This window comes from Methylomonas methanica, assembly GCF_001644035.1.
Classification (GTDB): Bacteria; Pseudomonadota; Gammaproteobacteria; order Methylococcales; family Methylomonadaceae; genus Methylomonas; species Methylomonas methanica_A.
Genome location: NZ_LUUG01000079.1, coordinates 1 through 56,255 on the forward strand (window position 1 = coordinate 1; position 56,255 = coordinate 56,255).

Annotated in this window: 60 protein-coding genes; 44 read left to right on the forward strand and 16 right to left on the reverse strand. The window is 50.9% G+C overall.

Annotated elements, in window-relative coordinates:
- The 27 genes from A1332_RS26520 to A1332_RS13625 all read left to right on the forward strand — a co-directional run.
- Positions 1-123: transketolase-like TK C-terminal-containing protein (locus tag A1332_RS26520; RefSeq protein ID WP_419865994.1), on the forward strand; the 123-nt coding region annotated here is incomplete at its 5' end.
- 71 nt (positions 124-194) lie between these two features.
- On the forward strand, positions 195-875 hold the full coding sequence (locus tag A1332_RS13505; protein WP_231886635.1) for a hypothetical protein: 681 nt from the start codon (positions 195-197) through the stop codon (positions 873-875).
- A 284-nt stretch (positions 876-1,159) separates the two neighbouring features.
- Positions 1,160-2,146 carry a transaldolase gene (locus A1332_RS13510; protein WP_064009017.1) on the forward strand — a complete coding sequence of 329 codons (987 nt, stop codon included), beginning with the start codon at positions 1,160-1,162 and terminating at the stop codon, positions 2,144-2,146.
- 103 nt (positions 2,147-2,249) lie between these two features.
- Complete coding sequence (gene fbaA, locus A1332_RS13515; RefSeq protein WP_064009018.1) at positions 2,250-3,329, forward strand: class II fructose-bisphosphate aldolase; 1,080 nt, start codon at positions 2,250-2,252, stop codon at positions 3,327-3,329.
- Positions 3,330-3,612: 283 nt separating this feature from the next.
- A complete protein-coding gene (locus A1332_RS13520; RefSeq protein WP_064009019.1) occupies positions 3,613-4,161 on the forward strand; it encodes a flagellar basal body-associated FliL family protein in 549 nt (182 codons plus the stop codon).
- On the forward strand, positions 4,162-5,142 hold the full coding sequence (fliM, locus tag A1332_RS13525) for a flagellar motor switch protein FliM (RefSeq protein WP_064009020.1): 981 nt from the start codon (positions 4,162-4,164) through the stop codon (positions 5,140-5,142).
- Between the two features lie 18 nt (positions 5,143-5,160).
- Positions 5,161-5,613 (forward strand): flagellar motor switch protein FliN, encoded by a 453-nt coding sequence (fliN, locus tag A1332_RS13530; RefSeq protein WP_064009021.1) that lies wholly within the window; start codon positions 5,161-5,163, stop codon positions 5,611-5,613.
- Positions 5,613-6,056, forward strand: coding sequence for a flagellar biosynthetic protein FliO (gene fliO / locus A1332_RS13535; RefSeq protein ID WP_064009022.1), 444 nt, complete (start codon positions 5,613-5,615; stop codon positions 6,054-6,056). Before fliN ends, fliO begins: the two co-directional genes overlap by 1 nt.
- Complete coding sequence (gene fliP, locus A1332_RS13540) at positions 6,049-6,795, forward strand: flagellar type III secretion system pore protein FliP (protein ID WP_064009023.1); 747 nt, start codon at positions 6,049-6,051, stop codon at positions 6,793-6,795. Before fliO ends, fliP begins: the two co-directional genes overlap by 8 nt.
- A gap of 9 nt (positions 6,796-6,804) precedes the next feature.
- A complete protein-coding gene (fliQ, locus tag A1332_RS13545) occupies positions 6,805-7,077 on the forward strand; it encodes a flagellar biosynthesis protein FliQ (RefSeq protein ID WP_371929673.1) in 273 nt (90 codons plus the stop codon).
- Positions 7,074-7,850 (forward strand): flagellar biosynthetic protein FliR, encoded by a 777-nt coding sequence (gene fliR / locus A1332_RS13550; protein ID WP_064009024.1) that lies wholly within the window; start codon positions 7,074-7,076, stop codon positions 7,848-7,850. The genes fliQ and fliR overlap by 4 nt, the downstream gene beginning before the upstream one ends.
- Positions 7,851-8,978, forward strand: a complete 1,128-nt coding sequence (gene flhB / locus A1332_RS13555; RefSeq protein WP_064009025.1) for a flagellar biosynthesis protein FlhB — start codon at positions 7,851-7,853, stop codon at positions 8,976-8,978.
- Positions 8,979-8,997: 19 nt separating this feature from the next.
- Positions 8,998-11,103: a flagellar biosynthesis protein FlhA gene (gene flhA, locus A1332_RS13560; RefSeq protein WP_064009026.1), complete on the forward strand. Its 2,106-nt coding sequence runs from the start codon at positions 8,998-9,000 to the stop codon at positions 11,101-11,103.
- 15 nt (positions 11,104-11,118) lie between these two features.
- Entirely contained in the window at positions 11,119-12,525 is a 1,407-nt protein-coding gene (gene flhF / locus A1332_RS13565; protein WP_064009027.1) for a flagellar biosynthesis protein FlhF, read from the forward strand.
- Positions 12,526-12,556: 31 nt separating this feature from the next.
- Positions 12,557-13,390, forward strand: coding sequence for a MinD/ParA family protein (locus A1332_RS13570; RefSeq protein WP_064009065.1), 834 nt, complete (start codon positions 12,557-12,559; stop codon positions 13,388-13,390).
- Positions 13,387-14,133, forward strand: coding sequence for an RNA polymerase sigma factor FliA (locus A1332_RS13575; protein WP_064009028.1), 747 nt, complete (start codon positions 13,387-13,389; stop codon positions 14,131-14,133). The genes A1332_RS13570 and A1332_RS13575 overlap by 4 nt, the downstream gene beginning before the upstream one ends.
- Positions 14,134-14,220: 87 nt before the next feature.
- A complete protein-coding gene (gene cheY, locus A1332_RS13580; protein ID WP_020483669.1) occupies positions 14,221-14,607 on the forward strand; it encodes a chemotaxis response regulator CheY in 387 nt (128 codons plus the stop codon).
- Positions 14,608-14,624: 17 nt separating this feature from the next.
- Positions 14,625-15,347, forward strand: coding sequence for a protein phosphatase CheZ (locus tag A1332_RS13585; RefSeq protein ID WP_064009029.1), 723 nt, complete (start codon positions 14,625-14,627; stop codon positions 15,345-15,347).
- Positions 15,348-15,357: 10 nt separating this feature from the next.
- Positions 15,358-17,562, forward strand: coding sequence for a chemotaxis protein CheA (locus A1332_RS13590; RefSeq protein WP_064009030.1), 2,205 nt, complete (start codon positions 15,358-15,360; stop codon positions 17,560-17,562).
- Positions 17,563-17,571: 9 nt separating this feature from the next.
- Positions 17,572-18,663, forward strand: coding sequence for a protein-glutamate methylesterase/protein-glutamine glutaminase (locus tag A1332_RS13595; protein WP_064009031.1), 1,092 nt, complete (start codon positions 17,572-17,574; stop codon positions 18,661-18,663).
- Positions 18,663-19,409, forward strand: a complete 747-nt coding sequence (locus A1332_RS13600) for a flagellar motor protein (RefSeq protein WP_064009032.1) — start codon at positions 18,663-18,665, stop codon at positions 19,407-19,409. The genes A1332_RS13595 and A1332_RS13600 overlap by 1 nt, the downstream gene beginning before the upstream one ends.
- A 10-nt stretch (positions 19,410-19,419) precedes the next feature.
- Complete coding sequence (gene motD / locus A1332_RS13605) at positions 19,420-20,301, forward strand: flagellar motor protein MotD (protein WP_064009033.1); 882 nt, start codon at positions 19,420-19,422, stop codon at positions 20,299-20,301.
- A complete protein-coding gene (locus A1332_RS13610; RefSeq protein ID WP_064009034.1) occupies positions 20,298-21,101 on the forward strand; it encodes a ParA family protein in 804 nt (267 codons plus the stop codon). The genes motD and A1332_RS13610 overlap by 4 nt, the downstream gene beginning before the upstream one ends.
- Entirely contained in the window at positions 21,098-21,829 is a 732-nt protein-coding gene (locus tag A1332_RS13615; protein WP_064009035.1) for a chemotaxis protein CheW, read from the forward strand. The genes A1332_RS13610 and A1332_RS13615 overlap by 4 nt, the downstream gene beginning before the upstream one ends.
- A gap of 21 nt (positions 21,830-21,850) precedes the next feature.
- A complete protein-coding gene (locus tag A1332_RS13620; protein WP_020483661.1) occupies positions 21,851-22,324 on the forward strand; it encodes a chemotaxis protein CheW in 474 nt (157 codons plus the stop codon).
- A 28-nt stretch (positions 22,325-22,352) separates the two neighbouring features.
- Positions 22,353-22,517, forward strand: a complete 165-nt coding sequence (locus A1332_RS25330; protein ID WP_157204014.1) for a hypothetical protein — start codon at positions 22,353-22,355, stop codon at positions 22,515-22,517.
- Positions 22,517-22,939 carry a DUF2802 domain-containing protein gene (locus tag A1332_RS13625; RefSeq protein WP_064009036.1) on the forward strand — a complete coding sequence of 141 codons (423 nt, stop codon included), beginning with the start codon at positions 22,517-22,519 and terminating at the stop codon, positions 22,937-22,939. The genes A1332_RS25330 and A1332_RS13625 overlap by 1 nt, the downstream gene beginning before the upstream one ends.
- Here the strand turns inward: A1332_RS13625 and A1332_RS13630 are convergent.
- The 6 genes from A1332_RS13630 to A1332_RS13655 all read right to left on the reverse strand — a co-directional run bounded on the left by A1332_RS13630 (position 22,936) and on the right by A1332_RS13655 (position 29,216).
- Positions 22,936-23,769 carry a glycosyltransferase family 2 protein gene (locus tag A1332_RS13630; RefSeq protein ID WP_064009037.1) on the reverse strand — a complete coding sequence of 278 codons (834 nt, stop codon included), beginning with the start codon at positions 23,767-23,769 and terminating at the stop codon, positions 22,936-22,938. The two genes, A1332_RS13625 and A1332_RS13630, sit on opposite strands and share 4 nt — an antisense overlap.
- A complete protein-coding gene (locus tag A1332_RS13635; RefSeq protein WP_064009038.1) occupies positions 23,766-24,515 on the reverse strand; it encodes a glycosyltransferase family 2 protein in 750 nt (249 codons plus the stop codon). The genes A1332_RS13630 and A1332_RS13635 overlap by 4 nt, the downstream gene beginning before the upstream one ends.
- 120 nt (positions 24,516-24,635) lie before the next feature.
- Positions 24,636-25,460, reverse strand: coding sequence for a glycosyltransferase family 2 protein (locus A1332_RS13640; protein ID WP_064009039.1), 825 nt, complete (start codon positions 25,458-25,460; stop codon positions 24,636-24,638).
- A 153-nt stretch (positions 25,461-25,613) separates the two neighbouring features.
- Positions 25,614-26,924: an O-antigen ligase family protein gene (locus tag A1332_RS13645; RefSeq protein ID WP_082879691.1), complete on the reverse strand. Its 1,311-nt coding sequence runs from the start codon at positions 26,922-26,924 to the stop codon at positions 25,614-25,616.
- Positions 26,925-27,002: 78 nt separating this feature from the next.
- Positions 27,003-28,007, reverse strand: a complete 1,005-nt coding sequence (locus tag A1332_RS13650; protein WP_197491462.1) for a hypothetical protein — start codon at positions 28,005-28,007, stop codon at positions 27,003-27,005.
- Between the two features lie 132 nt (positions 28,008-28,139).
- The gene (locus tag A1332_RS13655) at positions 28,140-29,216 is read right to left on the reverse strand and encodes a glycosyltransferase family 9 protein (RefSeq protein ID WP_064009040.1); all 1,077 of its coding nucleotides are present in this window, start codon (positions 29,214-29,216) and stop codon (positions 28,140-28,142) included.
- A 78-nt stretch (positions 29,217-29,294) separates the two neighbouring features.
- Between A1332_RS13655 and msbA the strand changes: the two genes are divergently transcribed.
- Positions 29,295-31,067, forward strand: coding sequence for a lipid A export permease/ATP-binding protein MsbA (gene msbA / locus A1332_RS13660; protein WP_064009041.1), 1,773 nt, complete (start codon positions 29,295-29,297; stop codon positions 31,065-31,067).
- 45 nt (positions 31,068-31,112) lie between these two features.
- Here the strand turns inward: msbA and pqqE are convergent, their stop codons facing one another.
- From pqqE to A1332_RS13690, 7 genes are all read right to left on the reverse strand, one after another.
- Positions 31,113-32,237: a pyrroloquinoline quinone biosynthesis protein PqqE gene (gene pqqE, locus A1332_RS13665; RefSeq protein ID WP_064009042.1), complete on the reverse strand. Its 1,125-nt coding sequence runs from the start codon at positions 32,235-32,237 to the stop codon at positions 31,113-31,115.
- Positions 32,215-32,487 (reverse strand): pyrroloquinoline quinone biosynthesis peptide chaperone PqqD, encoded by a 273-nt coding sequence (gene pqqD / locus A1332_RS13670; RefSeq protein WP_064009043.1) that lies wholly within the window; start codon positions 32,485-32,487, stop codon positions 32,215-32,217. The genes pqqE and pqqD overlap by 23 nt, the downstream gene beginning before the upstream one ends.
- 33 nt (positions 32,488-32,520) lie before the next feature.
- Positions 32,521-33,084 carry a Uma2 family endonuclease gene (locus A1332_RS13675; RefSeq protein ID WP_064009044.1) on the reverse strand — a complete coding sequence of 188 codons (564 nt, stop codon included), beginning with the start codon at positions 33,082-33,084 and terminating at the stop codon, positions 32,521-32,523.
- Position 33,085: 1 nt separating this feature from the next.
- Positions 33,086-33,814 carry a pyrroloquinoline-quinone synthase PqqC gene (pqqC, locus tag A1332_RS13680; RefSeq protein WP_064009045.1) on the reverse strand — a complete coding sequence of 243 codons (729 nt, stop codon included), beginning with the start codon at positions 33,812-33,814 and terminating at the stop codon, positions 33,086-33,088.
- A 12-nt stretch (positions 33,815-33,826) separates the two neighbouring features.
- Positions 33,827-34,738, reverse strand: coding sequence for a pyrroloquinoline quinone biosynthesis protein PqqB (pqqB, locus tag A1332_RS13685; RefSeq protein ID WP_064009046.1), 912 nt, complete (start codon positions 34,736-34,738; stop codon positions 33,827-33,829).
- 109 nt (positions 34,739-34,847) lie between these two features.
- Positions 34,848-34,922 (reverse strand): pyrroloquinoline quinone precursor peptide PqqA, encoded by a 75-nt coding sequence (gene pqqA / locus A1332_RS24825; RefSeq protein WP_054760176.1) that lies wholly within the window; start codon positions 34,920-34,922, stop codon positions 34,848-34,850.
- A gap of 154 nt (positions 34,923-35,076) precedes the next feature.
- Positions 35,077-35,913 carry a sulfite exporter TauE/SafE family protein gene (locus tag A1332_RS13690; protein ID WP_331709876.1) on the reverse strand — a complete coding sequence of 279 codons (837 nt, stop codon included), beginning with the start codon at positions 35,911-35,913 and terminating at the stop codon, positions 35,077-35,079.
- A 45-nt stretch (positions 35,914-35,958) separates the two neighbouring features.
- Between A1332_RS13690 and A1332_RS13695 the strand changes: the two genes are divergently transcribed.
- From A1332_RS13695 to pmbA, 6 genes are read left to right on the forward strand one after another with little or no spacing between them, the layout of a single operon-like run.
- On the forward strand, positions 35,959-37,206 hold the full coding sequence (locus tag A1332_RS13695; RefSeq protein WP_064009047.1) for a multifunctional CCA addition/repair protein: 1,248 nt from the start codon (positions 35,959-35,961) through the stop codon (positions 37,204-37,206).
- On the forward strand, positions 37,203-37,553 hold the full coding sequence (locus A1332_RS13700; RefSeq protein ID WP_036278996.1) for a DMT family protein: 351 nt from the start codon (positions 37,203-37,205) through the stop codon (positions 37,551-37,553). Before A1332_RS13695 ends, A1332_RS13700 begins: the two co-directional genes overlap by 4 nt.
- A 38-nt stretch (positions 37,554-37,591) precedes the next feature.
- A complete protein-coding gene (locus A1332_RS13705; protein ID WP_064009048.1) occupies positions 37,592-38,458 on the forward strand; it encodes a 23S rRNA (adenine(2030)-N(6))-methyltransferase RlmJ in 867 nt (288 codons plus the stop codon).
- Positions 38,413-38,925 carry a hypothetical protein gene (locus A1332_RS13710; RefSeq protein ID WP_231890295.1) on the forward strand — a complete coding sequence of 171 codons (513 nt, stop codon included), beginning with the start codon at positions 38,413-38,415 and terminating at the stop codon, positions 38,923-38,925. Before A1332_RS13705 ends, A1332_RS13710 begins: the two co-directional genes overlap by 46 nt.
- Positions 38,926-38,968: 43 nt before the next feature.
- Positions 38,969-40,408 (forward strand): metalloprotease TldD, encoded by a 1,440-nt coding sequence (gene tldD, locus A1332_RS13715; RefSeq protein WP_064009050.1) that lies wholly within the window; start codon positions 38,969-38,971, stop codon positions 40,406-40,408.
- Between the two features lie 57 nt (positions 40,409-40,465).
- A complete protein-coding gene (gene pmbA / locus A1332_RS13720) occupies positions 40,466-41,797 on the forward strand; it encodes a metalloprotease PmbA (protein WP_064009051.1) in 1,332 nt (443 codons plus the stop codon).
- 473 nt (positions 41,798-42,270) lie between these two features.
- Here the strand turns inward: pmbA and A1332_RS13730 are convergent, their stop codons facing one another.
- Positions 42,271-42,714, reverse strand: a complete 444-nt coding sequence (locus tag A1332_RS13730) for a winged helix-turn-helix transcriptional regulator (RefSeq protein WP_064009053.1) — start codon at positions 42,712-42,714, stop codon at positions 42,271-42,273.
- A gap of 103 nt (positions 42,715-42,817) precedes the next feature.
- Here A1332_RS13730 and A1332_RS13735 point away from each other — a divergent pair, with 103 nt between their 5' ends.
- From A1332_RS13735 to A1332_RS13760, 6 genes are all read left to right on the forward strand, one after another.
- Positions 42,818-43,633, forward strand: a complete 816-nt coding sequence (locus A1332_RS13735; RefSeq protein WP_064009054.1) for an oxidoreductase — start codon at positions 42,818-42,820, stop codon at positions 43,631-43,633.
- A 96-nt stretch (positions 43,634-43,729) separates the two neighbouring features.
- Entirely contained in the window at positions 43,730-44,188 is a 459-nt protein-coding gene (locus A1332_RS13740) for a PaaI family thioesterase (protein WP_064009055.1), read from the forward strand.
- Between the two features lie 39 nt (positions 44,189-44,227).
- On the forward strand, positions 44,228-44,800 hold the full coding sequence (locus A1332_RS13745) for a TetR/AcrR family transcriptional regulator (protein WP_064009056.1): 573 nt from the start codon (positions 44,228-44,230) through the stop codon (positions 44,798-44,800).
- Positions 44,801-44,844: 44 nt separating this feature from the next.
- The gene (locus A1332_RS13750; RefSeq protein ID WP_231890296.1) at positions 44,845-46,023 is read left to right on the forward strand and encodes an efflux RND transporter periplasmic adaptor subunit; all 1,179 of its coding nucleotides are present in this window, start codon (positions 44,845-44,847) and stop codon (positions 46,021-46,023) included.
- Positions 46,020-49,097 (forward strand): efflux RND transporter permease subunit, encoded by a 3,078-nt coding sequence (locus A1332_RS13755; RefSeq protein WP_064009057.1) that lies wholly within the window; start codon positions 46,020-46,022, stop codon positions 49,095-49,097. Before A1332_RS13750 ends, A1332_RS13755 begins: the two co-directional genes overlap by 4 nt.
- Before the next feature lie 90 nt (positions 49,098-49,187).
- The gene (locus A1332_RS13760) at positions 49,188-50,660 is read left to right on the forward strand and encodes an efflux transporter outer membrane subunit (RefSeq protein WP_064009058.1); all 1,473 of its coding nucleotides are present in this window, start codon (positions 49,188-49,190) and stop codon (positions 50,658-50,660) included.
- A 115-nt stretch (positions 50,661-50,775) separates the two neighbouring features.
- Here A1332_RS13760 and A1332_RS13765 read toward each other — a convergent pair whose 3' ends face one another.
- Complete coding sequence (locus A1332_RS13765) at positions 50,776-51,789, reverse strand: quinone-dependent dihydroorotate dehydrogenase (RefSeq protein WP_064009059.1); 1,014 nt, start codon at positions 51,787-51,789, stop codon at positions 50,776-50,778.
- Positions 51,786-52,889: an NAD(P)/FAD-dependent oxidoreductase gene (locus tag A1332_RS13770; RefSeq protein WP_064009060.1), complete on the reverse strand. Its 1,104-nt coding sequence runs from the start codon at positions 52,887-52,889 to the stop codon at positions 51,786-51,788. Before A1332_RS13770 ends, A1332_RS13765 begins: the two co-directional genes overlap by 4 nt.
- A gap of 314 nt (positions 52,890-53,203) precedes the next feature.
- Here A1332_RS13770 and A1332_RS13775 point away from each other — a divergent pair, with 314 nt between their 5' ends.
- From A1332_RS13775 to A1332_RS13790, 4 genes are all read left to right on the forward strand, one after another.
- Positions 53,204-54,118: a hypothetical protein gene (locus A1332_RS13775; RefSeq protein ID WP_064009061.1), complete on the forward strand. Its 915-nt coding sequence runs from the start codon at positions 53,204-53,206 to the stop codon at positions 54,116-54,118.
- A gap of 70 nt (positions 54,119-54,188) precedes the next feature.
- Positions 54,189-55,133, forward strand: coding sequence for a prolyl aminopeptidase (gene pip / locus A1332_RS13780; protein WP_064009070.1), 945 nt, complete (start codon positions 54,189-54,191; stop codon positions 55,131-55,133).
- Positions 55,134-55,144: 11 nt separating this feature from the next.
- Positions 55,145-55,726, forward strand: a complete 582-nt coding sequence (locus A1332_RS13785; RefSeq protein ID WP_064009062.1) for a UbiX family flavin prenyltransferase — start codon at positions 55,145-55,147, stop codon at positions 55,724-55,726.
- Between the two features lie 221 nt (positions 55,727-55,947).
- Positions 55,948-56,255: orotidine 5'-phosphate decarboxylase / HUMPS family protein (locus tag A1332_RS13790; protein WP_197491463.1), on the forward strand; the 308-nt coding region annotated here is incomplete at its 3' end.

The window sequence follows — 56,255 nt, forward strand, 5'->3', positions numbered from 1 at the left end:
GGCAGCGCGGGTAGAGTCGTAGGATTGGACCGTTTCGGCGAATCGGCCCCGGCAGGTCAACTCTTCAAAGAGTTCGGCTTTACCGTGGACAATGTCGTCGCTAATGTGGAAGCCGTTCTTTAATTTTGTAAACTTAGGTGAGGCTTGGATTAAATGATCGAAGCCTCACGTTTCTAACAGCATAGGTGATAGACGTGAAAAGAAATGAATTAACGAAAGGCGTGATGGCAGCTCTAATGCTGACCAGTTCCTTAGCTATGGCGGGATCGGATTATCCAGCGGCTGATTATCAGCCAAAGGTACTCTATAGCAATCCTGAATACAACGACAGCAAAGCGGCACCAGCTGCTACAGCAGCACCCGCGGCAAAACCAGCTGCGAAAGAAGTTGAAGCAGATCCAGCTTTCCCAGCGACGAATTTCCAACCTAAAGTGTTATACAGCGATGCTGAGTATAAGCATAGCGCGGCAGCACCAAGTGCGGCTAAATCGTCAAGCTCATCTGTCTCCACAACTTCTGTGGAAGCAGCAGTAGATGTTATACAAACAGAAAAAGCTGCGTCTTCCGATTTTTCCTACATCGGCTTGGTTTTGTTGGCAGTAGCCGGATTTTTTATCTACAACAAAAAATCGCCTAAAAGTGTCAAAGCTTCTTCAGCAAGTGATTACCAAGTTGCATCTGGTGCAACAGGTGTGGAAAAGTATCTGGAAAAAATGGGTGCCAATAAAACCGGTGTTGCCAAATACTTGGAAAAACAAGATTCCAATCCTGCTACAGGTGTTGCCAAATACATGGCGAAGCAAATCGTAAGAGACAGGGAAGCGGCCGCTGCGAAAGCGACCGGCGTGGAAAAGTATTTGCGTGATAAAGGTTAATAGCATCTGATTTATGATGCTGATCGCTGGAACTTAAGGGTTAAGCGTTAACTCTCATCCGGTAGATTTAAGTAATCGCCACTTTGTATGTTTTAAAGCGTGCTTTTCGGCTTTGAATATATGCCAAGTGGCGATTCAGTCTTATCAATATATCTAAAAATAGAGTTTCATCACCAGGGACTCTTTTGCAATCAATCTCCTGCAAGAATTGCTGAACATCTTTTACTTGTAAAGCTCGGTTCAAACTAGGGGGAAAAATTAATAACACATCTGAGGATAATCCTATGGCAAAAAATTTACTCGAACAACTCCGCGAAATGACTGTTGTTGTTGCCGATACCGGTGACATTCAAGCGATTGAAACATTTAAACCACGCGATGCGACCACCAATCCATCATTGATTACCGCTGCCGCGCAAATGCCGCAGTATCAAGGTATCGTTGATGATACTTTGAAAGGTGCAAGAGCAACCCTGGGGGCTGGCGCTTCAGCCGCAGATGTTGTTTCTTTGGCCTTTGACCGTTTGGCGGTATCTTTTGGTCTCAAAATATTGGAAATCATCGAAGGCCGTGTATCAACCGAAGTCGATGCGCGCTTGTCTTTCGATACTGAAGGCACCATTGCCAAAGGCCGGGACCTGATTAAACAATACGAAGCCGCCGGCATTTCTAAAGAGCGCGTGCTGATCAAAATTGCTGCAACATGGGAAGGTATCCAAGCTGCTGCTGTATTGGAAAAAGAAGGCATTCACACCAACTTGACGTTGTTGTTTGGTTTGCACCAAGCGATTGCTTGCGCGGAAAACGGTATTACTCTGATTTCTCCGTTCGTTGGTCGTATTCTGGACTGGTACAAAAAAGATACCGGTCGCGACTCTTACGCGCCAACCGAAGACCCAGGCGTATTGTCGGTAACTGAAATCTACAACTACTACAAAAAATTCGGTTATAAAACCGAAGTAATGGGCGCAAGCTTCAGAAACATAGGCGAAATTACCGAACTGGCCGGTAGTGATTTATTGACTATTGCGCCATCTTTGTTGGCTGAACTGCAATCTGTTGAAGGTGACCTGCCGCGTAAACTGGATCCTGCAAATGCTGCAAATGCGACGATTGAAAAAATCACAGTCGATAAAGCTACTTTTGAGCGTATGCACGAAGAAAACCGTATGGCAAAAGAAAAATTGGCGGAAGGTATCGACGGTTTCGCCAAAGCTTTAGAAGCTTTGGAAAAATTGTTGTCAGAGCGTTTGGCTAGTTTGGAAGCTTAAAAAGATAGCTGGCAGCGAGTTGATCTCGTTGCCAGTGTTTCATCACGAATTTCTCGGGTTGCTTAGTTTTTGAGCAATCCGATTCCTAAGCAGGATTTATGGCATGTCTCAGAAAATATTAGATGTTGTTAAGCCCGGTGTCGTAACCGGTGAAGATGTACAAAAAATCTTTGCAATTTGCAAAGAGAACAAATTTGCTTTACCTGCTGTGAACGTGATCAGCACCGATACCATCAACTCGGTATTGGAAGCGGCGGCAAAAGTAAAGTCACCGGTAGTGATTCAGTTCTCCAACGGTGGCGCGGCATTTGTTGCCGGTAAAGGCTTGAAATTGGAAGGACAGGGTTGCTCAATTGTTGGCGCGATTTCCGGTGCTCATCACGTGCATGCTCTGGCTGAACATTACGGCGTACCGGTTATTTTACATACCGACCATGCTGCAAAAAAATTGCTGCCATGGGTTGACGGTATGTTGGATGCGGGCGAAAAACACTTCGCTGCAACCGGTAAGCCATTGTTTAGCTCGCATATGCTGGATCTTTCCGAAGAAAGTCTGCAAGAAAACATCGAAATCTGCGGTAAGTACCTGGAGCGCATGTCCAAAATGGGTATGACTCTGGAAATCGAATTGGGTTGTACCGGTGGCGAGGAAGACGGTGTCGACAACAGCGGTATGGATCATTCTGCGCTGTATACCCAGCCGGAAGATGTTGCTTACGCTTACGAGCAACTGAGCAAAATCAGTCACAGATTCACTATCGCGGCTTCGTTCGGTAACGTTCATGGTGTTTACTCTCCAGGTAACGTTAAATTGACGCCGACAATTTTGGCTAACTCGCAAAAATACGTTTCGGAAAAATTCGGCTTGCCGCAAAACTCATTGAACTTCGTGTTCCATGGCGGTTCAGGCTCTTCTCCAGAAGAGATTAAAGAATCTATCAGCTACGGCGTCGTTAAAATGAACATCGATACCGACACCCAATGGGCTTCCTGGGCTGGTGTGATGGAGTTTTACAAGAAAAACGAAGCTTATTTGCAAGGCCAAATCGGTAACCCGGAAGGTGCCGATAAACCGAACAAAAAATACTATGACCCCCGTGTTTGGCAACGTGCCGGCCAAGTTGGCATGGTGACTCGTTTAGAGCAAGCCTTCCAAGAATTAAACGCCGTCAATTCGCTGTAACATCTTGATAAAGCTGCAAAGGCCGCTAGGTCTTTGCAGTCCTTTCTGTAAAATATTCATAATCTGAGTCAAAAACTTGACTTAAGAGCTACAATTCCTCCAGGTATTTTTTGCATACTTGAACCCCGCTTTTTGCCTAACTGCTTTCCAGTGACGGCTATACTATTATTCTAAAACGACGTTTTTTCTTGTATGATCGAATCCAGCTGTTTTTAGGGCAGTTGTCTGATGGAACTTAAGTATTTTGGCGCATATTGTGCTGTAAAAAATTAAAAGGTGGAACATGGCAGAAGCCCAAGGGAAAGACGAAGGTAAGAAGTCTTCCAAAAAAATGATCGTAATAATTGCTGCGGTTGTGCTGGTTTTGGCGGGTGCGGGAGGTGGGGCGTATTTCTTTCTGAATAAGCCAGCCGACGCTGAGCATAAAGAAGACGGCGATGCCAAGCACGGCAAGGAAGAACATAAGGAGGAAGCTGGGCACGAAGAAGAAGCCGACCACGAAAAAGTCGCTGAGCCAGATGTTTATTATGATTTACCAACACCATTGTTGGTTAATTTTCCGGCTGGTTCTGGCGCAAAAGTGATCAGAATTTCCCTGACAATACTGATGAAAGGCGAGGCTAGTAAGGACGCAATGAAAAAACATGAGCCTATGATACGGAACAACTTATTGATGGCCATCAGTGCGATAGGCGCTGAAAAAGCCAAAACCTTGGAAGGGAAGCAAGAACTAAAAGCCATGATGCAGGCAGAAATTGGCAAGGTCTTAGAAAAAATGGCCGGTAAAAATACCGTTAAAGATGTGTATTTCACTGAATTTGTAATGCAATAAATGTCAACCGCCGATCTCTTATCTCAAGATGAAATCGATGCGCTACTGCATGGCGTGGACGACGGCGACGTCGATACCGGGGTTGATGATGACTACAGTCGAGGCTCGGCTAGAGTCTATGATTTTAATAGTCAGGAACGGATTGTTCGGGGGCGGATGCCCACCTTGGAAATGGTCAACGAGCGCTTTGCTCGCCATTTCCGGATTGCTTTATTTAATTTTTTAAGGCGCGCTGCGGAAATATCTGTTTCCGGGATTCAGGTGCAGAAGTTTTCCGAATTCATTCAAGGCTTATTCGTGCCGACTAATTTGAATGTGATTCGGATGTCGCCTTTACGCGGGCGGGCATTAATTGTGATGGAACCACGTTTGGTTTTTACCGCTGTCGATAACTTTTTCGGCGGCGGGGGGCAGTTTTATAACAAAGTCGAAGGCCGGGAATTTACGCCGACTGAAATGCGCATTATTCGGCTGATTATCGATATGATTTTCAAAGATCTGGCTGAAGCCTGGAAGCCGGTGATGGACATCGACTTTGAATACATCAATTCGGAAGTAAATCCGCAGTTTGCCAACATCGTCAGTCCTTCGGAAATCGTGGTGATTTCCACTATCCATGTGGAACTGGAAGGTGGCGGCGGCGATATCAATATCGCGATGCCTTACTCCATGATCGAGCCGATTAGAGAGCTGCTGGATGCCGTAACCAGCGACCGCGGTGAAGTCGATGGTCGCTGGCAAGACTCGCTACGGAATGAAATTATGCGTAGTGAAGTGATAGTCAACAGTAAACTGATAGAAAAAGAAATGTCTATCAGCGAAGTGATTGAACTAAAAAAAGGCGATGTGATTCCTATAGAAATGCCGGAAACCGTATTACTGGAAGTTGAAGACGTGCCGGTTTTTCGGGGTAAGTTAGGTCTTTCGGATGGTAACTATGCCATCGAAATTATAGAAAAAATGACGCTGGACAACATTTGACAGCAGGGAAGGATAAGCATGAGTGAAAACGACGAAATCGGCGACGACTGGGCCGCCGCTATGAACGAGCAAGCCGATGCTGAAGCTGATTGGGGCGACGCGCTAAAGGAACAAGCGAACGCTGCCAAAAGCGCTCAACAAGGTTTTGCCGCCGCAGAGTTTCCGGAGTTTAGCGAGCAAAAATCAAAAAATAGCGGTCCCAGCAGTGATGAAGTCAAACTGGACGTGATTCTTGATGTGCCGGTGACGGTGTCGCTGGAGATCGGTCGGACCAAAATAAATATCCGAAATTTGTTGCAGCTAAATCAAGGCTCGGTAGTGGAACTGGATCGTTTCGCCGGCGAACCCATGGATGTGCTGGTAAACGGTACTTTGGTCGCTCATGGCGAAGTAGTGGTGGTCAACGACAAGTTTGGTATTCGGCTGACCGACATTATCAGTCCGTCGGAACGGGTCAGAAAGCTCGGCTGATGTCTGTATCTCGTCTGACTACCTTAATTGTTTCGGTATCAATCGCACCTTATGTATGGGCTGACGAAGCAGCTACGCTACCCAGGCAGGCTACAAAATTAGTGTCTTCCGGAGATGTCGCACAATGGCTGCTGGCTTTGATATTGGTATTGGCGGTATTTTTTCTGTCGGTTTGGCTGTTGCGTAAAAGCGGCGGCTTGGCTTTTGTCGGTAAAAGTCAGTTGGCGGTGTTGGCCGGCGTGTCGTTGGGCATGCGCGAGAAATTGGTATTGGTTAAAGTCGGTGAGAAACAACTATTGTTAGGTGTTAGTGGCGGGCGTATCGATAAACTGCTTGAGCTTGAGGGTGATCAACGTTTGTTTATGAATAGCGCAGAGGGTCAGGAAACCAGCGTATTTGCCAAGAAATTGCTGCAAGTCATGCAAGGTAAGCACCATGATTAAGTTGATTTTTTCGTGCCTGATCACCGGGTTACTGTTTCTGCCGGAAACTGTTTACGCCGCGGTAGGCATTGATGCCATTACCGTGACCAGCAATCCTAAAGGCGGCGAAACCTACACGGTCACCATTCAGATTTTAGCGTTGATGACCATGCTGACTTTGTTGCCGGCATTGTTGTTATCGATGACATCCTTCACCCGAATCATGATCGTATTGGGCTTGCTCCGCCAAGCCATAGGTGCCGCGCAAGCGCCAAGCAATCAAGTTTTGCTGGGTTTGTCCCTGTTCTTAACCATTTTTATTATGATGCCGGTCCTGGAAAAGGTTAATGAAGCCGCTGTGCAGCCGTATATGGAAGAGAAAATCGACGCAGTGACCGCTTTGCAAAGAGCCTCTGAGCCCTTCAAACAGTTCATGCTCAAGCAAACCCGCGAGACGGATCTGGATACCTTTGTGCGGATTTCCGGCCGCGAGCAAATCGATAAACCCGAAGATGTGCCGTTTTCCTTGTTGGTGCCGGCTTATGTGACCAGTGAGTTGAAAACCGCGTTTCAGATAGGTTTCCTGATTTTTCTGCCGTTCCTGGTCATCGATCTGGTGGTTGCCAGTGTATTGATGTCCATGGGTATGATGATGTTGTCGCCGATGATCGTTTCGTTGCCGTTTAAGATCATGTTGTTTGTACTGGCGGACGGTTGGACTATGGTGATGGAAATGCTGGCAGCCAGCTTTTACGTATAGGCCAAGTCGATGATGACACCGGAAACCATTTCGGTAATTGCCCAGGACACCGTGTTGATTTCCTTGAAATTAATGGGGCCGATCCTGATTGCATCCTTGGTTGTTGGCTTGCTGGTGTCCATGTTCCAGGCGGCGACCTCGATCCAAGAACAGACTCTGACATTTATCCCCAAACTGGCGACGATTATCGCGGTGTTGATGATAGCCGGCCCCGGCATGTTGCAAATGCTCATCGATTATTTCCAAGATTTGATGCGCGATATTCCTACGCTAATAGGATGAACTTCGGCGAAGACGAGTTACTGAGGTATCTTGCTTCGTTTGTCTGGCCATTCTTTCGTATAAGTTCAATGTTCATCACGGTGCCGGTTTTTAGCGTTAAAGCGGTGCCTGCCAAAGTAAGATTAATCGCCAGCCTATTGATTACTTGGGTAATTATGCCAACGTTGCCGGCGATGCCGGATATTGAAATGTTTGGCTACCAAGGGTTTATGGTGGCGGTACAGCAGGTCGCCTTGGGCCTGACCACAGGGTTTATCTTGCAAATGGTGTTTTCCATTATGTTGTTTGCCGGACAGACTATTGCTTACAGCATGGGTTTGGGCTTTGCATCCATGGTCGATCCGGCAACTGGCGTACAGGTCCCGGTGATTGCCCAGTTATTTGTGATTAGCGGCAGCTTGCTGTTTTTAGCGGTGGACGGGCATTTATTGCTGATCGAAATGTTGGCGCAAAGCTTCCATACTCTGCCGGTAGGCGGTATCGGTATGGATAAGACCGACTTATGGCGGGTAATCAGTTGGAGTAGTCTGATTTTCGCGGATGGTTTACTGCTATCCATGCCGGTGATGGCGACATTGTTATTCGTTAACATCAGTTTCGGTGTTGCGTCAAAAGCGGCGCCGCAGTTACAGATATTCGGTGTCGGCTTTCCGATTACCATCATGCTGGGTATGGGTTTAATCTGGATTGGCCTGCCCACCATGCTGGAAGGCTTTAGCGACATGCTGCACAACGGCTTCGCGCTGGTCGGTGCATTGTTGAGGTTGCAATAAATGGCAGAAGATTCCGGTCAAGATAAAACCGAAGACCCCACCGGTAAGCGACTTACCGATTCGCGTAAAAAAGGTCAGGTCCCCCGTTCCAAGGAGCTCAACACCTTTGTGACCTTAATTACCAGTGCCGCGCTGTTTTTCTATTCCGGTCAAGGCATGTGGCGCAGTATGCTGGAGATGATGAAGCATCCCTTACAGTTGTCGCGGGAGGCTGTGTTCGATCCGGCGACGCCTTTGATTTATCTGAAGGCGGCGTTTGCCGAAGGTTTGTGGGTAATTCTGCCGTTTTTGGTGGTGTTGGTGGTTGCCGATTTGGCGGCAGCGTTGATGTTGGGCGGTTGGAACTTTACCAGTGAAGCCTTCGAGGTGAAGTTTTCCAAGCTGAATCCGCTGACCGGAATCAAAAAAATCATCGGCATTCAAGGTGTGGTCGAACTGATCAAGGCCATTCTAAAAGTTATATTGGTGTCCGTCGTTTCCTGGAATTTGTTCAAGCTGTATTTCGACGATTTCATGGGCTTGAGCCGTTTGCCTATCGATCAGGCTATTCATCATGTCGGCGACATTATTTCCTTCTGTTTAATAATTATGAGTGCCACTTTTTTATTGTTGGTGATGCTGGATGCACCCTATCAATTGTGGAATCACCAGCGCCAGCTGAAAATGACCAAGCAGGAAGTTCGCGATGAAGCCAAGGATCAAGAGGGTAATCCCGAGGTCAAAGGTAAAATCCGTCGGATGCAGATGGAGGCCGCACAACGGCGGATGATGGATGCGGTGCCTAGCGCTGACGTCATTGTCACCAATCCCACCCATTTTGCGGTGGCCTTAAAATACGATCAAACTGGTAATGGCGCGCCCTTGCTGGTTGCCAAAGGTACCGATTTGGTGGCCGCGCAGATTCGGCAGTTGGCAATGGCCTCGCAAGTACCCTTGGTCGCGGCGCCCTCGCTGGCGAGGGCTTTGTATTATTCCACCGATCTGAATCAGGAAATACCGCGTGGCTTATTTTTGGCGGTCGCTCAAGTATTAGCCTATGTTTTTCAATTACGGGCTTCGACGCAATACGGCTGGAACAAACCGGTTCCGCCTAGCGATGTGCAAGTACCCGACGACTTTAAGCAATAGCCCGGTATCGAGCTGAATTATGGATTTTACGAAAATACTCAACGCTCTCAAGGCACTGACTGGTTTGGGCTTGGGTGCGCCACTATTGATTGTGATGTTGCTGGCATTGTTGATTTTGCCGCTGCCGCCGTTTGTACTGGATCTATTCTTTACCTTCAATATCGCGTTCTCGCTGATTATCCTGCTGGTGGTGATTTACACCCTCAAGCCGTTGGAGTTTGCATCATTTCCTACCGTGATCCTGGTGGCAACCCTATTGCGACTGTCCTTGAACGTGGCCTCCACCAGGGTAGTGTTGATTCGCGGGCATGAGGGCGGGGATGCCGCCGGCAAAGTGATCGAGGCCTTCGGTTCATTCGTCATCGGCGGCAACTTTGCGGTGGGTATCGTGGTGTTTGCGATTTTGGTGGTCATCAATTTTATGGTGGTAACCAAAGGTGCCGGCCGCGTGGCGGAAGTGAGCGCCCGTTTTACCCTGGACGCGATGCCGGGCAAACAGATGGCTATCGATGCCGATTTGAATTCCGGGTTGATCAATCAGGATGAGGCTCGGGCTCGCCGTGAGGAAGTGGCCGCCGAAGCGGATTTTTACGGTTCGATGGATGGTGCCAGTAAATTTGTGCGCGGCGACGCGGTAGCCGGCATCATCATTTTGTTCGTGAATATGATAGGCGGCTTGGCGATAGGTGTGGGCCAGCACGGTATGAGCTTTGCCGACGCCGCGAACGTTTACGTGTTGCTGACCATCGGTGACGGTTTAGTGGCACAGATTCCGTCGCTACTATTATCGGTCGCTGCGGCGATGGTGGTCACGCGGGTTAGGGGTAGCAAGCAGGATATCGGCAAGCAACTGAGTTCGCAATTGTTTGAAGATCCGCGCACGCTATTGGTGACTGCTGCGGTAATGGGCATCCTCGGCATTATTCCCGGCATGCCCAACCTAGTGTTCATCTTGCTGGCGTTGACGCTGGTCGGCGGTGCCTATCTTATCGATAGGCGGCGTAAGCTTGAGGAAGAAAAGGCCCTGGAAATGGAGCGTATCGTTTCGCCGCAGCAGCTAGCTAAGACCGAAATCAAGGAATTGGGCTGGGACGATGTGATGCCGGTCGATGCCATTGGTCTGGAAGTAGGGTATCGCTTGATTCCGTTAGTGGATAGAAATCAGGGCGGGCAATTAATGATGCGCATCAAGGGCGTGCGCAAGAAGTTGTCGCAAGAGCTGGGTTTTCTAATTCCGTCGGTGCATATTCGCGATAACCTGGATTTGTCGCCTACCGAATACCGGATTTCCTTGATGGGCGTGAGCGTCGGTGAAGCCAATATCATGCCCGAGAAAGAAATGGCGATTAATCCCGGCCGGGTGTTCGGCACATTGCAAGGCGCGCCGTGCAAGGATCCGGCGTTTGGCTTGGATGCGATCTGGATCGATGCCAATCAAAAAGACCAGGCGCAAACCCTGGGTTACACGGTAGTTGATCCCAGTACCGTGGTCGCCACGCATCTCAGTCATATTCTGCAAAGCAATGCCCACGAATTGTTCGGTTACGAGGAGGCGCAGCAGTTGCTGGATAACTTGTCCAAAGTAGCGCCGAAGCTGGTCGAGGATCTGGTACCGAAAACCTTGCCCTTGGGTATTTTGGTGAAGGTTTTACAAAACCTGCTGCAAGAGCGGGTTTCGATTCGGGATTTACGGACCATCGCCGAAACTTTGGCGGAGTACGGGGTGAAGAGTCAAGATCCGGACATCTTGACCTCGGCGGTGCGGGCAGCCTTGGGGCGCTCAATTGTCCATGAAATCAACGGAGTACAGACGGAAATCCCGGTTATTACACTCGATCCAGGCTTGGAACAGATATTGCATAGGTCATTGCAGACGGCGGGCGAAGGTGGTGCGGGTTTAGAACCGGGCTTGGCCGAGCAGATGCACAAATCCCTGGAGGAAAGTGCGCAAAGGATGGAAATGGAAGGGCAGACCGCAGTGTTGTTGGTGTCTTCTTATATTCGTCCCTGGTTGGCTCGCTTCGTTCGTCATTCGATATCCGGCTTACATGTGCTGGCCTATAATGAAATCCCTCAAGATCGGCAGATCAGGGTGGTTTCCACAGTGGGACAGCGTGGACAATAAAACAGAGGTTGCGCGATGAAAATTAAACGCTTTTTTGCAGCAGACATACGGCAGGCCATGCGCATGGTCAAAGAAGAATTGGGCGCCGATGCAGTGATTATGTCCAACCGTTCGGTGGATGGTGGCGTGGAAATCGTTGCGGCCCGCGACTTTGACGAGCAGGTCATTCATAAAAATCTCAAGCAACGCGAAGACGAAAAATCGCCGCCCAATGAAGTTAAAAAAGTCGATTTGCCTGATCTCGAAGCCGAAAAAAAATCGCTGCATGTTTTAAGTAGCGCCAGAAAACGCGGCGCGGAAGGCAGCATTCCGGAAAATCCGATTCGTCGCAACCTGGATCAATATGTCGGTTATGCCGAAAAACTCCAGGTTGGTCATAACAACGCGCAGAAAATCTCCGAAAAAGTTCGCCAAGTCGAAAAACCGGCTTGGGCGAGTGCCGATCCCAAAATTAAACCGTTGACCGAGCCTAGGCCCGTTCAGTCGCACAATGGCGATAAATTCATCGACGAGATGCGTGCGGAAATGAAAGAACTGCGGACCATGTTGGACAGCAAGCTATCGAATATAGTCATGCAAATGCCACAACACGGGCTACCTTTACACGACGATTTGCGTGATCGGATGTTGGAGTGCGGCTTCTCGAAAAATTTGGCGGGCAAGATAGCCAACCGGTTGGGTAGTCATAAACAATTCGACTTGGCCATCGGCAAAGCCCAGGAAATGTTGGCTAGACTGGTGCCGATAGCCGATGACAACTTGCTGGATCAAGGCGGTATCGCCGCATTGGTTGGCTCGACCGGGGTTGGTAAAACCACGACAGTCGCTAAGTTGGCCGCGCAGTTTATTTTAAAACACGGTTCCCGGCAGATCGCGCTGATTACCACGGACAATTATCGGATAGGTGCTCACGAGCAAATCAATACTTACGGCAGAATCCTGGATGTGCCGGTCAGAGTGGCAGGCGATGCGGAAGAATTGCGCAGGCATATCAATAGTTTTTCCGATAAACGCCTGATTTTGATAGACACCGCCGGCATGAGTCAACGCGACATGCGCTTGGCTGAGCAGTTGAAAACCTTGCAACATGGCGATTTGCCTATACGCTCTTATCTGGTGATGTCCGCAACCACGCAATACAAAGCAATGCTGGAAATTATGGATGCGTTCCGAATACTCGAACCACAAGCGACTATACTAACCAAGTTTGATGAGGCAGTTAGCAAAGGTACCGCGTTGTCGGCGATTATCGAGCGGCGCATGCCATTGTCATTTATCACTGACGGTCAGCAGGTGCCGGAAGATATTTACTTACCCGATGCCGATGCTTTGATTCAGCAGTGTATGGAAAGTGTCGATCAGGACCATGGCTATGGCGACGATGTGAATGTTGAAGACTGGCTGGCGGAAAGCCATGCATAAGTCATTCGATCAGGCAGCTGGAATTAGACAAATGAGATATATGAAACCGGTGCGAGTAATCGCAGTAACAAGTGGCAAGGGCGGGGTTGGTAAAACCAATCTTTCCGTGAATATCGGCGTGGCGCTATCGAAAATGGGTAGGCGGGTGGCGATACTCGACGCCGACATGGGCTTGGCTAATGTCGATATTTTGCTGGGCATGTTTCCCGAATTCAATTTGTCGCACGTATTGAGCGGCGAAAAAAGTTTGAAGGAAATCATGATGACAGGGCCTTCCGGGCTGAAAATCATTCCGGCTTCGTCAGGTATCCAGCGGATGTCCGATTTGTCGAGTATCGAGCAAGCCGGCGTGATACGGGCCTTTAGCGAAATCGACCGAGAGTTGGATGTACTCATAGTCGATACAGCGGCCGGTATTTCGGCAAGTGTGGTGAATTTTGCCCGCGCCTGCCAGGAAATTATTGTGGTGGTGTGTGACGAGCCCACCTCGCTGGCCGACGCCTATGCGTATATCAAATTGTTGAATAGAGATTACGGGCTTAATAGCTTTCACATTATTACGAATATGGTGCAGTCGGCTGAACACGGACAGGCCTTGTTCAATAAGCTGAGTAAAGTGACTGACCGTTATTTGGATGTGGCTTTGCATTTTGTCGGCGCGGTGCCGCAGGACGAATATTTGAAAAAGTCCGTGCAAAAACAAACGCCGGTGGTGGAAGCATTCCCGCAAAGTAAGGCGGCACTGGCCATCAAGAATCTGGCGCGGAAAATCGATAGCTGGCCCATCAAGCCCAAAGCGGGCGGCTACCTGGAGTTTTTTGTCGAACGGATGATCCAGTACAGCGCGAAAGAGGATGTTGCATGAGCGGAGCGGCAATGTATGCTGCCGTGCAGGCTGGAAATGTTGATGCTTTAGTCATTCAACATGCGCCGCTGGTAAAACGCATTGCCTACCACTTGATGGGCCGGTTGCCCGATACGGTGCAGCTTGATGATTTGATTCAATCCGGCATGCTGGGTTTGCTGGAAGCGCTGAAACACTACGACGCCGGTCAGGGTGCCAGCTTCGATACTTACGCCGGCATCCGCATTCGCGGGGCCATGCTGGACGAGTTGCGCCGTTCGGATTGGACGCCGCGTTCGGTGCATAAGAAAGCCCGCATGGTGGCGGAGGCGATACGCGAGGTTGAGAATCAACTGGGACGCGACGCCAAGGACACCGAAGTGGCCGGGCATATGGGCATAGGCCTAAATGAATATCACCATATTTTGCAGGATGCGGTGTCTTGCAAGACCTTTAGCGTCGAAGAATTGGTGCAAGGCGAAGACAGCGTCATTGATGATGTGCACGGCAATCAGCAGCCCGAAGATGTGCTGATCCAACAGAATTTTCAAAAAGCCCTGACCAAGGCCATTTCGGAATTACCGGAACGGGAGCGCTTGGTGATATCGCTGTATTACGACGAAGAGCTGAATTTGCGTGAGATTGGCAAGGTGCTCGATGTCAGCGAATCGCGGGTTAGCCAAATTTGTAGTCAGGCGATGTTGCGCTTACGCGCTAGACTTGCGGATTGGGTGGAAGGGAAAGATAATGAAAAGTGCAGCTAATGTGTGGTTATTGCAGGAATTTTTCGCAATTATCAGTGACAACTTAGCGGTTTCTTAACAATAAAGTAATCTGGGTGGAGATTATCCTTGGATAAAAATATGCGTATTCTGGTTGTCGATGACTTTTCGACAATGCGGAGAATAGTAAAAAACCTGTTGAAAGATCTGGGTTTTACCAACACCGTGGAAGCGGACGACGGGAAAACGGCGCTGCCTATTTTGGAAAAAGGCGGTATTGATTTTTTGATCACCGATTGGAATATGCCCGGGATGACCGGTATAGATTTGTTGAAGGCTGTCAGGTCTACTCCCAGTTTGGCCAATCTGCCGGTGTTGATGGTAACTGCCGAAGCCAAGCGCGAGCAGATCATCATGGCTGCGCAAGCCGGCGTAAACGGGTATGTCATCAAGCCTTTTACTGCTGCTACGCTTAAAGAGAAAATCGAAAAGATTTTTGAACGCATCGACGGCTGAAGCACAGGGAGATAACGATGAATACTGACCTGCTGAGTTTGGCCCGGGATTTGGTTGCAGCATTAGAAAAATGCGATGAAGCGGCTGCCGACGAAATTCTCGATCAAGTAGCCGGCTTAAGAGAAACACAATTGTTTAAAGAAATTGGCCGCCTAACTCGCCAATTGCACGACACCATGGTTAGTTTTTCCGTCGATTCCAAAATAGCCGCAATGGCCGAGCACGATATTCCGGATGCCAAGGAGCGCTTGCATTATGTGATCGCGATGACCGAACAGGCCGCGGATCAGACGCTAACCGCTGTTGAAGAGTTATTACCGGTATCAGATGAATTGAACGGGCAGGTTAACCAATTGTCGGCGCAATGGAATCGCTTTTTGGATCGGGAAATGCCGTTCGAAGAGTTTAAGGCGATGAGTGCCGACCTCAGTCAATATTTTGAGCAGTCGCACGTGTCTCTCGACAAAATCCAGGCGGGTTTAAACGATATTTTGATGGCGCAAGGGTTTCAAGATATTACCGGGCAGATTATCCGCCGGGTTATCGATTTGGTGCAGGATCTCGAAGGCAGCATGGTTAATCTGATCAAAATTTCCAGTCGCAAAATCACGCCAAGCAGCGGGGCGGCGTTACAGCCCGAAGTGCCCGGACCGGTTGTACCCGGAGTAGATGACAGAGCCGGCGATGTCGCCACCAGTCAGGTCGATGTTGATGATTTGCTGTCTAGTCTAGGTTTCTGAGGAAAACAACATGGCGATCGATCTGGACGACGAAATATTGCAGGACTTTCTGGTAGAGGCCGGGGAGATTCTCGATTCACTGGGTGAGCAACTGGTCGAACTGGAGCAATCGCCGGGCGATCTTGATCTCCTCAACTCGATATTTCGCGGGTTCCACACCATAAAGGGCGGTGCCGGTTTTCTGGCTATCAGCGCTTTGGTCGATGTTTGTCATAACGCCGAAGACGTTTTTAACGTGCTCAGGCAGGGTGATCGCCAAGTCACCCCTGATTTGATGGATGTGATTTTGCAAGTAGTGGACATCGTCAACGAGATGTTCGGGCAAGTCCGTTCAGGCAATACGCCAAAATCGGCCGATCAAGGCCTTTTAAAACGCTTGAAAGCCTACGCCGGGCCGGCCGAAGCTACCGCTGCAGAGGTTGCGGTAGAAGCGGTTGTATTGAATGAAACTCCGGAGCCTCATCAATTATCCCCTCAAGAATCCGCAGCTCAAGACTACGATGCGATGCTCGATCCCGAGGAGTTATTGGCTAGCGAATCCTCCGCGGAAGATGCCGACGAAATTACCGAACAGGAATTCGAAGATTTGCTGGATGCTTTGCATGGAAAAGGTGGTTCTCCTACTGTACACATAGAGCCGCAATCGGCAGCCCCGGCGGCGGATGACGAAATTAGTGAAGACGAGTTTGAAAATTTGCTCGACGAGTTGCATGGCAAAGGCAAGTTTTCGGTAAAAGCCGAGGTGCCTGTTCAAGCCAGCGATTCGGGCGATATTACCGACGAGGAGTTCGATAAAGTACTCGATGCTTTACACGGTAAAGGTAAGTTCGATGCTGCCAATTTGGGCAAGATTGATGAGCAAGCTGCGGGTGAAAAAGACACACCAATTAAAAATGTGGCGGCGCCTGTCGAGAAACCGGTCGTGGCAGCTAAACCAGAGCCGGTCGCGAAAACGCCCGCCGATGTGGAACCCGAAAATAACCTCGGCAAAGTAGCGCCGGTAGTAGATTCCGTTTCCGACAAAAGTAAAGCCGCAACGCCGCAAGCCGATACCACGGTCAGGGTAGATACCCAGATTTTGGACGATATTATGAATATGGTCGGCGAGCTGGTTCTGGTGCGCAATCGCTTCCAAACCCTTAAAGCCAATGCCGAAGCCGGTGAACAGTTGTCCAAGGCTATATCCAATCTGGATGTGGTGACCGCCGATTTACAATTGGCAGTGATGAAAACCCGGATGCAGCCCATCAAAAAAGTATTCGGCCGCTTTCCACGCGTGGTGCGTGATTTGGCCCGAAGTCTGAAAAAAGAAATCAGACTGGAGTTGGTGGGTGAAGACACAGATCTCGACAAAAACCTGGTTGAGGCGCTGGCTGATCCTTTGGTGCATTTGGTGAGAAACGCCGTAGATCACGGTATCGAATCGCCGGACGAGCGAGAGGCCAAGGGCAAGCCCAGGGAAGGCGTGGTGATCTTGAAAGCGTCGCAGGAGGGCGATCATATTCAATTGTCCATCAAAGATGATGGTAAGGGTATGAATTCCGATGTATTGCGCGCCAAAGTAGTGGAAAAAGGCTTAATGGATGAAGAAAGCGCCGCGCGTCTCGACGAAAAAGAGTGTTACAACCTGATTTTTCTACCCGGTTTTTCGACCAAAACGGAAATTTCCGACGTGTCCGGCCGCGGTGTCGGTATGGACGTGGTAAAGACCCGTATCGCACAAATGAACGGCGTGGTGGAAATCGATTCGGTAGAAGGCCGAGGCAGCACGATTCTGATCAAGGTACCGTTGACATTGGCGATCATGCCGACCCTTATGGTGAAGCTGCGCGGACAGGCTTTTGCGTTGCCGTTGGCCAGCGTACTGGAAATACTCGATCTGGATTTGAGCAAAACCAATAAAGTAGACGGTCAGCTGGTGGTAATGGTCAGAAACAAGGCCTTACCGCTGTTTTATTTAAGCGAATGGCTGGTGAGAGGGTCTTACTTCACAGGCGAAACGCAGCCGACCAATCACGTGGTGGTGGTGAACGCCGGCGGCAGGCATGTTGGTTTCGTGGTGGATCAATTAATCGGGCAGGAAGAGGTAGTGATTAAAGCCCTTGGTGCCAAGTTACATGGATTGGAAGGGCTGGCGGGAGCAACCATTACCGGTGACGGCAAGATAGCGCTGATACTTGATGTGCCTGGCCTGATGAAGAAGTATGCGATGTGACGCGGCAATATGAGCATTCGGGTGCTGATCGTCGACGACTCCAGTTTTATCTGTAAAAGAATTCGGGAAATTTTAGAAGAGGATCAAGAGTTTAAAGTTATAGGTGTAGCTCATGACGGTCGCGAAGCCGTCGAGCTTGCGGCAAGTCTGCAACCGGATGTTATAACCATGGACGTGGAGATGCCGATCATGGATGGCATCACGGCAGTCAAAAAAATCATGGGCACCCGGCCCTGTCCGATACTCATGTTTTCGGCAATGACGCAAGTCGGCGCTCAAGCAACTCTGGATGCGTTAAATGCCGGCGCTATCGATTTCTTGCCCAAGCAGTTGGAAGACATTGATGCTAATCGTGAAACTGCCCGCTACTTGCTTAGATATCGGGTGAGGATGGTGGCTTCTCAGGCCACTAGAATGTCCTCACGTCCTATGGGGCGCGTTGGCCTAGAAGAACGTGAGAGCTTAACCGCCGAAAAACCCCTAGTTAAACCGATACGGGCTACGTCTACGTGGCCCAAGACGTCATCGAGCGGCAAAATCGAGCTTTTGGTGGTTGCCGCTTCGACCGGCGGGCCGGTAGCCATGCAATATGTGCTTAGCAAAATTCCGGCTGAGTGTCCGATACCCATATTGCTGGTGCAACACATGCCGCCCAATTTCACTAAAAGCTTTGCCGAACGCTTGAATTTGCTTTGCAGCATCAATGTCAGGGAAGCGCGGGATGGCGACGTGTTGCAGCCAGGCACAGCATTATTAGGGCCAGGTGCAATGCAGATGCAAGTTAAGCAAGTAGCCGGTGAACGGCGGATTGCGTTAAGGCCCAAGCAAAGCGGGGAAATTTATAGTCCCAGCGTTGACATTACTTTTGACTCACTTGCCGAAGTGTTTGCCGGACATGTGTTGGCGGTGGTGTTGACCGGCATGGGTGCCGACGGCAAGGCTGGCGCGATGAAGTTAAGGCAGCGCGGCGCGCAAATCTGGGCTCAGGACGAGGCGACAAGCACTATCTACGGCATGCCCAAAGCCATCGCGGAAGCCGGCCTGGCTGATCATATTTATTCTCTGGAAGAGATCGCCAACCAATTTAAAAAATTACATTGATGGATATTCTCAGTATTTTGGGTGTGTTGATAGGTTTTGCCGCGATTATCGGAGGCAATATGCTGGGTGGCGGCGAGCTGGGCGCCCTGGTCAACTATCACGCCTTCATTATTGTGGTGGGCGGCACGCTGGGAGCTACACTGTTGCAATTCCCGCCCAAGGTATTTCTGCGCAGTTTACGAATTTTGAGTTGGATTTTTGTGCCGCAAAATTTGCAGCTTAAAAAGCAAATCGACAAAATCGTACGCTGGAGCTCTTTGGCGCGTAAGGAAGGCTTGCTGGGGCTGGAATCCGTTATCGAAACCGAAAAAGACAGTTTTGCCAAAAAAGGCTTGCAGTTGCTGGTCGATGGCAACGAGCCGGAAGTGATTCGTGATTGCCTTGAGGTTGAACTGACTACAAAGGAGCATTTGGATACCCAGGCGGCCAGGGTTTTCGAGGCTATGGGCGGTTATGCGCCGACTATCGGTATTATCGGCGCGGTGATAGGCTTGATTCATGTGATGCAGAATCTAGCCAAACCGGAGTTGTTGGGTAGCGGCATTGCAACTGCATTCGTGGCGACTATTTATGGGGTCGGCCTGGCCAATCTATTGTTTATTCCTATAGCAAATAAGCTGAAGAGTCTGATTTTCGAGGCATCGCAAGCCAGGGAAATGGTGATAGAAGGTATTTCCTCGATAGCCGAGGGCGAAAATCCTCGTAATATCGAATTGAAATTATCCGGTTTTTTATTGGAAAAATAATGGAGGCCTTATGAGTCGGCGCAGACGCAGGACATTGCAAGAGGCCGATAATCATGATCGCTGGATGGTGTCTTACGCGGATTTTGTGACTTTGCTGTTCGCGTTTTTTGTGGTGATGTATTCGATTTCATCGGTTAATAAAGGTAAATACGAAACATTTTCCGAGTCGCTGGACCAGGCTCTGTTTCACAACGAGAAGATTCAAAAGGAAGCCGAGCCGATTCAGATCGGTGTGATTCCCACCACGATTCAACCCATCGAGCTGCCTAATTTGGCGACGGCCGAAGAACGTGAGCTAAGCGAGGAGATTTTGCAGGAAAAGCAGCGGCTTAGTGAAGTCTCCGAGCAGTTTCAAGGCGCTTTGCAGCCTTATGTCGAAAGCAAGCTCGTCGGTATTAAGAAGCACGATTTCTGGGTGGAATTAGAGATGAATAGCGAATTGCTGTTCGCCAGCGGCAAGGCCGAACTGTCCGCTAAAGCGCTCCCCGTGCTGGCAAAAGTCGCGGAAGTGATACGAGATGTGCCTAATGTGATTAACGTGGAGGGGTACACGGATAACGTGCCGATTTCCACCGGCTTTTACCCGTCCAATTGGGACTTATCCTCGGCCAGGGCGACCAGCGTGGTCAAGGAATTGGTAAAAAACAATATTCCGGCGACACGATTATCGGCGGTGGGCTATGGAGAATTTCATCCGATCGCCGATAACAAAGACGAAGAAGGGCGCTTTAAGAATCGGCGAGTCGTATTAGTGTTGATGTCGCAAGCCTTTGCTCGTTACGGTATGACTGACGACGAACGCGCGAAAGTGCTTAATTTGGCGCCGTCGCAGCCTAGCCCTCCACCTGAAACCGCAGTTGAAAAGGCGCCGGAACTGCCGGCTCAGTTATGAAAATATGGTCAGTTTCCAATCAAAAAGGCGGGGTCGGTAAAACGACTACCGTGGTGACGCTGGGTGGCTTGTTGTCATCCTGGGGGTTTCGGACTTTGCTGGTCGATTTGGACCCGCACGGTTCGCTGACCAGCTATTTCAAGATGAACCCGGACGAGATTGAATTCGGCGTTTACAATCTGTTTCTTGATGCCAGTGAAAAAAAGAAAAACATCGATCCGGCGGTTTATGTCGCCAAGACCGACTTTGACGGTATCGATGTCTTACCCGCATCGACTGCTATAGCCACTTTGGATAGGCAGGTCGCCGCAATCGGCGGCATGGGCTTGGTAGTTGCTACCGCATTAAACAAAGTGGCAGACCAATATGACTATGTGATTATCGATAGCCCGCCGATGTTGGGTGTATTGATGATCAATGCGCTAGCGGCCTGCGATCATTTAATTATTCCGGTTTTAGCCGAATTTCTGGCCTTAAAAGGCCTGGATAGAATGGTTCACACCATAAAAATGGTGTTCCATTCCCGGAAAACGCCGCCTAAATTCACTATCGTGCCGACCATGTTCGACAAACGCACCAAGGCGGCCCGCGACAGTTTAGCGGCGTTACATCAGCAGTACCCGGAGAATGCCTGGAGTTCGGTAGTGCCGGTGGATACCAAAGTCCGGGATGCCAGTCAGGCCGGTATTCCCTTGCCCTTGTATGACAAAAGCGCGCGCGCGGCCGAAGCGTATGCCGAATTGTTGGAACTGTTATTGCTTGATAAGAGTCCAGACAAAAACTTGGCGCCGCATAAATGACTCAGGCAAAACCACCCCCCAGTATTGTTCATCAACAGTTAGCGCTCGATGTTTACTTACAGACGTTGTTGGATGACGTACCCGAAGCAGGGGAAACCGTTAGCGTAAAACCGGCTATAGCGCTGGAAAGACTTGTCGTTGATGTGCCTAGCAAGTTGCCGGATCCTGTTCCGGTCGTGATCAGCAGTCCGAAAGCAACTTCCAAAGCACTGGTTAGGAACCGACAAACCAAGCTTGTAGAGCCGGAAATCCCGGCTAAACTACAGGCACTGTCTATAATGCCGGATTGGTCGCAGTACGAGTTTCAGGCTTTGTTTTTTAAGGTTGATAAGCTGATATTGGCAACGCCGCTGATCGAGTTATCAAGAACAATCAAAATCGACCGCAAACCCACGAAAATTCCAGGACAACCCTCTTGGTTCTTGGGTTTGCTGGATGAGAACGATAGCCGTATCGGCGTGCTTGATACCCGTCAGCTGATTTTCGGCAAAAGCCGAGGCTTGCAAGCGGATAGTGAGGAATATCCGTCCGAGCGCATTTTAATAACCCAGGATAAAAAATGGGGTTTGGTGTGCGATGAAATTCTCTCCATCGGTAAAGTAAAGCCGGATGGGGTCAGATGGCGAACGGCTAGACAAAAAAAACCATGGTTAATCGGCACGGTGATAGACGAGTTGACAGCGATCATCGATGTTAAACAGTTGGTACCGCACAGAAAAAATAGTTAAACAGCATCTGGATACAGCAAAATGAGCGAAGATAAAAAACAAGGCGACCCTATCATGCAGTGGGTGACTTTTTGTCTAGGCGACGAAAAGTACGGCATCAATGTCATGCAAGTGCAAGAAGTGTTGCGTATTACCGAGATTGCCCCGGTGCCCGGCGCGCCTTCCTACGTATTGGGTATCATCAATTTGCGCGGTAACGTGGTGACAGTTATAGATACCCGTAACCGTTTCGGCTTGCCGTCCAAAGACACCGATGATGCGTCGCGGGTGGTGATTATCGAAACCGACCGGCATATCATCGGTATTTTGGTGGATAGCGTCGCTGAAGTGGTGGAAATGCGCGCTTCCGAGATTGAGACCGCGCCGAATGTCGGTAATGAAGAAAGCTCAAAATACATTCAAGGCGTCACCAGTCGCGACAATCATTTGTTAATTCTGGTGGATTTGAATAAGTTTCTTAGCGACGACGAAAAAGCCGAGCTGGATATGTTTTGATTGCCTAAGCCGGCATACGAGGTGCAAGATGGCAGAGATAACACCGATTACGCCTTTTTCTCCTGTACATACAATATACAAGGTTGAGCGGGAAGAGCGTGAAAAACGCCCTCCGCAAAAACAACCGCAGGCCAAACCCGACCCAAACAAAAACGATAAACAGCCTGCTGAGCATGTTGACGAAATAGTGTGATGAGCGAATATTTATTGCTGGGTTTGGCGGGTATAGTCGTATTTGTGCTGGCGATTTTGGTTTGGTTGTTGCGTCAGCAGCAAACACTAAAACAACAATTTCAACTCCTTGAAGAGCGCGTACAGCGTAGCAATGAGGACGTCGCCGGCCTGTGTTCCGCCGCTGTGGCTGTTGATCGGCGGCTGGCTGCTAACGACTCGCGCTTGAACAGCATTGTGGATCAAGTCAATACGCAGCGGCAAACTGTAAATAGTGTAACGCCTGCGGAGCCTATCCCCGCTAGCGGCTATGAAGATGTGATCCAAAAAATCCGCAATGGCGTCGGTATTGAGGAACTGGTCAAGGATTGCGGACTGACCCGCGACGAAGCTGTTTTATTGATGCGCTTACATGGCGGCGGCAAGCGTTCCGGCTTGGCTTAGCCGCAGATCGTTTCCAGATACTGACTCACGCCCTGTTCCGCGCGAATCATCGTTGTATCCGCAACCCGCCGCAATAAACGCTGATAGTTTTCATCGTGTTGGCTTCTATCGTTATGCCGGTGCCAAAGATGTAAAACCGGCACCGCGAAGCGGCCTTCCTTCCGTTTGACGCCTTGGTGAATCAAACGGATCACCAGATCCGAATCTTCATATCCCCAGCCTTCGAAGACTTCGTCAAAACCGTTTGTTGCCAGGAAATTGTCTTTCCAAACTGCCAGATTGCAGGTCATGGCTTTTTGCCAATTCCGCGGATGCCGATAACGCCAGTTGCGCAGCGGCAAATATAGTAAAGGCAAAAAGCGGTTGATGCGGCCTTGCAGCCATTGCCATAAAAAAAAGCTAAACGACTGTTCATGTAGCGGTATTTTTTGCCGCAATACCAGGGATGTGTAACGCTCGCTTAATAACAGCCGGTTGCCCGGAACGAAATAACCGGTTTCGGCCAGCTGCCGATGACGACCAATAAAATCCGGTAGCGCTACGCAATCGCCGTCTATAAACAGCAGATAATCGCCGCGACTGACGGCAACCGCCTTGTTACGGATAGTGCCGGCCCTAAATCCCCGGTCCTCATGCCAAACATGCTGTATCGGAATTTCGCCGGTTTCTATAAAGTCTTTCAGCAATTCCTGGGTTGCGGTGCCGGAGCCGTCGTCGGCGACGATGATTTCAAACCGGCGATCTTGTTGAGCCATCAGCGCGAGTAAGCAGGCGGAAAGCGCTTCCGGCCAGTTATAGGTGGTGACGATGACCGAGATCAAGCCGTTCATTTGCCGGCTGTTTTGCGGCAAAGCTCGCGTAGTTTCAGGTATTTGTAATAACTGCCCTCGGCGTTGGATACGGCAAGCATTAGGCCTTCCGCGCCGTCCAAAACGGCTGCTTGGATGAAGTAAGTGCGGATGAACGTCCACAGGCCTTTGCCAATGGCTTTACCCAAGCTGGCGCGCTTACCGTTATTGAATAGTTTCTCGGCGCCCAGCGAGGAATAAGCGTTGATCTTATGCAGCACTTCAGCGGAGTCGACGAAGGCTTCATGCAAGAGCGGGTTGTTAAGCCGACGGATAGCCCCCTTAACTTCAATCCGCTCATGCACGACTTCGCTGTTGAATTGCCCGGCATCGCGGCGAAACAGTCTTAACACGTAATCAGGCCACCAACCGCCATGTTTGATTTGCGTGCCGCAGTAGCTGGATAAACGGGGGAGTTCGAAGCCCTGCACGTCGTTTTGCTGCATGGCTTGCTGAATTTCGTCTTTTAACGCGAGGCCAATTTCTTCGTCGGCATCGATAGACAGTACCCAGTCGCCGCTAGCTTTATCCAATGCCCGCTGCTTTTGCGGCCCAAATCCGGGCCAGTCGGTTATGAAGACTTTATCGGTAAATTGTTGGCAAATTGCCACGGTCTCGTCGCTACTACCCGAGTCGAGCACGATGATTTCGTCGGCCCAAGCAACCGATGCCAGACAGCGGCCGATATGTTGCGCCTCGTTTTTGGTGATGACAATAACGCTAAGCATCGGATTTTAAATGTAGGGGCTAGGTTGGGTCGCTCAGCAAGGTGCTGAGGATAATATTATGGTCATTTTAGTATGAGTCACAAAATTGAGTCCATGGTTGTGTGGCTAATGATTGAACTACTACTGCCAGCAAAAGTTACCATCAACTCGCCTACCATGCATGGTCATGGTGTAAATGCTCAATTCGCTCTCACGCCAGTGTTTTTCTTGACGGAGGCGGGCCATTTTGTTTAGTTTCCGCTCTAGCCAGCTTTGTTGTAAAAGTCGGTAATTATAGCGATAGCCTAAGCCTTGTTTGTCTGATATGCCGCGTTCTTGTTTCATGGTGGTTTGCGTTACTGAGCCGTAATGATGTAACCAGGACGAGCCGGTAATTGCGCAAGAAATATTGGCTTTTTTGACTTCATGAAAAAATAGCGTGTCTTCATAGCCCAATAACTTGGGAACTGGTTGGAAAAATCCAATTTCCTGCCATACCGAATTATGAATCGCCAAACAAACTGCATGTCGCCCGCCTAGTCGGAGTGCTTGTTGCATTTTAGCCGATGCTTCAATAGCAAAACTATCAAAATCATAATCTAGCGGGCCTTCAATTAGCGAAGGGGAAATAATTTTTAAATTATTTTGTTCTGCCGTGTTAATTAAGTTCTCTAGCCAATTAGCGCTGACTAATACATCGTTATTCATGATAATCGTCCATTCAGCCTGCAACTGTAAAGCGCCCTGGTTCCAAGCAGTACCACACCCTAAATTGGATTTGTTTAAAATCAGTCCGCCCAATGGTAATGCTTTCAGGTAATCGGCTGTATCATCACTTGAGTTATTATCAACTATCACTAGGCGGCCCAGATCAAAGCCGTGCTTAAGCATACTATCTATACATTGACGGGTGTAATTCAGTTGATTATAACAAGCAAAGGTAACGGCATATTTAAGAGGATTCATATGTTTTAGTGAATTAGAAATCGTTAGAGGGTGCATGATTAATGCAGTTTTTCAAGAAAAATCGAGGCAGAATTCATTCATTTAATTGGTGTTAAAATTCGATATAACGAATTAATCAGAGGTTTCTTAAAGGGCTTGTATTGGTTAACAGGTTTAGATAGAGCTGTCGCCTTTAGGGGTTAATGCCGGAATTATTTCCTTGCTTTTGATTATTTGTGAGGCCAGTCCGGCAATGATTAAGCCGTAAAATGTAGTTGTGAATTTCAACGTAAGTACTTCGCTGCTAATGCTACAAAATATAAGGCATGTTATAAAAGCTAAACCCAAATGACTTGCTCGATATGCTTTTAAATCGTGCCTATTTTTCCAGAATAGGGTGGCAGGTATGAGAAATTGGCATAATACTGTTATGCCACCCAATAGGCCTGAGCGTAATAAATTTGCTAGAAATTCGTTATGGGGCCCATTATATAATATAATTTGTCTCGATTCCGGGCTAGAAATATTGGTTATCCAAGGTTCACGGAGATAGTCACCAAAGCCAATATCTCCGAAACCATATATGGGGCTATGTTTGAAAAGCTCCCATGATATTTGCCACATGGTGAGGCGAAAGCCTGTTGAAGTTTCGCGGTTTGATCCGTCCAGCCATGCAGAAAGTTCCTGATAGCCACTGACAAGTCGATCAAGTGATTTGGGATGGAAAAGGCTAATTAGAATAAGTCCGATAAAAAACACGACTGCAAAGATCAGTAATGCACGGATATGAATCATTCGGCCTTTTAACATTATCCAAAGTAGTATTAATGGCGGGAGCGCTAACCAACTACCACGAGTGCCTGATCCAGTAATTAAATAAAGTCCAGCAAGTAATCCTAGTGTCTGAATCACTAAAAGCTTACCTGGAGAAGTTATTGGTGTTTCTATACCGAAAAGGCAAAAAGCTGTTAGGACCAAGGTGTAGGTGCCAAATTGAGTTGGATCTACGGCCACTGTGGCAAATCTTCCTCCCCATTTTTCCAAAATGTCGGGATGTAAGTATATAACGGGTACGGTAAGTAAAAGGGCAACTGGTGCAGTAATACTTATTAATTTTGAAAAATCTATTTTTTTATATGAAAAATAGAGTATTAATAGGGTTGACAAAAACATTCTGGATGGTCCGTCGTATGCTTTTATAACCCAATCTTGACGTAGAGTTTGACTGATGAAAACTGCTGTTAAAGGCAGCGTAAGTGTAAATATGATTGGTAGCATTAAGTCTAGCGTTTTGCCTTTCTTTGCGATGTTATACGCAGATTTTAATTCGATTATGGCGGGTATTGTTAGCAGAAACAGGCTTGCATTTGTGCAGCCGCGGATGGTTAGGAATCCAAGTATGCTGCTAACTAGTAAAATAAATATATAGAAATCTAGCCAGAAATTTTTGGAATTTCCTATTACTCCGAAATGGAAAGAATTCATAATGGTGCCCTGTTTTTCAGAAATGCCTTAATATTTAATAAAAATCTATTATGGATTTTTTTTCTAGTGGCAGGCGGCCTACTTTTTAATGAAGTAGTTGGCGATTTGTTGACGGAATATCTCTGGCTCACGTTTTAAGTATTGGCGATATTTTTCAAAATTTTGATTATGACTTTCAAAATCGCTAAACACATCCTGCGCTAATGCTTTAAAAATGGACGTGAATTCTGGTAAAGAACTGTCTAGCTTATATTTTCTTGGTATTGGTAAGTCTACATCGTTGCCAGCGGAGCCAAGTATGCCAGTGATCAGGCAGCAACCCTGCATGGCCGCTTCTCTGGGCATGCGGTCACGTCCTGGATGATGACCGAAATCAATGTATAATTTTGCTGCACTGAGCTTATCTGTTAGTTGGTCGCGATTTAGTCCGTGCAGTGGTATAAACTTCCATTGTGGGTTGGCTTGAATTAACTTGTCGGTGGTCTTCCTACCTTTGGTAGGGTTGTATAGGATCACGTCCTCTTTATTGCCGATGAAGTTTAGGTTTTTGTCAGTCAAAAAGTCTTCATTAATGGAGTCTATTAATGGGACAGGATCTATTCCGCAACTTTTAAGGTACGCGGTCGCATGTTCAGTTTGCGAAAAATGAACCATATTAGTTAGTGATCGAGCCCCGTTCAGTGGACGCTGTCCTTTAATTACGCGCTTGATGTATCTGATCTTGTCATGTAAGGGCCATATGTGGCGACGCTCAAGAAAGTTTTCTAGTGAAAGCCACCAAATTGCCGGCTGAGCTAACTTCACCTTGCTAGCGAGATATGGGTATACTTCTGGAAATATAATCATATTCCTGGGGACATCCTCATATCGACTAACCGGCGTTAGGTATCTTTTGTAAGCCTGGGGTGTTGTTGTTGCTTCGTTAAATGGTAAGTAGGTAATGAAGGATGGTAGACCGAGTTTATTCATGTGATCAACTAATTGATGAAGCGCTTCCGGCCCGCCAGTAACTGCTCCTGCTGGACACACAACCAATATTTTATTAAAGCGGGACAAGGAATTGTTTTGAGGATAGTTTTGCATTTCAGAGAATCCTAGGCATTATTCGTAATACTTAAAAATTTAGGGATAGCAGTCAATATAGTTACACCAAATTAGACTATCAAAAGATATTTGGCATGGTTTTGTAGGCCAACCCACACGGTATATTTCAAGCTATTTTTGTAGTGTCGCAACAAGAGTTTTTATTGCTTGCCCGGCAGACAACTCGTCAAGGCAATGGCTATGGCTATTTCGGTGTCTATTACAGCCTTCCAACTGGCAGGGGAGGCAATTTTCTTTAGTTTGCCCCTGAATCAGATAAACATTGTTGACTAGTTTAGAGCCTCTTGAGTTGAAGGGGGGGTGGTTGCGCTCATAACCATATGGCCATGGTGCCCATTTAGCAGGATCTGTCGGCCCGAATAAGGCAAAGGTAAGCGAACCCGTCGCCGCCGCCAAGTGGGTGATTCCTGTATCGGGTCCGAGGAAAAAATCCGCTTTGCCGATCAGTTTACTAACTTGTGCCAAGGATAGTTGACCAGCAAGATTGATAACACTTGGTGGCAGGCTTAAATTTTTCAAGGCCTGCAATTCTGAAGCCTGATTACTGCCTGTCAGTACGATTTGATATCCCAGATTGTCCCAAAACTTTATCATCTCTCGCCAGCCTTCAGCATGCCACTGTTTATAGCGCCATTGCGGCATAATATGCAGAACGGCATACGGATTGGTTATGCTGGGTATTGGCGTCGAGCTTTGTGGCGGGGTCAGACGATAGCAAGGTGCTATCCCCAGCATTTCGCAGAAGCGCAGATTTTCCAATACGGCGTGACCGTAATTCGCGCTAAATAGCAGCCAGCGCTTGAGTAGCGCTTTCTTCCACCAAGCCTTAGCGGGATCGTCAGGCACAAAGCCGATGCTGGTCTTGCCGGCTATCGCCGCGCATAGCGTGGGCCGGTCGCCGGCTTGGGTGGAAATGGCTAAATCGTAACGGCGAAACAGGCTAAATAATAATTTGCCGAAGGCCAATCCGCCGAGTTTACCCGTCACGGGCAGCAAGCGATGGATGTCGGGATTGCCTTCCAGCATGCCTGCGTTACTTGCCGGCAATAAAACATCGATTTCCGCATCCGGATAGGCTTGCTTCAGCGAAGAAATTAATGGCGTCACCAGTAGGGTATCGCCCAGATAACGCAGGGTTATCACCAAAATGCGTTTAGGTTGTATATTGAGCGGTTTTTGGTTGGGCATGGAGCGCTGGCTGATCAACATGGCTTTACATTTTAAAGGTAAACAGTATTGAACACGTTAGAAAATTCGCGCAAAACAATGACGGACGGCCAAGTTTACAAGCGTTTGCTGGCGTTTGTGGTGCCGTATTGGCGTTTATTTTTGGTAACTGCCATCGGTTTTGCGATCTATGCCGCGACCGAGCCGGCTGTGGTAATGATCATTCAACGGATCATCGACAGCTTTGGAGCGCCGGGCCGGGCGGATATTCAATACCTGCCGCTGGCCTTCGTGGTGTTGTTTCTGGTGCGGGGTATCGGCTCGTTTTTGGGTAACTATTATCTGGCGCGGATTTCCGGCAATCTGATCCACAAACTGCGTTGCGAGATTTTTAATCAGTACACGCGCTTGTCGGTGCAGTATTTCGATGCGCATAACAGTGGTTACATGATTTCGCGGATTACCAATAATATCGGCGAAGTCACGCGCGCTACATCCGATTCGATACGCTCGTTCGTGCGTGAAGGTTTTACCGCAGTGGGTTTGCTAGGCTATCTGGCTTATACCAATTGGCAGCTATCGCTGGTGTTTTTGGCGATTGCGCCGGTAGTGGCGATCATGGTGCGTTATGTCGGCAAGCGTTTGAAACGATTGAGCCGCAACATGCAGGATACCGTGGGTGATTTGACGCACATCACCTCGGAAATGGTGTCCGGAAACCGTATCGTGAAAAGTTTCAGCGGCGAAAATTACGAACGGCAGCGTTTTAAAACGGCCAGCCTGGATAACCGCACGCAGTATCGCAAGCTGGTTATGACCGTGTCGCTGAACAACCCCTTGATGCAATTGGTCATTTCTTTTGCTTTGGCCGGCATGATGTATCTGGCTCTGATTATGATGAAGTCATCCAGTCCGGGTGAATTTGTCGGCTTTTTTACAGCGGCGTTTCTATTACCCAAACCGATTCGCCAGCTAAGCGATGCGAATTCCGAGATCTTGCGCGGCATTGCGGCGGCCGAGTCTTTATTTGAAGTGTTGGACGAGCCGGCCGAAATCGACGGCGGTGACTATCAGGTTGAGCGCAGTCAAGGGCGCGTCGAATTCAAAAATCTCAGTTTTAGTTATCCCGGCAGCGAAACGCCTGCCCTGAACAATATCAATGTGACTATCGAGCCTGGGCAGACCGTAGCATTGGTGGGCGCGTCGGGCGGTGGCAAAAGCACGATGATCAACCTGTTGCCGCGTTTTTATGAGTACGAGCAAGGCGAGATTCTGATCGATGGGGTGGAGTTAAAACGCTACCGCCTGGATAGTTTGCGCCGGCAGATTGCCTTAGTCACGCAGAACGTCACCTTGTTCAACGCTTCCGTCGCGAATAATATTGCCTATGGCGCGTTACAAGGCGCAGCCAGAGAACAGATAGAACAGGCCGCTATCGATGCCTATGCGATGGACTTTATCAGCAAAATGCCGCAAGGGCTGGAAACTGAAATCGGAGAGAACGGCGTTAAATTGTCCGGCGGCCAGCGCCAACGCTTGGCCTTGGCGCGGGCTTTATTGAAGGATGCGCCGATTTTGATTCTTGACGAGGCCACTTCGGCCTTGGATACAGAATCCGAACGCTACATCCAGGCCGCGCTGAATCGTGTGATGCAAGGTCGCACCACCTTGGTGGTGGCGCATCGCTTGTCCACCATTGAAGGCGCGGACGTGATTTTGGTGATGGATAAAGGCCGGATTGTCGAACAAGGCTCGCATCGCGAACTTTTGGCTCGCGATGGGGCGTATGCCAAATTACATAAAATGCAGTTTCAGGATGTGAGTCAAACCGAAGCAGTGGAGCAATCGGCAAGCCCTGTGTCGCAGGAGTGATGAATCAGTCGGCGGCTCGGATGACCCACCGACTGAGATAGGTGGTTAAAATTGTTTGGAATTTTTGCTGTTGCGGAATATCAACGGCTTTTCCCGGTCGGACAAGGCTAGTTCGCGCGCAGAATTGATTGCAGTGTCGATTCTGTGCCGTTCCGGGGATTTGCTGCACACCGGATCGGTGCTGTACATATCACCGTTAAACAAGAATGCCTGACAGCGGCAGCCGCCGAAGTCTTTGAGTTTCTCGTCGCAGCTGCGGCAAGGTTCCTGCATCCACTCGGTGCCGCGGAAGAAATTGAAGGTTTTCGACTCGTTCCAGATCTCTTCAATGCTGAAATCCTTCACGTTCGGGCAGTCCAGTCCTGGTAGTTCGCGTGCCGAATGGCAAGGCAGCGCGGTGCCGTCGGGGGCGATGGTCAAAAAGGTGGTGCCCCAGCCGTTCATGCAGGCTTTCGGCCGGTCTTCGTAGTAATCCGGCACCACGTAATAAATCTTCATTTTGCCGGCTACTTTTTCCTTGTAAGCCTGAGCAATTTTTTCCGCCTCTTCGAATTGTTCCCTGGTTGGCAGCAAGGCGTCGCGATTCAAATGCGCCCAGCCGTAATATTGGGTGTTGGCCAGTTCCAGATAATCCGCGCCGAGGTTTTCGGCCATCTCCAGTATCTGCGGCATTTGGTGAATGTTTTCGCGGTGGATTACCACGCACAGCACCATCGGATAGCCGTGTTTTTTAATCAGTTTTGCTACGTCCTGCTTGTGTTGGTAGGTGGCGGTGCCGGCGATATGATCGTTCAGTTCCTGAGTGCTGGCCTGGATGCTGATCTGGATATGGTCTAAACCGGCTTGCTTCAATTCGACGATTTTTTCTTCGCTCAAGCCGTAGCCGGAGGTGATCAAGTTGGAGTAATAACCGAGTTCGCGGGCGTAGCCAACCAGTTCAGTCAAATCCTGGCGGGTTAGCGGTTCGCCGCCGGAAAATCCCAGTTGCACCGCGCCCATTTTTCGAGCTTGGCTTAATACGCGTTTCCAATCCTCGGTGCTTAATTCGTTGGGATATTTAGCGTAATCCAGCGGATTGGAGCAATACGGGCATTGCAATGGACATTTGTAGCTCAGCTCGGCCAACAGCCAGCGCGGCGGGGTGATATTAAGCTTGCTTGATCCAGCCATTTTGCAATGCCACGTTCAAAAAGTTAGTGATGTCGTTGGTCAGTCCGGACGTGGCGAATTTTTCTTCCAGTTCGGTGACAATTTGAGCCAGCATCCGGCTACCGTCGCAAAGCTTGAGTATTTCCGCCGAACTTTGGTTCAACTCGACCATGCCTTCGGGATAGAGAATCACGTATTTTTGCTGAGCTTCTTCCCATTGCAGCCGGTGCAACGGCGAGAATTGGATAAGTTGATCGGGGGAGATGGTCATGGGTGTCCGGTGTGTAAGCAATTGCCTGGAGAATCAGGCCGTTTCGATGTCTTCAAAAATTTCCGCCAGCGGCAGGCTGAGGCTTAAGCTGTGCAGTTGGCAATCGACTTCGCCGAGGTAATCGTGTAGTAGCCAATCGTTATCGGGAGTGCGGCTGAAGCATTCCACTCGGCGCGCGTCGATGTCGACGATCAGGTATTCCTTTAAGGATTCTAGTTGCCGGTAGGCGGCGAATTTGCTGCCGCGATCATAAGCGGCGGTCGAGTCTGATAGCACTTCCACGACAAGAGAAGGGTTGGAAATAAATTGCTGGTTGCCCAAGTCGCCAGGATGGCAGGACACCATTACGTCGGGGTAGAAAAAGGCATCAGCAGCGTCGACCCGTAATTTCAGGTCTGCGACATAAGGTCGGCAAGGTGTGCCGCGTAACCGTTGCTTCAAGCCTGCAAAAATATTGCCGGAGACGACCACATGATCCTGCCTCGCTCCAACCATAGCAAACACTTCCCCGGCCACAAACTCATGCTTCTCAACCTGAGCCTCTTCCCAGGCAAGAAAGTCCTCGGCAGTGAAGTGCTGTTGCAATGCCGTTTGCATATTACTGTTCGATATTGAAATACGGCGGCATGTCAGCGACATAAGCCAGATACATCGCATCGGCCATGCTCCACAACACATCCAGTTTAAATTTCAAAATTTGCACCATGCGTTCTTGCTGCTCGCGGGTTTTGTACCAGTCCAACGTCAGTTCCAGGCCGTGTTCCACGTCGCGGCGGGCTTCGGTCAGGCGCTTACGGAAGTAAGTGTAACCCTCTTGTTCGACCCATGGATACACATCGGGCCAGTTATCCAAGCGTTGTTGATGAATTTTCGGGGCGAACAGCTCCGTCAGAGAGGAGCTGGCGGCTTCGTGCCATTCGGCGCGGCGGGCGAAGTTGACATAGGCATCGACTGCAAAACGCACGCCGGGCAGCACGTGTTCCAGCGAAGTGATCTCTTCGCGGGTTAGCCCAACTGCGATGCCCAAACGTATCCAGGCTTCGATGCCGCCTGGGTCGCCAGGGTGGCCGTCGTGGTCGAGAATGCGCTGTACCCATTTGGCGCGAGTTTCGCGGTCCGGACAATTGGCCATGATGTTGGCGTCTTTGATCGGAATCATCACCTGGTAATAAAAGCGATTGGCGACCCAGCCCTGCAATTGCTGTTGGGTCAGCTTGCCTTCATTCATCAGCGTGTGCATCGGATGATGAATGTGGTAGAACTTTTCCATGCCGCGCAGTTTGGCTTCGAATTCTTCGCGGCTCCAGGGTTGATTATCATCAGTCATGTAACACCTTTGTTATAAGTCAATTTCCAGTCCGTCGTAAGCCACTTCGATGCCGCTGGCATCCAGGGTTTTACGCTCCGGCGAATCTTCGTCGAGAATCGGGTTGGTGTTGTTGATATGAATCAAAATTTTCCTGGCCTTGGGTACGCCGTTTAAAACTTCAATCATGCCGCCAGGACCGGATTGCGGCAAGTGGCCGATCTCGCGAGCATGTTTGTGGCTGATGCCGCGCGTGACCATTTCGTCGTCGGTCCAGAAAGTGCCGTCCACCATCAGGCAGTCGACGTTTAACATGGCTTGTAAGACATGCGGCTCGATTTCGCCAAGCCCTGGGGAGTAATATAGTTTTTTGCCTGTGGAAATCTGTTCGACGATCACGCCAATGTTGTCGCCATCGTGCGGGTCGTGGCGGTGCGGCGAATAGGGTGGCGCCTTGCTTTTCAGGGCATGGGCGTAAATGCGGATGTCATCGATGCCGGGAATCTCGAATGGCGTTTCGTCGCAGGCAATCGGATGGTGATTTACCGTGCAATAGTCCTTCAGCATATTGAATAGCGGGAAACCGCTGGTCAAATCCTGCTTGACCATCTCGGTGCAATACACGTTTAACGGTTTGCCTTCGCGTAGCATCAGCATGCCGGTGGTATGGTCGATCTGGCTGTCAATCAACAGAATGGCTTTAATACCGGTGTCGCGGATACCTTCTTTAGGCTGTATGGCCGGAAAGGCTTCTAACTGGGCGCGGATGTCCGGCGAGGTGTTAAACAGTAGCCAGTTGCGGTTATCGGTGCTAATTGCTATCGACGATTGGGTACGGGCTTTGCCGTTGAATTGGCCGTTGCGCAAGCGTCGGCAATTATCGCAGTTGCAGTTCCATTGCGGAAAACCGCCGCCGGCACCGGCGCCGAGAACTCTAATCTTCATGTTCGCTTAAAGGGGTTGGTGAACGAGCGGGGCATGATACGGGATTAAAAAACGCCAGGCAAAAAAAAGGGGCAGGAAAATGCCCCTTTTTTATCGTCGTCCCTAAGGATTAACGGTTGTAGATGTACATGGTAACTTCAAAACCGAAACGCATGTCATTATAAGCTGGTGTTTCCCATTTCATTTATATACCCTCCAGAGGTTTTGTTGTTGTGTGCGATAGCTTGATCGAGAAAGCTGCGCCGAAGTATACGATGAAGTTTTTCTTTGCGCAACAGAGCAATCAAACCGGAACTAACGGTGGTTCGAGCTATATCTCTGCGCTTAAGTTCCCCGCCTTACCAGGCCATTTTTAGCGCAAGCGCCAAAAGCACGATCGCGAAGTAACGTTTCAATTTTTGTGCCGGCAAACGGTGCGCCAATTTGGCGCCCAAGGGTGCGGTGAATACGCTGGTTAGAACGATGCCGGCGAAGGCGGGCAGGTACAGATATCCTAGGCTACCGGCGGGTAATTGACTATCTTGCCAACCCAATACCGCGTAACTGGTTGCAGCCGCCAGGGCAATAGAGATTGCACAGGTACTGGACGTTGCAACTGCGTTTTTCATGATCAGACCGTTGCTCACAAGGTAAGGTACGGTCATGGTGCCGCCGCCGATGCCTAAAATGGCCGACAACACACCGATCAACAGACCCATCGGGTAATCCAGCAGGGATCTGGCGGGGTGGGGTGATGCTTTGATTGACTTGGGTCTCGCCATTTGTACGCTGGTATAAATCAGATAGGCAACAAAAAACCAGCGCAGTAAATCCGCGCTGATATATTCGGCTAACACCGCTCCGCCGCTGGCGCCCAGCAGCATGCTCGGGGCTAAATACCAGGCCCGTCGCCAATCGATGTTTCCCAGTTTGTGGTGTGCTCGCACCGAGGCCGCCGACGTAAAGATCGCAGTTGCCAATGACGTGGCGACGGCTATCAGCATGATTTGCTCCGGATCAAACTGCTGAGCCTGGAATAGCCAGACCAGGACCGGCACGATCAATGCGCCGCCGCCGATGCCGAACAAACCGGCGGAGATGCCGGCGAGAATGCCCAGAAAAAGGCTGGCTAAAAAAATTTCCGTCATGATGATTAATGGCTGGGGAATAAGCAAAGCACTATGATAGCGACTCATTTATACTGTGTCTTTTGATCCATTTAGCAGGCGAGTTGGTAAGGCATGAAAACGTATCTGGTCGGCGGCGCAGTTCGCGACCGTTTGCTGGGTTATCCGGTTAAGGAACGCGACTGGCTAGTGGTCGGTGAGACTGCGGACAGCATGCTGGCCGCCGGTTTTCGGCCGGTTGGCAAAGACTTTCCGGTATTTTTGCATCCGCTCGATCACGAAGAATATGCCTTGGCACGCACCGAACGTAAAACTGCTCCGGGTTACAAGGGATTTGCGGTGCATGCCGCGCCGGATGTGACCCTGGAAGAAGACTTGTTGCGACGGGATTTAACCGTCAACGCGATGGCAATTGATGCCGACGGCGAATTGATCGATCCCTACAACGGGCGGCGGGATTTGGATAGCCGGATTCTGCGGCATGTGTCTGCGGCATTTGTGGAAGACCCGGTGCGGATCTTGCGCGTCGCCCGCTTCGCTGCCCGTTATGTCCATTTGGGCTTTACTGTCGCCGAGGAAACACTGCAATTGATGCGAGAGATGGTCTTCGCTGGCGAAACCGACTTTCTAGTCGCCGAACGGGTGTGGGCGGAATTACATAAAGCTTTATTGGAGCGGACGCCGGCGGCATTTTTTCAGGTATTGAAAGATTGCGGTGCCTTGCAGGTGTTTTTTCCTGAGGTAGACGCCTTGTTCGGCGTGCCGCAACCCGAGAAATATCATCCGGAAATCGATACCGGCGTGCACTCCTTGATGGTGCTGGAACAGGCCGCGCGGCTTTCCGATAAGGCGGAGGTACGCTTGGCGGCTTTGTTGCACGATTTAGGCAAGGCATTGACTCCTAGTCAGCATTGGCCCAGTCATCACGGACACGAGCAAAAAGGTTTGCCGGTGCTTGCCAAACTATGCGAAAGATTGCGGGTGCCGAATAATTTTAAATCGCTGTGCACTCAGGTCATGCAATATCACACCCATTGCCACAGGGCTTTGGAATTGCGCGCGGATACCTTGACCGATATGTTGCAAACCATCGGCGCGTTTAAGCCCGATAGCCGCCTGGATGAATTTTTACAGGCTTGCGAAGCCGACGCGCGTGGGCGGACCGGATTCGAAGACAGGCCTTACCCGCAAGCCGACTACATTCGTTCAGCCGCCAAGGCGGCTGCGGCTGTCGATACCTCGGCGGCTTTGCTGAAAGGCTTGCAAGGCGAACAGATTGGTATTGCCATCCGGAAGTTGCGGGCCCAAGCCATCAACGATTACAAACAAGGTTATCAGAACCTAATAGTAGAATCAGCATGAATGCCATCCTGATCTCCGCCGGCTTATTGATTTGCAGCAATGTCTTCATGACCTTTGCCTGGTACGCACACCTAAAGGAATTGAATAACAAGCCCTGGTTGCTGGCCGCATTCGTCAGTTGGGGCATCGCTCTGTTCGAGTATCTGTTACAAGTGCCTGCTAATCGTATCGGTTACACGCAGTGCAGCGTCGCCCAGCTGAAAATTATGCAGGAAGTGATTGCGCTGAGCGTATTCGTACCCTTCTCGGTGTACTACATGAAAGAGCCGCTGAAACTGGATTATCTATGGGCCGGTTTATGTTTGCTGGGTGCGGTGTTTTTTATGTTCAGAGCCAAATTAAGCTGAAATTGAACGGATTGGAATAATAAAAATGGGTAGACAGCATGCTTAGTTATCGCCACGGGTTTCATGCCGGCAATTTTGCCGATGTGTTAAAGCACAGTCTGCTGACGCTGGCGATCAACGCACTAAAACAGAAAGATAAACCTTTTGTTTACATCGATACCCATGCCGGCGCCGGCAAATATTCTTTTAAATCCGAGTTTGCCCAAAAAACCGGCGAATATCAGCAAGGTATAGCCAAACTGTGGGACAGTCATGATGCGCCTCCCGAATTGAAAGATTATCTGTCCGCGGTGCGCGCGGAAAATACCGGTCGGCAACTGGTGCGCTACCCTGGCTCCCCGCAACTGGTAAAGCGCTTGGTCCGGGCGCAAGACCGATTGCTATTGTCGGAATTGCACAGTAGCGATGTCGAAGCCCTTCAGCAATTATTTGCCGGCGACAAACAGGTTAGTGTCAGCAAAGAAGACGGCTTGCAAACCTTAAGCAAGAAATTGCCGCCTATCCAAAAACGCGGCTTGATATTGATCGACCCCAGTTATGAAATGCGCGACGAATACAAAAAAATCGTAGCGGCTCTCACGACTGCATATAAGCACTTCGCTACCGGCGTATATGCGCTGTGGTATCCGGTCATTGACCGGGCTGCGACCGAAAACTTTATGCGGCAATTGGCGCAAAGCGGCATTCCTCGCCAGTTGCGGATCGAGCATTGTATAGCCGATGACGGGCCGGGTCGCGGCATGACCGGCTCCGGCATGTTGATCATCAATCCGCCGTGGCAGTTGGATAGTCAGGCGGAAGCCCTGTTACCTTGGTTGAACCAAGCCTTGGCGGGCGGCAAGGGGTATTGGAAAGTCGAATGGCAGGTGCCGGAGTCGATAGCGGCGAGTGCGGTAAGGAATTAGCCATGATTAGAAAGAATCTCGACTTGATCATCGTCGGTTTTGTGGTACTTGCTATCGTCATGTACGATGTGACCCTGGAGCTGCTGGGTGAGTTGATGCATCTGGTGTTCGAAGGATTTCATGTTGTCTTCGAGTACGTCGAGTTAGGCATTGAAGAAGCCGTCGAATTGCTGTTTCACCTATTGGATGTTGGTGAAATTATCGAGTATTTATTCGAATCCGACCGCCACGGTAGCCAGGTGGTGACATTCTATATATTGGTCACCATTGCCTGGTTTGGTTTTTATCGACTCTCAAAATTAGTACCCCGGCTTTGGGCATCGTTTAAACAAATGGTGCTGAATACCTGGGTGCGGCGGAAAACCGAATTAGAGTTGTATTGGCTGTCGCTTACGATAAGGGACAAGGTGGCTATTACCGTCACTGCCGTGGCTGTTGCTTATATCGCCTCATTTTTCGTGATGTGATTGTGCGCATCCTTGACGAAACCGTTTTATTTTTAATTTTCTTATGCCATTACTAGAACAAGTTACCCAATCCATTCTTGCCGTCAATGGCTTGCAAACTCAGGATATAGATCGAGTGATGGCCGCGCTGCTCAGCGTGCCGGTCGATGCTGCTGATATTTACTTTCAGTCCAGTCATTTCGAATCCTGGTCCATGGAAGGTGGCATAATCAAGGAAGGCAGTCATTCCATAGAGCACGGTGCCGGTGTGCGCGTCGTCAGCGGCGATAAAACCGGCTTTGCTTACAGTGATCGCATCGAATTGCCGATCCTGCTGGAAGCTGCCAACAACGTGAAAGCGATAGTCAGACAAGGGCAGCAGGCGCAGCGCCAGATCGAAGTCGCCAAGAGCTGGCCGCAGTTGTACCAGCCGCTCAATCCCTTAAAGTCACTGGACGATCAAGCAAAAATCGATTTATTGAAACGCGTCGATAGCGAAACCCGCAAGTTGGACAGTCGTATCGAAGAAGTGATGGTCAGCCTGATTGCGGCTTATGACAGCGTGCTGATCGCCAATCAAGACGGTTCTCTGGTTGCGGATGTGCGGCCCTTGGTGCGGATGAACGTGACGGTGATTATGGTCGAAAACGGTCGGCGTGAGCAGGGGAGCATGGGCGGCGGCGGTCGCAGCGATTACAGCTTTTTTCTGGAAAACGACCGGGCTTTTGAATACGGCCGCGAAGCGGTGCGTCTGGCCCAGGTTAATTTGCAGGCCGAGGAAGCGCCGGCCGGCAATATGACCGTGGTGCTGGGACCGGGCTGGCCGGGGATTTTGCTGCACGAAGCGATCGGTCACGGTTTGGAAGGCGACTTCAATCGCAAGGGTACGTCGGCGTTCAGCGGTCGAGTCGGCGAGCGGGTGGCTTCGGACTTGTGCACCGTGGTCGACGACGGCACCTTGGTTGGACGGCGCGGGTCCTTGAATATCGACGACGAGGGTACGCCCACCGAAAACACCGTGTTGATCGAAAAAGGCATTTTAAAAGGTTACATGCAGGACAAGCTCAATGCCCGTTTGATGGGCGTGAAACCCACCGGTAACGGTCGCCGCGAATCGTACGCACATTTGCCGATGCCGCGTATGACCAATACCTACATGCTGCCTGGCAGCAGCGACCCGGACGAGATTATCCGCTCGGTCAAAAAAGGGTTGTACGCGCGTAACTTCGGCGGCGGACAGGTGGATATTACCTCCGGCAAATTCGTATTTTCCACCAGCGAAGCCTATTTGATCGAAGACGGCAAAATTACCCGCCCCGTGAAAGGCGCAACGCTAATTGGTAATGGTCCTGACGTGTTGACGAAAGTATCGATGGTCGGCAACGACATGGCCCTGGATAGCGGCGTCGGCACCTGCGGCAAGGACGGGCAAAGCGTGCCGGTCGGCGTCGGTCAGCCCACCTTGAAAATCGACGGCTTGACCGTCGGCGGCACCAGCGTTTAATGCCTCGGGCCAACATGCTTCGGCCCACACATGTAATCGAATTCTAAGAGACTTACCGTGCAAAATCAGGAAGAAATTAATCGCTTAAAAGATGTCGTTCAGCAATTATTGGACGAAGCCAAACAACAAGGCGCGAGCGGCGCCGAAGCGGCGTTCAGCGTTGATAACGGTTTGTCCGTGTCGGCACGTCTGGGTGAAGTGGAAACCGTCGAATATCACTGCGACCAAGGTATAGGGGTTACCGTCTATTTCGGCCAGAAAAAGGGCTCGGCAAGTACCAACGACATTTCCACTGACTCATTGAAGGAGACTGTCAAGGCCGCCTGTAGTATCGCCCGTTACGCCAGCGACGATGCGTATTCCGGCTTGCCCGATGCCGAATTATTGGCAACCGAGTTCCCGGATCTGGACTTGAACCATCCCTGGGATATTAACGCCGAACAAGCCATAAGCATCGCCATCGAATGCGAAAATATCGCGCGCGGTTATGATAAGGCGATTAGCAACTCCGAAGGCGCTTCGGTGAATACGCATCAAGGCACGCGGGTGTTCGGTAATTCGCTGGGTTTTTTGCAAGGCTACCAGTCCAGTCGGCATTCTCTGAGCTGTTCGGTGCTGGCCGGCAGCGGCGATGCGATGCAGCGCGATTATTGGTACAGCGTGGCCCGTAATGCGGCCGGCCTGGAATCGGCTAGACAAGTCGGCGAAAAAACCGCGCAACGGACGCTCGCTCGTCTCAATGCCCGCAGTCTGAGTACTCGGCAATGTCCGGTATTATTCGCGTCGGAAATGGCGTCCGGTTTGATCGGGGCGTTGATCGGTGCGATCAGCGGCGGCAGTTTATATCGCAAATCCTCGTTTTTACTGGATACGTTGGATACGCAGATTTTGCCGGATTTTGTGCGGATTCATGAGCAGCCGTTTCTGCGCGGCGCGCTGGGCAGCGCCAGTTACGACTCCGAAGGTGTGGCGACCAGAGCCAGGGATATTGTCAGCGACGGTATTTTAAGATCGTATATTCTCAGCACCTATTCGGCGCGCAAGCTAGGTATGCAAACTACCGGTAACGCAGGCGGTGTGCACAATCTGACCGTTGAACCCGGCAGTAACGATTTTGCCGGCATGCTGAAATTGCTGGACACCGGTTTGCTGGTCACAGAATTGATGGGGCAGGGCGTTAATCGCGTGACTGGCGATTATTCGCGCGGCGCGTCCGGCTTTTGGGTGGAAAACGGCGTGGTCCAGTATCCAGTGCAAGAAATTACCATCGCCGGCAATTTGAAGTCCATGCTGCGCAACATTGTGGCCATCGGTAACGATGTGGATTTACGCGGTAATATTAGAGTCGGTTCTATTTTGCTGGAGCAGATGGCGATTGCGGGTGAGTAAATGCCGCTGTACTGTATGCGTGGACGATAATACAAATCCACCCGCCTGGACTTCGTTAACATCAAAAGTAGGTACTTGACCACACGTTATCTGGGCGCGGTTTTTTACGGATTTGTCAGTAAAACATGGATTAAAGTAGCTTATTAATCCTGTGCTTTTCCTTTGAGACCGTTGCTCTAGTTTAAAGATACTTGATTTAGACTGCTTCAGAGAGTTGGACTTTGAAATAACCACGTTTCTTTGCGTTCAAAACGCTTTTTGAGTTACAAAACTCTATCAGCTTCAAGGTCGGGGTTCTTTGGTATTCGTTCCCTCTCATCTGCTTATCAACAACTTCTGGAGATTCGCGAATCCAGGCCGCATAACCAAAGCGAGCGATCATCTTGCTGCATGAGAGATTTTTTCTGGAACTCTCCAATAATTCCACCAACGCACAAGTCTTCATTAGCCGTGTATGGGTAAGCCATAGTGCTTCAATCGCTATCCGGCATCACAAAGCGTAGCGGGCGAGTCCCGATTCTTGCCCCCGTCACCTCGTCGATGGCGATCGGTTTAATATACTCTCCCGTCTCAACATCCTGGACACGCACCAACGGACCATCGCCGCGATACTGGCTCCCCCAGGCGCCAATCATCATGAGCACCGGCAGAAAGTCGCGGCCGGCGGCTGTCAACACATACTCTTCACGCGGCGGACGCTCCGAATAGAGCCGTTTTTCCAATAATCCTTCCTCCGTTAACGTCGCCAAGCGCCGGGTCAGAATCGTCGGCGCGATGCCAAGACTTTTCCGAAATTGATCGAAACGGGTCAGGCCAATATGGGCGTCCCGCAAAAGCAATAAACTCCAAGTGTCTCCGAGAAAAGCCAAGCAGCGGGCAATCGGACAGGGGTCGGCGCAAATATTTTTATCGTTCATACTTTTTTAGTAGTGACTTACTTTCATTTTGATAGTAACATTGGTTTCAAATTGATAGTAACACTTAGTCGCCAGACTATCCATCCCTGCAAGGAGATTTGATATGAGCAATAAAGACAATACTGTAGCCCTGATCACCGGCGCATCCTCTGGCATTGGGCTGGTAACGGCCAAGGCCCTGCAACAAGCGGGTTACCGCGTATTCGGCACTAGCCGCAAGGCGTCTGCCAGCATAGCAGGCATCACGATGCTGACCTGCGACGTGACCGACGATGCGTCAGTAAAGAATATGGTAGCCGAGGTATTGAAACAGGCGGGCCGCATCGATCTGTTGGTCAACAATGCCGGCATTGGCTTGCTCGGCGGTGCGGAAGAGTCGTCCACCGCCCAGGCCCAAGCCTTGTTCGACGTCAACCTCTTCGGCATTACTCGCGTGACAAATGCGGTGTTGCCGACCATGCGCAACCAAAGGAAAGGCAGAATCGTCAATGTCAGCTCAGTCCTTGGCTTGATCCCATCGCCTTACAACGCCCTCTATGCCGCGACCAAGCATGCGGTTGAGGGCTATTCCGAATCCCTCGACCACGAACTGCGCACATTCGGAATTCGGGTGGTGTTGGTCGAGCCCGGATTTACCCGGACCTCGTTCGAAGAAAGTCTAACGAGACCTGATCAGCCGCTTGGCGTCTATGACTCGGTACGTGCCGGCATGGCAACGCTCATGCGGAATGGCGTGAATGCAGGCGACGCCCCGGAAGTGGTCGCTGATACGGTGTTGAAAGCTGCGACTGCCGCAGTTCCCAGAAGGCGCTATACCGCCGGGAAACAGGCAAGCCAGGTGCGCTTTCTGCGTCGTTTCCTCCCGGAAGCCTTGGTAGACAAGTCCTTACGCAAGTTTAACCAGCTGCCGATAGTCTGAAGAATGGAAGGATAAGGACATGATTCGTTTTTCTAAGAGAACCAAGACGACTGCACATCCAGCGATATCGCGCATCCAGGAAGGAGCGTATTTAAGATGAGTCTTGCGTATAAAACCGGTGCCGGACTCAATGGCCTAGACCAGTTGCGCGCCCTGATGTCCTCTGGGCGGAAGCCGGGAATCCTGGCGTCGCTGGATTTTGAGTTGGTGGAAATCGACCTCGGCAAAGCTGTCGTTGCCGGCAAGCCCGGCGAACATGCTTATAACCCCTTAGGCACCGTTCACGGCGGCTATGCGGCCACGTTGCTGGATTCCGCCTGCGGCTGTGCAGTCCATTCCAGCTTGACCGAGAAACAGGCCTACACAACCTTGGAATTGAAAATTTCCTATCACAAGGCAATGACCAAGAACACGGGGTTAGTCAGAGCGGAAGGCAGTGTTCTATCGCTAGGGAGGCGAGCTGCTTTTGCCGAAGCACGTCTTATCGACGCCGCAGGCCGACTCTATGCCTCGGCGACATCGACGTTATTGATATTCGGGCGGGATTCTAAGTGATGAGATTCTGCGACCGTCTCGTTGGAGGTATGAGTAACGATGTCTATTAACACCGCTAATGCGCGCGAACGAATCTTGCATGCGGCGACTAAGCTCTTCTCCACCCAAGGCATTAGGGCAACCGGCGTCGATAGCATTGTCAAATCGGCGAACACGACCAAGATGAGTTTGTACAAGCATTTCTCCTCCAAGGAGGTGTTGATCGTCGCTTACCTGCAAGACCGCGATGCCGAATTTTGGACTTGGTTTGTCGAGCAAGTCGAGGACAAAGCTCAGTCGCCGAAAGACAGGTTATTGGCAATTTTCGATGTCCACGGCAAATGCTTGGCGAATCCTGATTTTCAAGGTTGCCCCTTTATCAACGCATCCGCGGAATTTCCCGATCAACGTCATGTGGTGCATCAACTGTCCGCCGCGTTTTATCGCAAGTTTCGAAGTTATATGACTGATCTAGCCGGACAAGCCGGTGCGCGTTTTCCGGAACGGCTGGCGGGGCAACTTTGTGCCTTGTTCCAAGGCGCCATCGTATCCGAACAATTGCAGCGCCATTCCGGCGTGGCCGATGACGCCAAGTTGGCCGCCGTTTTACTGATAGCAAACGGCATCGAATGATAATTCCGAATATTACCGAACCTTTTATCGAAGGAGAAAGCAAAATGCTGAGATCCAAAATTCCGCTAATGCCGGCCAGCCGTGACCGGCTGCCATTCCGATTCCCCATCAAAGGCTGGCTGTCGGTCGCGTTGTTGCCGCTGACTATAAGCGTCGGATGCAGCGACCAAAACAATAAAGCGCAAGCGGTTTCCCGGCCGGTGAAAGTGTTTCGAATCCAGGACCATGCCGCAGTTGGCGCTAGAAATTTTGCTGGAGAAGTCAGGGCAAGAATCGAGACGCCCTTATCCTTCCGGGTGGCCGGTAAACTGCTGGAGCGGAAAGTAGACGTTGGCGACCAGGTGCGCAAAGGTCAGCTGCTGGCGATCCTGGACGGCAACGATTACCGCCTCGCCGTGCAGGGCCTTAAGGCTCAGCTGGCTTCCGCGCAGGCCGACAGCAATTTCTTGCGCGACGATCTAGCGAGATACCGCGAACTGCTGGCCCAGCAAGTCATCAGTCCGCCGGAGTTCGAGCGGCATGAAACCACTTATGCCACAGCGCGGGAACGGACGGCGGCGCTGGAAGCGCAATTGGGCCAAGCGCTTAACCAGCTGGCCTATACCGAACTGCGTGCCGACCGGGACGGCGTAGTGACTGCGCTGTCTGTAGAGGCCGGACAAGTGCTGGCGGCCGGACAGACTGTGGTGACGCTGGCCCAGCTCGACGAAAAGGAAGTTCATTTCGAGGTTCCCGAACATCGTCTGGCGGAAATCCAGCGCCAACAAGCCGTTAATGTGTCTTTATGGTTAAACGGCAATTGGTTACTCAAGGCTAAAATTCGCGAGATCGCCTCGGCCGCCGATCCGGCCAGCCGCACCTATCGCGTCAAGGCCACCTTGCTCGAAGGCCTGGACGCCGCACAATTGGGCATGACGGCGACGGTTCATATCGACGCGAACACCGCTTCCCGCATCGCCATCCCGCTTTCAGCCGTCTATACCCCGCAAAACCAGCCCGATCATTCTTCGGTCTGGCTGGTTGACGAGCAGGCCGCCACGGTCAAATCCGTGCCGGTTCGGCTGGGCGAAACGCTGGCAGGCGAACGCATTGCCGTCGATGGCCTCGCCGCCGGCCAATTGCTGGTTAGCGCCGGCGTTCAACGTCTGGCCGAGGGGCAAGCGGTGCGCTTGCCGGAAGAAAATGCATTGGCTAAGCATGGCGCAACAGAGGGCTCACTATGAAAGAGTTCAACCTCAGCGAATGGGTGCTTAAACATCGCTCCTTTACCGGTTTTATGATCGCCTTGGTGGTGCTAGGCGGCCTATTCGCGTATTACCGGCTGGGCCAGCAGGAAGACCCACCGTTTACGTTCCGGGTAATGGTAGTCAAAACCCTCTATCCCGGCGCCACCGCGCTGGAAGTGGAACAGCAGTTGACCGATAGGCTGGAAAAGAAAATCCAGGAGCTGCCTAACCTGGATTATCTGCGCAGTTACTCCAAACCCGGCGAATCGGTGATTTTCGTCACGCCCCGCGAGGATACGCCGCCCAAGGAAATTCCCGGGCTTTGGTATCAAGTGCGCAAGAAAGTCGATGACATCCGCATGACGCTGCCGCCCGGCAGTATCGGGCCGTTTTTCAATGATGAATTCGGCGATACCTACAGCCTGATCTACGCTTTTTCCGGTGAGGGCTTTAGTTATGCCGATCTGAAACAGGCGGCCGACTCAGTCCGCCAACAGCTTTTGAGGGTCAAGGATGTTGAAAAGGTCGAGTTGATCGGCGTGCAGGACGAAAAGCTTTTCGTCGAATTTTCCGACAAGAAGCTGGCCGAATTGGGCCTGGAGGCGGCGGCGGTTGCTCAAACCTTGCAAGCGCAGAATGGCATGACGCCGGCCGGCATGGTATTTTCCGCGCAGCGTAATCTGCCGATACGCCTGACCGGCGCGTTCGACTCGGCGGATAGCGTCGCCAATCTGGCGGTACGCATTGAAAATCGAACATTCAAAGTTGGCGACTTTGCCAAGGTAACGCGCGGCTATGTCGATCCAGCGGAATTCAAAATGCGTTTCAATGGCAAGCAGGCCCTCGGACTCGGTGTGACGATGAACACCAAAGGCAATGTTATCGACCTGGGAAAAGCCTTGGAAGAAACGCTGGCCCGCATCGAAACCGAGTTACCCTTGGGCATGGATATAGAACCGGTCGCCAATCAAGCGCATGTAGTTAAGAATCAGATGGCGGAATTCGGCGGTACCTTCTTCGAAGCCCTGGCTACCGTGTTGGTCGTTAGCTTTTTAAGTCTGGGCTGGCGTACCGGGTCCGTGGTGGCACTGACCGTGCCGCTGGTACTGGCTGCCACCTTGCTGCTCATGTTGTTGTGCGGCATCGATTTGCATCGTATTTCATTGGGCGCATTGATTCTGGCGCTGGGCCTGCTGGTGGACGATGCGATGATTGCGGTCGAAATGATGGCCCGCAAACTGGAGGAAGGTTGGGATCGGATGCGCGCCGCGACCTATGCCTATCGTGCCACGGCCTTTCCGATGCTGACCGGCACCTTGATCACCATCGCCGGGTTCTTGCCGGTGGGTCTGGCCCAATCCTCCGCCGGCGAATATACCGTGGCGATTTTTCAGGTGGTCGGCATTTCCCTGATACTGTCATGGATAGGCGCGGTGGTGTTCACCCCTTATTTGGGATTTTTGATACTCAAGGTGCATACCAAGGACGGGCAAGCGGTTCACGAACTGTTCGATACGCCGTTCTACAACCGGCTGCGCCGCTGGGTGGATGCCTGCGTGGCACACCGCAAGAAAGTCATTATCGCCACGCTGGCCTTGTTCGGCCTCGGTGTGGTGGCTTTAGCCCATGTCCCCGAACAGTTCTTCCCGCTGTCCAACAGGCCGGAAGTCATCATCAATCTGTGGCTGCCGGAGGGCAGTTCCTTTGAGCAAACCGAAGCCGCCGCCAAACGCATGGAGGCGCTATTAGCCAAGGACGAGGACGTGGCACATGTCGCCAGCTATATCGGCAGCGGGACGCCGAGGTTTTTCAAGTTGATCGTGCAGCAATTGGCAAATACCAATCTGGCTGAATTGGTGGTGATGACCAAGGATAATGCGGCCCGCGAACGGGTCATGCAGCGCGTCCGGCAGGCTTTAGCCACGGATTTCCCGGCTATGCGAGGCCGGGTGAAGCGCCTCAATGTCGGGCCGCCAATGGATTATCCCTTGCTGTTCAGAGTGCTCGGCGAAAACCCCAATATCGTGCGCGGCATTGCTGACCGGGTCGCCGAGCTTGTACGTGACCATCCCGGCACCGTGGATGTCAACGACGACTGGCATGAGCGGATACCTTCGTTCCGTTTAGTCTTGGATCAGGACAAGGCCCGCGCCCTCGGCGTTTCGACAGCCAGCCTGTCGCAAGCCTTGCAGGCACATTACACTGGCATACCGGTCGGGCAATTGCGCGAGCAGGATAAATTGATCGACATCGTCTGGCGGGCCAGTCCCGAATTGCGCACCGCCGCCGACGAATTGCCGGATGTTGCTGTTCGCACCGCCAACGGCAAGTCGGTATCGCTGTCGCAGTTCGTCAAGTTCGAAATCGTGTTCGAAGACGGCGTGCGTTGGCGGCGTAACCGCTTCCCGGCCATCTCGGTACGCGCCGATGTGGCCGACGGCAAAATGGCCCCGGACGTGGCGGCGGAAATCATCCCGAAACTTAAACCGATACAGGATAGCTTGCCGGCCGGCTATTTCATCGAAACCGGCGGCGCCAAGGAAGACGCGGTGACCGCGCAGAAGTCGATTCTGATCTGGATTCCGCTGGTGCTGATCGTCACGCTGGTCTTGTTGATGATGCAGTTGCAGAATCTGTCCAGGACTTTCATGGTGTTCAGCACCGCGCCGCTGGGGGTGATCGGTGCCGCCTTCGCCTTGCTCATATTCCGGGCGCCGTTCGGTTTCGTGGCCTTGCTCGGCATCCTGGCACTGTCCGGCATGATCATGCGCAACTCGGTGATTCTGGTGGATCAGATCGAGCAGGATCAAAACGCCGGGCTCGACCTATGGTCGGCCATCGTCGAATCGACGGTGCGGCGCTTCAGGCCGATCATGCTGACTGCTGCGGCGGCCATCCTGGCAATGATCCCCTTGTCGCGCAACGATTTCTTCGGCCCGCAGGCCATCGCCATCATGGGCGGGCTGACGGTGGCGACCGGGCTGACGATCTTTTTCCTGCCGGCGCTGTATGCGGCTTGGTTTAGGGTGGAGAGTGGGCAGTCGGACTCTAATGACGGTAGGTTGGGCTGAATAAAATGAAGCCCAACATTTTGATTTTGTTGGGTTACGCTTCGCTAACCCAACCTACGTTTTTGGCAAATAAGACCTCGGAGTCTTGCAATGAATAATCGATATTTAACAACGCTAGTCCTTCTGTCTCTGGCTTGGTTAAGCGCCTGTACGCCGACGCGCGTCGGCGACCGAATAGCGCTCAATAGCCTGGCAACATGGCAACACGCGGCTAATGCTAAAACCGCCCCAACCACCGAAGCGGTTGACCTTAAGACTTGGTGGCAAGGATTCAACGATCCCTTGCTGAACGAATTGATAGACAAAGCCTTGGCCGCCAACCACGATCTCAAGATCGCTACCGCTCGCGTCCGCGAAGCCAACGCGATGGTCACCGTCGCCGAAGCGGCGCTGTTTCCCAGTCTGGATTTCTCACTTTCTGGTGGCCGGGAAAAACGCATTGACCGTATCGTCGGCGTGCCGAGCGGGCAAGGCATCAAATTGATTACGCCGACGGCCGATGCCGTCAGCGGAGGATTGGCGGCGCGCTGGGAAATCGACTTGTTCGGAAGCCGGCATTTGGAAGCGGAAGCTGCCGCTGCGCAAGCCGAAGGCAGCAAGGAAGGTTTGCACGCGGCGCAAGTCGGTCTGTTGGCCCAGGTGGCGACCAACTATCTGGAGCTGCGCGGCGTGCAGCAGCGCATCAGTATTTTGCAAAGCAATATCGTCTTGCAACGCGAACGGCTGAGGACTTTACAGGTATTTCTTAAAGCCGGGCTGGCTAACGAGGCGGACATTGCCCGTCAGCAAACCTTGCTGCAGGGCACCGAAGCGACTCTGCCCGGACTGACTAACGCCGAGCAAAACTTGATCCATCGTTTGGGCGTGTTATTGGGCGAGCAGCCGGAGAGCCTAGGAAGTCGCTTGGCCGCTGTTGTCCCGTTACCGAAGCAAGCGCCGGCCATGCCAAATCTGCTGCCGGCCGATTTGTTGGCGCAGCGGCCCGATTTGCGCTTGGCGCAAACCGAAGTCAGCGCGGCGGCGGCCAGCCTGGGGTCGGCGCGGGCCGATCTTTATCCCAAGCTGGTGCTGTCGGTCAGTGGTGGTGTTGGTGTACTGGCGGTCGGCGGTTTTCCGAGTCTGGCCGATAGCGTTTATGCGCTGGGCTCGGGCCTTTCGGCGCCGATCTTCAATGCCGGTCGCATCCGCGCGCATATCACCGCCGCCGATGCGCGGCTGGACCAAGTCGCCGCCAATTACGAGAAGACTTTTTTGCTGGCATTAGAAGACGTGGAAAACGCCTTCGTCGCAAACCGTTCCGCCACCGATAGCCTAGGCCAATTGACTGAAGCGGAGGCTTCGGCGGAAAAATCTTACCGACTGGTCGACGCCTTGTATCAGCGCGGTGCAGGCAATTATCTCGCCGTTCTGGATGCTCAACGCAGCAAGCTGGCCGTCAGCGACGAACGTGCCAAAGCCGAAACGGCGCTCAGCGTGGCGATGGTATCGCTTTATCGGGCATTCGGCGGCGGCTGGACGGTTGATTCATCGGTAAACGCCATCGCAAACGCCTCGGCACGCTAATCGGTGCCGGTTTGGGAATGCGGGGTTAGCACTAGGGAAAGCGCAGAAGACAAACAAGGATAAGATGACCCTATCAACAGTTAAGTTTGATAAGGTCGATGGGGCGCCTAAGAAATTAGATGGTGCTTAATATCTCATCAATCAATTCGGGTCCTCGATAGATCAAGCCGCTATAAATCTGTACCAAGCTGGCGCCGGCGGCTATTTTCTCCTGGGCGTCTGCGGCGCTTAATATCCCGCCGGCCGCAATAATCGGCAGTTTGCTGCTCAATTCCGCAGCCAAACCTCTTACTACCCGAGTCGAGCTGTCTTTGACCGGTGCGCCACTCAATCCGCCCGCTTCATTGGCATGGACATGGCCCTGGATTTTATCGCGGGCGATGGTGGTGTTGGTGGCAATCACGCCGTCGATAGCAAATTCCAGCAGCAATGCCGCGATGTGGCTAATTTCCTCATCGCTTAAATCCGGCGCGATTTTCACCGCGATTGGAGTGTATTTGCCATGCGTCATCTGAAGCTTCAGTTGTTCTTCCTTCAAAGCGCTTAACAATTGCCTGATTTCGTCGCCTTGCTGCAATTGGCGTAAGTTCTTGGTGTTGGGCGAAGAAATGTTGATCGTAATATAGCTTGCCGCCGCATAGCTTTTGCGCAGGCCAATCAAATAATCTTCCGTGGCGCTTTCCAGCGGGGTGTCGGCGTTCTTGCCGATATTAATCCCCAAAACGCCGCGATATTGGCATTTACCTACTTGTTCCAGCAAATGATCCACACCCAAGTTGTTAAAACCCATCCGGTTGATGATGGCTTGATGTTCCGGTAGGCGGAACAGGCGCGGTTTGGGGTTGCCGGGTTGTGGGCGAGGGGTGACGGTGCCGATTTCGATAAAGCCAAAACCCAGCTCGGCCAATGCGTCGATATAGTCGCCGTTTTTATCCAGACCGGCCGCCAGTCCTAGCGGGTTTTTAAACTCCAAGCCCATCACCTTGACCGGCTTTTCGCTAACTGTCGGTTTGCTCAAAGCCGATAAGCCGGTTTGCTTGGCCAGCTTCAATAAATCCAGCGTCACATGATGCGCGGTTTCCGGATCCAGGGAAAATAGCAAAGGGCGTAGCAAAGGATAAAAGTTCATGGCGCGGTTGCTCGAGTTAGCGAATAGGGTGTTGGGTCTATTTCGGTGGGACGGTGCAGAATCAGGTCGGCCAGCAACTTGGCGGAAGCCGGCCCCATCACCAAACCATTTCTAAAATGGCCGGCATTGATGCTGAGATTCTCAATCTCGGGATGTCGTCCAATAGTGGGAATGCCTTGCGGACTGCCGGGGCGCAAGCCCGCCCAATGATGGCTAACCGGATAGTTTTTCAAGGTCGGCAGTAATTCGGTGGCAAATAGGTAAAGCTGCTGTTTGGCGTCTTCGGTGGTGATCTTATTAAAGCCGGCCTGTTCCACGGTACTGCCCGCCAGGATTTTCCCGTCTCGGCGCGGGATCAAATATTGATCGCCGTCCAACACCATGTAAGGCAAGGTTGTTGGTGTGGCGTCGAACAGCAGCATTTGGCCTCTGACCGGCTTGATGTGCAGGTCTACCGGCCAATCCGGCAATAAATCCTTCATTAAATTGGTGGTCCAGGCGCCGGCGCTAACGATCAGGTGCTGAACGGTGTATGGACCGTCGTTGGTTTCTATGTTCGTAACGCGATGGTTAGCGATACCGATCTTGCGAACTTCAGTGGTATCCAGAAATTTCACGCCTGCTTGCATTAAGTAAGCATGGAGCGATTTTAATAATCTTGGATTGCGGGCCTGAGCAATTCCCGGTAGCCATAGCGGTTGGTCGAGATTGCTGATAAACGGCTCGGTCAATCTCGGTGCTGCCGGCTGATAGTCGATGCCGTAGTGTTCGCACCACTGTATAGCGTGTTCGTAGTCCGGGTTTTTACAGATCAGCATGCCGCAGTCGTACCATTCCGGATCGATACCGGTAGCGGCGAGCAGTTCCTGGCTTAAGGCAGGGTATTTTTTTAGGCTGTTGACGGCTAATTCGGAGATGGCCGCAGCTTGGCGCCAGGGATAAATCGGCAGCAAAATGCCGCCGCCGGCCCATGAGGATTCCTGGCCCGGTTTGGATTTGTCGAGGATCGTGACGTCGCGGCCGGCAAGGCGCAGTTCTCGAGCGGCTAACAGGCCGCTGATACCGCCGCCGATGATCAGAATATCCAGGTGTGTGGTCATGCGAATGCTGAGGAAAACGGGTGTAAGAAGGCTTTTTTAAGGTAACACGAAGCCGGCTTATTTAGATAGGGTTTGCCGATTGTTGATGGGTGTGTAAAAAAGCAAATGGCTGTTGTTAATTTTTGACAAATATGGATTATAGTTTATAAAGTATTTGTATCTTGTTGATATAAAACAAATTTTTTGAGTAAAAAAAATAGACTTAAAACTTGTAAGGCTAGTGTTTTGCTGCTATTATTGCCCACGTGAAGAAATCCTGTGTTGCTATAAAGCCAATTCAGTCTTAACAATAACTACCCTTGGGGGGAACAACAATGAGTTTTACTAAAACCAAATTAGCGCTGGGCGTTGCCGCAGCGACTTTGACAATGGCTGGAGCATTCATTGCCCCACAAGCCCAAGCTGCTGGTTCCAGTGCAGAGCGCGTAGCTGACGCTGCCGCAAGAAAAACCGAAGCTCTGGAAGCGCAAATGCAACAAATGGCTGAGCAAATGCAAGCCATGCAAGCTGAGTTGAGCCGCGTTAAATCTTCATCTGCTAGCTCCACTGCCGCTAGTGCGAAAGTTCAAGAGCTTGATCAATGGATGGCATCTGTTAAATCAACACCTGCTCAAGCGTCTGCAAAAGACAACTTGGTTGCGGTTCGTGGTGGTTGGACTTCTCTGGATCAAGATCGTGGCGGTTCATTGGCTCAAAAAGGTTCTTTGCTGTCAAACAATAGCAATAATGATGGTTTCTATTTTGGCGGTGCGTTCGACTTCAATGTCAATAATGACTTGTTCGGCTTGATGGATGACACCTCATTTGCTATCGAGCTGGGTATTGAATACGCTCAATACGGCACCGGTCAGAATACATTGACCAACGGTACGCTAACTGCAATAGCTTCTGCGGACGGTGTAACGCCTGTTCAGCTTAATGCAGGTAATGGCACCGCAACTGATGCGCGTCTGAGAATCAATGCTTCGCCAAAAATAAAATTCATGCACGATAGCAAATTGCGTCCATGGATTATCCCAGTTGGTTTGGATATCAACATTTTGGGTGTTCCATCCAACGCGGTTTCCGTGTTGAACGCCGGCATGAACTTCGGCGCCGGTGCGGAGTACGACCTGTATAGAGGCATCGTATTGGGTACTGATGTGCGTTACCACTACGCAACCAGCAGCCTCGACGGTACACCTACCGACGGTTTCAACGCTGGCGGTTATGTAGGTTTCAAATTCTAAGTTTGTAGCTTATTCGGTATGCAAAAGGGAAGGTGTAACAGCCTTCCCTTTTTTTATGGATGAAAAAATAATGAAAACCCTCTATCCGGAAGTTTCCCCGTTCCATACTTTCTTTCTGGAAACAGGCAGCGACCATCGCGTGTATGTCGAGCAATCCGGCAATCCGGCCGGTATTCCGGCGATATTTTTGCATGGCGGCCCGTGCTCCGGTACCAAGCCCGATCATCGGCGGTTTTTCGATCCCGATCGCTACCACATCATCTTGATGGATCAGCGCGGTTGCGGATTATCTGAGCCGTTTGGCGAATTGCAAGGCAATACCACTCAGGATTTGCTGGCGGATATGGAGCGCATCCGCACGCAATTACGTATTGATAGTTGGTTGTTATTCGGCGGTTCCTGGGGAGGTACGTTGGCTTTGCTTTATGCTCAGCAGCATCCGGGTCAGGTGTTGGCGATGATCTTGCGCGGCGTGTTTTTAGCCAGACAGGCCGATATGGAGTGGTTTTTGGGTAACGGCGTCAATAAAATCTATCCCGAGCGTTGGCAGGTCTTATTGGACAATTTGCCCAATTTGCCGGACGCCAATGTCTTGGAGCGATTGGTGGAAGCAATTTTCGGTGCCGATCAGGACGCCGCCAAGCGTGCTGCTCAACAATGGCAGGCCTGGAGCGGACAAGTGGCCTTAGGTAATGATTATTTGGAGAGTATGGAGACGGTTAGCGAGCAGATGTTGCGGCAAGTAAAAATGGAATTGTCTTATGCCATTCATGATTATTTCATCCGCGAAAATCAAATCCTGGAAAACTGTGCGGGGTTGCAGTCGGTACCGACCATCATCATCCATGGCCGAAACGATTTGACCTGTCCTGCGGAAGCAGGCTGGCGCCTGCATCAGGCCTTGCCGCAATCTCGTTACGTCGTATTGCCGAATGCCGGCCACATTGCGCGAGGCGAAGAAATGATCGATGCGTTGGTATCCGCGACCGATGATATGACCAAGCTTTTAGCGTAGACAAGGGTATTATGAAGGACAAAAAACGACTGGTTATTGCAATAACCGGCGCTACCGGGGCGATTTATGGCGTTAGGATGCTGCAAGTGTTGCGGACACGAGACGAGTGGGAAACCCATCTCGTGGTGTCGACAGCTGGTTTCGTTAATCTAAAATACGAATTGGATATGGATCGGACTGCTTTGTATGCGTTGGCGGATGTCACGCACGGCATAAACGATATCGCCTCGTGTATTGCCAGCGGTTCTTTCAAGACCGAGGGTGTGGTTATTGCGCCGTGTTCGATGAAAACGCTGGCGGCAGTGGCGCATGGGTTTGGTGACAACTTGATTTCCCGGGCGGCGGACGTGGCATTGAAAGAGCGCCGTAAAACAGTGTTGGTGCCCCGCGAGACACCGTTAAATTTGGCGCATATCCGCAATATGGCCAGCGTCACGGAAATGGGCGGAATTATCTATCCGCCGATGCCGGCTTTTTACAACAAGACCGATTCCGTGCGGGCGATGGTAGATGAGGGCGTGGGGCGAATCCTGGATATGTTCGGGGTGGATGCGACGGGGCTATTCAAGCCTTGGACCGGTTTGGACGGTTGAGTTTTTACCGATCCGGACTGAATACAGGGTTTTTACTGAGTAAATAGTCGGTCTTCAATTGACAGGGTGCCTTATTCTGATTTAGAGTTGCCGCACTCGCGAAAACTGCCCATCGACAAAGGCTTGCGGCGCTCTCGACTTAAAGACCTGAAAATGGCGTTTTGGTCGGGGGGTGGGTCTTAAAACAATAACTGTAACTATAACAATCGGAGCACATAAATATGGCAAGACCATTAATTCAAATGGCGTTGGATTCACTGGATTTCAACCAAACTGTCGAATTGGCTGATAAAGTAGCGCCTTATGTTGATATTTTTGAAATCGGCACTCCTTGCATTAAATACAACGGTATCAACCTGGTTAAAGAACTGAGACAACGTTACCCAGACAAATTGTTGTTGGTTGACTTGAAAACCATGGACGCTGGCGAATACGAAGCCGGTGCTTTCTATGCTGCTGGCGCGGACATCTGCACAGTATTGGGTGTTTCCGGTTTGGCGACTATCGCCGGCGTTATCAAAGCTGCGAA

Coding starts and splice junctions, on each gene's coding strand:
- A1332_RS13510 (WP_064009017.1), top strand. CDS start 1,160: ATGGCAAAAAATTTACTCGAACAACTCCGCGAAATGACTGTTGTTGTT.
- fbaA (WP_064009018.1), top strand. CDS start 2,250: ATGTCTCAGAAAATATTAGATGTTGTTAAGCCCGGTGTCGTAACCGGT.
- A1332_RS13520 (WP_064009019.1), top strand. CDS start 3,613: ATGGCAGAAGCCCAAGGGAAAGACGAAGGTAAGAAGTCTTCCAAAAAA.
- fliM (WP_064009020.1), top strand. CDS start 4,162: ATGTCAACCGCCGATCTCTTATCTCAAGATGAAATCGATGCGCTACTG.
- fliN (WP_064009021.1), top strand. CDS start 5,161: ATGAGTGAAAACGACGAAATCGGCGACGACTGGGCCGCCGCTATGAAC.
- fliO (WP_064009022.1), top strand. CDS start 5,613: ATGTCTGTATCTCGTCTGACTACCTTAATTGTTTCGGTATCAATCGCA.
- fliP (WP_064009023.1), top strand. CDS start 6,049: ATGATTAAGTTGATTTTTTCGTGCCTGATCACCGGGTTACTGTTTCTG.
- fliQ (WP_371929673.1), top strand. CDS start 6,805: ATGATGACACCGGAAACCATTTCGGTAATTGCCCAGGACACCGTGTTG.
- fliR (WP_064009024.1), top strand. CDS start 7,074: ATGAACTTCGGCGAAGACGAGTTACTGAGGTATCTTGCTTCGTTTGTC.
- flhB (WP_064009025.1), top strand. CDS start 7,851: ATGGCAGAAGATTCCGGTCAAGATAAAACCGAAGACCCCACCGGTAAG.
- flhA (WP_064009026.1), top strand. CDS start 8,998: ATGGATTTTACGAAAATACTCAACGCTCTCAAGGCACTGACTGGTTTG.
- flhF (WP_064009027.1), top strand. CDS start 11,119: ATGAAAATTAAACGCTTTTTTGCAGCAGACATACGGCAGGCCATGCGC.
- A1332_RS13570 (WP_064009065.1), top strand. CDS start 12,557: ATGAGATATATGAAACCGGTGCGAGTAATCGCAGTAACAAGTGGCAAG.
- A1332_RS13575 (WP_064009028.1), top strand. CDS start 13,387: ATGAGCGGAGCGGCAATGTATGCTGCCGTGCAGGCTGGAAATGTTGAT.
- A1332_RS13585 (WP_064009029.1), top strand. CDS start 14,625: ATGAATACTGACCTGCTGAGTTTGGCCCGGGATTTGGTTGCAGCATTA.
- A1332_RS13590 (WP_064009030.1), top strand. CDS start 15,358: ATGGCGATCGATCTGGACGACGAAATATTGCAGGACTTTCTGGTAGAG.
- A1332_RS13595 (WP_064009031.1), top strand. CDS start 17,572: ATGAGCATTCGGGTGCTGATCGTCGACGACTCCAGTTTTATCTGTAAA.
- A1332_RS13600 (WP_064009032.1), top strand. CDS start 18,663: ATGGATATTCTCAGTATTTTGGGTGTGTTGATAGGTTTTGCCGCGATT.
- motD (WP_064009033.1), top strand. CDS start 19,420: ATGAGTCGGCGCAGACGCAGGACATTGCAAGAGGCCGATAATCATGAT.
- A1332_RS13610 (WP_064009034.1), top strand. CDS start 20,298: ATGAAAATATGGTCAGTTTCCAATCAAAAAGGCGGGGTCGGTAAAACG.
- A1332_RS13615 (WP_064009035.1), top strand. CDS start 21,098: ATGACTCAGGCAAAACCACCCCCCAGTATTGTTCATCAACAGTTAGCG.
- A1332_RS13620 (WP_020483661.1), top strand. CDS start 21,851: ATGAGCGAAGATAAAAAACAAGGCGACCCTATCATGCAGTGGGTGACT.
- A1332_RS25330 (WP_157204014.1), top strand. CDS start 22,353: ATGGCAGAGATAACACCGATTACGCCTTTTTCTCCTGTACATACAATA.
- A1332_RS13625 (WP_064009036.1), top strand. CDS start 22,517: ATGAGCGAATATTTATTGCTGGGTTTGGCGGGTATAGTCGTATTTGTG.
- A1332_RS13630 (WP_064009037.1), bottom strand. CDS start 23,769: ATGAACGGCTTGATCTCGGTCATCGTCACCACCTATAACTGGCCGGAA.
- A1332_RS13635 (WP_064009038.1), bottom strand. CDS start 24,515: ATGCTTAGCGTTATTGTCATCACCAAAAACGAGGCGCAACATATCGGC.
- A1332_RS13640 (WP_064009039.1), bottom strand. CDS start 25,460: ATGAATCCTCTTAAATATGCCGTTACCTTTGCTTGTTATAATCAACTG.
- A1332_RS13645 (WP_082879691.1), bottom strand. CDS start 26,924: ATGAATTCTTTCCATTTCGGAGTAATAGGAAATTCCAAAAATTTCTGG.
- A1332_RS13650 (WP_197491462.1), bottom strand. CDS start 28,007: ATGCAAAACTATCCTCAAAACAATTCCTTGTCCCGCTTTAATAAAATA.
- A1332_RS13655 (WP_064009040.1), bottom strand. CDS start 29,216: ATGCCCAACCAAAAACCGCTCAATATACAACCTAAACGCATTTTGGTG.
- msbA (WP_064009041.1), top strand. CDS start 29,295: ATGACGGACGGCCAAGTTTACAAGCGTTTGCTGGCGTTTGTGGTGCCG.
- pqqE (WP_064009042.1), bottom strand. CDS start 32,237: ATGGCTGGATCAAGCAAGCTTAATATCACCCCGCCGCGCTGGCTGTTG.
- pqqD (WP_064009043.1), bottom strand. CDS start 32,487: ATGACCATCTCCCCCGATCAACTTATCCAATTCTCGCCGTTGCACCGG.
- A1332_RS13675 (WP_064009044.1), bottom strand. CDS start 33,084: ATGCAAACGGCATTGCAACAGCACTTCACTGCCGAGGACTTTCTTGCC.
- pqqC (WP_064009045.1), bottom strand. CDS start 33,814: ATGACTGATGATAATCAACCCTGGAGCCGCGAAGAATTCGAAGCCAAA.
- pqqB (WP_064009046.1), bottom strand. CDS start 34,738: ATGAAGATTAGAGTTCTCGGCGCCGGTGCCGGCGGCGGTTTTCCGCAA.
- A1332_RS13690 (WP_331709876.1), bottom strand. CDS start 35,913: ATGAGTCGCTATCATAGTGCTTTGCTTATTCCCCAGCCATTAATCATC.
- A1332_RS13695 (WP_064009047.1), top strand. CDS start 35,959: ATGAAAACGTATCTGGTCGGCGGCGCAGTTCGCGACCGTTTGCTGGGT.
- A1332_RS13700 (WP_036278996.1), top strand. CDS start 37,203: ATGAATGCCATCCTGATCTCCGCCGGCTTATTGATTTGCAGCAATGTC.
- A1332_RS13705 (WP_064009048.1), top strand. CDS start 37,592: ATGCTTAGTTATCGCCACGGGTTTCATGCCGGCAATTTTGCCGATGTG.
- A1332_RS13710 (WP_231890295.1), top strand. CDS start 38,413: ATGGCAGGTGCCGGAGTCGATAGCGGCGAGTGCGGTAAGGAATTAGCC.
- tldD (WP_064009050.1), top strand. CDS start 38,969: ATGCCATTACTAGAACAAGTTACCCAATCCATTCTTGCCGTCAATGGC.
- A1332_RS13730 (WP_064009053.1), bottom strand. CDS start 42,714: ATGAACGATAAAAATATTTGCGCCGACCCCTGTCCGATTGCCCGCTGC.
- A1332_RS13735 (WP_064009054.1), top strand. CDS start 42,818: ATGAGCAATAAAGACAATACTGTAGCCCTGATCACCGGCGCATCCTCT.
- A1332_RS13740 (WP_064009055.1), top strand. CDS start 43,730: ATGAGTCTTGCGTATAAAACCGGTGCCGGACTCAATGGCCTAGACCAG.
- A1332_RS13745 (WP_064009056.1), top strand. CDS start 44,228: ATGTCTATTAACACCGCTAATGCGCGCGAACGAATCTTGCATGCGGCG.
- A1332_RS13750 (WP_231890296.1), top strand. CDS start 44,845: ATGCTGAGATCCAAAATTCCGCTAATGCCGGCCAGCCGTGACCGGCTG.
- A1332_RS13755 (WP_064009057.1), top strand. CDS start 46,020: ATGAAAGAGTTCAACCTCAGCGAATGGGTGCTTAAACATCGCTCCTTT.
- A1332_RS13760 (WP_064009058.1), top strand. CDS start 49,188: ATGAATAATCGATATTTAACAACGCTAGTCCTTCTGTCTCTGGCTTGG.
- A1332_RS13765 (WP_064009059.1), bottom strand. CDS start 51,789: ATGAACTTTTATCCTTTGCTACGCCCTTTGCTATTTTCCCTGGATCCG.
- A1332_RS13770 (WP_064009060.1), bottom strand. CDS start 52,889: ATGACCACACACCTGGATATTCTGATCATCGGCGGCGGTATCAGCGGC.
- A1332_RS13775 (WP_064009061.1), top strand. CDS start 53,204: ATGAGTTTTACTAAAACCAAATTAGCGCTGGGCGTTGCCGCAGCGACT.
- pip (WP_064009070.1), top strand. CDS start 54,189: ATGAAAACCCTCTATCCGGAAGTTTCCCCGTTCCATACTTTCTTTCTG.
- A1332_RS13785 (WP_064009062.1), top strand. CDS start 55,145: ATGAAGGACAAAAAACGACTGGTTATTGCAATAACCGGCGCTACCGGG.